42 protein-coding genes and 3 pseudogenes (2 of these 45 cut by a window edge) are annotated in these 57,671 nt (G+C 60.3%); 18 read left to right on the top strand and 27 right to left on the bottom strand.

Going from position 1 to position 57,671, the window contains the following annotated elements:
* The 10 genes from ACRB8A_RS19425 to ACRB8A_RS19470 all read right to left on the bottom strand — a co-directional run.
* Positions 1-1,901: the 5' portion of a beta-galactosidase gene (locus ACRB8A_RS19425; RefSeq protein WP_432246191.1), read on the bottom strand. Its footprint begins 136 nt before the window's first position; only the first 1,901 of its 2,037 coding nucleotides appear in the window; it begins with the start codon at positions 1,899-1,901; the stop codon falls past the left edge of the window.
* A gap of 353 nt (positions 1,902-2,254) precedes the next feature.
* Complete coding sequence (locus ACRB8A_RS19430) at positions 2,255-3,400, bottom strand: serine hydrolase domain-containing protein (protein WP_432246192.1); 1,146 nt, start codon at positions 3,398-3,400, stop codon at positions 2,255-2,257.
* Between the two features lie 483 nt (positions 3,401-3,883).
* A complete protein-coding gene (locus ACRB8A_RS19435) occupies positions 3,884-4,558 on the bottom strand; it encodes an SDR family NAD(P)-dependent oxidoreductase (protein ID WP_432246193.1) in 675 nt (224 codons plus the stop codon).
* On the bottom strand, positions 4,555-5,592 hold the full coding sequence (locus ACRB8A_RS19440) for a zinc-dependent alcohol dehydrogenase (protein WP_432246194.1): 1,038 nt from the start codon (positions 5,590-5,592) through the stop codon (positions 4,555-4,557). The genes ACRB8A_RS19435 and ACRB8A_RS19440 overlap by 4 nt, the downstream gene beginning before the upstream one ends.
* Complete coding sequence (locus ACRB8A_RS19445; RefSeq protein WP_432246195.1) at positions 5,592-6,449, bottom strand: fumarylacetoacetate hydrolase family protein; 858 nt, start codon at positions 6,447-6,449, stop codon at positions 5,592-5,594. The genes ACRB8A_RS19440 and ACRB8A_RS19445 overlap by 1 nt, the downstream gene beginning before the upstream one ends.
* Positions 6,446-7,360 (bottom strand): SMP-30/gluconolactonase/LRE family protein, encoded by a 915-nt coding sequence (locus tag ACRB8A_RS19450; RefSeq protein WP_432246196.1) that lies wholly within the window; start codon positions 7,358-7,360, stop codon positions 6,446-6,448. Before ACRB8A_RS19450 ends, ACRB8A_RS19445 begins: the two co-directional genes overlap by 4 nt.
* A complete protein-coding gene (locus ACRB8A_RS19455) occupies positions 7,353-10,232 on the bottom strand; it encodes an FAD-binding and (Fe-S)-binding domain-containing protein (RefSeq protein ID WP_432246197.1) in 2,880 nt (959 codons plus the stop codon). The genes ACRB8A_RS19450 and ACRB8A_RS19455 overlap by 8 nt, the downstream gene beginning before the upstream one ends.
* On the bottom strand, positions 10,219-11,946 hold the full coding sequence (locus tag ACRB8A_RS19460; RefSeq protein WP_432246198.1) for an IlvD/Edd family dehydratase: 1,728 nt from the start codon (positions 11,944-11,946) through the stop codon (positions 10,219-10,221). The genes ACRB8A_RS19455 and ACRB8A_RS19460 overlap by 14 nt, the downstream gene beginning before the upstream one ends.
* 40 nt (positions 11,947-11,986) lie before the next feature.
* The gene (locus ACRB8A_RS19465; RefSeq protein WP_432246199.1) at positions 11,987-13,015 is read right to left on the bottom strand and encodes a family 43 glycosylhydrolase; all 1,029 of its coding nucleotides are present in this window, start codon (positions 13,013-13,015) and stop codon (positions 11,987-11,989) included.
* Between the two features lie 217 nt (positions 13,016-13,232).
* Positions 13,233-15,644: a glycoside hydrolase family 3 N-terminal domain-containing protein gene (locus ACRB8A_RS19470; RefSeq protein WP_432246200.1), complete on the bottom strand. Its 2,412-nt coding sequence runs from the start codon at positions 15,642-15,644 to the stop codon at positions 13,233-13,235.
* 369 nt (positions 15,645-16,013) lie between these two features.
* Here ACRB8A_RS19470 and ACRB8A_RS19475 point away from each other — a divergent pair, with 369 nt between their 5' ends.
* Positions 16,014-17,864, top strand: a complete 1,851-nt coding sequence (locus ACRB8A_RS19475) for a PKD domain-containing protein (protein ID WP_432246201.1) — start codon at positions 16,014-16,016, stop codon at positions 17,862-17,864.
* A gap of 114 nt (positions 17,865-17,978) precedes the next feature.
* Positions 17,979-19,049: a LacI family DNA-binding transcriptional regulator gene (locus ACRB8A_RS19480; protein ID WP_432246202.1), complete on the top strand. Its 1,071-nt coding sequence runs from the start codon at positions 17,979-17,981 to the stop codon at positions 19,047-19,049.
* 14 nt (positions 19,050-19,063) lie between these two features.
* On the opposite strand, the gene ACRB8A_RS19485 is transcribed toward ACRB8A_RS19480, so the two are convergent.
* Positions 19,064-20,155 carry a LacI family DNA-binding transcriptional regulator gene (locus ACRB8A_RS19485; RefSeq protein ID WP_432246203.1) on the bottom strand — a complete coding sequence of 364 codons (1,092 nt, stop codon included), beginning with the start codon at positions 20,153-20,155 and terminating at the stop codon, positions 19,064-19,066.
* A 492-nt stretch (positions 20,156-20,647) separates the two neighbouring features.
* On the opposite strand from ACRB8A_RS19485, the gene ACRB8A_RS19490 reads away from it, so the two are divergent.
* The 7 genes from ACRB8A_RS19490 (at position 20,648) to ACRB8A_RS19520 (ending at position 29,285) form a co-directional block, all read left to right on the top strand.
* On the top strand, positions 20,648-21,880 hold the full coding sequence (locus ACRB8A_RS19490; RefSeq protein WP_432246204.1) for an MFS transporter: 1,233 nt from the start codon (positions 20,648-20,650) through the stop codon (positions 21,878-21,880).
* A 297-nt stretch (positions 21,881-22,177) separates the two neighbouring features.
* Positions 22,178-23,044, top strand: coding sequence for a carbohydrate ABC transporter permease (locus tag ACRB8A_RS19495; protein ID WP_432246205.1), 867 nt, complete (start codon positions 22,178-22,180; stop codon positions 23,042-23,044).
* Complete coding sequence (locus tag ACRB8A_RS19500) at positions 23,041-23,865, top strand: carbohydrate ABC transporter permease (RefSeq protein ID WP_432246206.1); 825 nt, start codon at positions 23,041-23,043, stop codon at positions 23,863-23,865. Before ACRB8A_RS19495 ends, ACRB8A_RS19500 begins: the two co-directional genes overlap by 4 nt.
* Before the next feature lie 75 nt (positions 23,866-23,940).
* Positions 23,941-25,206 (top strand): ABC transporter substrate-binding protein, encoded by a 1,266-nt coding sequence (locus ACRB8A_RS19505; protein ID WP_432246207.1) that lies wholly within the window; start codon positions 23,941-23,943, stop codon positions 25,204-25,206.
* Between the two features lie 82 nt (positions 25,207-25,288).
* Positions 25,289-27,934 carry a family 78 glycoside hydrolase catalytic domain gene (locus ACRB8A_RS19510; protein WP_432246208.1) on the top strand — a complete coding sequence of 882 codons (2,646 nt, stop codon included), beginning with the start codon at positions 25,289-25,291 and terminating at the stop codon, positions 27,932-27,934.
* Positions 27,935-27,984: 50 nt separating this feature from the next.
* Positions 27,985-28,734: an SDR family NAD(P)-dependent oxidoreductase gene (locus ACRB8A_RS19515; protein WP_432246209.1), complete on the top strand. Its 750-nt coding sequence runs from the start codon at positions 27,985-27,987 to the stop codon at positions 28,732-28,734.
* Positions 28,735-29,027: 293 nt separating this feature from the next.
* On the top strand, positions 29,028-29,285 hold the full coding sequence (locus ACRB8A_RS19520) for a hypothetical protein (protein ID WP_432246210.1): 258 nt from the start codon (positions 29,028-29,030) through the stop codon (positions 29,283-29,285).
* Between the two features lie 776 nt (positions 29,286-30,061).
* Here ACRB8A_RS19520 and ACRB8A_RS19525 read toward each other — a convergent pair.
* Positions 30,062-30,772: a hypothetical protein gene (locus tag ACRB8A_RS19525; protein ID WP_432246211.1), complete on the bottom strand. Its 711-nt coding sequence runs from the start codon at positions 30,770-30,772 to the stop codon at positions 30,062-30,064.
* Here ACRB8A_RS19525 and ACRB8A_RS19530 point away from each other — a divergent pair.
* Positions 30,771-30,992, top strand: a pseudogene (locus ACRB8A_RS19530) (levanase); the annotation flags it as partial. The gene ACRB8A_RS19525 and the pseudogene ACRB8A_RS19530 overlap by 2 nt on opposite strands.
* A gap of 26 nt (positions 30,993-31,018) precedes the next feature.
* Here ACRB8A_RS19530 and ACRB8A_RS19535 read toward each other — a convergent pair.
* Together ACRB8A_RS19535 and ACRB8A_RS19540 are read right to left on the bottom strand one after the other, a co-directional pair.
* Positions 31,019-31,894: an ornithine cyclodeaminase family protein gene (locus ACRB8A_RS19535; RefSeq protein WP_432246212.1), complete on the bottom strand. Its 876-nt coding sequence runs from the start codon at positions 31,892-31,894 to the stop codon at positions 31,019-31,021.
* 714 nt (positions 31,895-32,608) lie between these two features.
* Entirely contained in the window at positions 32,609-33,304 is a 696-nt protein-coding gene (locus ACRB8A_RS19540; RefSeq protein ID WP_432246080.1) for a GntR family transcriptional regulator, read from the bottom strand.
* 300 nt (positions 33,305-33,604) lie between these two features.
* Between ACRB8A_RS19540 and ACRB8A_RS19545 the strand changes: the two genes are divergently transcribed.
* The 6 genes from ACRB8A_RS19545 (at position 33,605) to ACRB8A_RS19570 (ending at position 39,208) form a co-directional block, all read left to right on the top strand.
* On the top strand, positions 33,605-34,372 hold the full coding sequence (locus ACRB8A_RS19545) for an amino acid ABC transporter ATP-binding protein (protein WP_432246081.1): 768 nt from the start codon (positions 33,605-33,607) through the stop codon (positions 34,370-34,372).
* A gap of 2 nt (positions 34,373-34,374) precedes the next feature.
* Complete coding sequence (locus tag ACRB8A_RS19550) at positions 34,375-35,013, top strand: amino acid ABC transporter permease (protein WP_432246082.1); 639 nt, start codon at positions 34,375-34,377, stop codon at positions 35,011-35,013.
* Positions 35,010-35,675: an amino acid ABC transporter permease gene (locus tag ACRB8A_RS19555; protein ID WP_432246083.1), complete on the top strand. Its 666-nt coding sequence runs from the start codon at positions 35,010-35,012 to the stop codon at positions 35,673-35,675. Before ACRB8A_RS19550 ends, ACRB8A_RS19555 begins: the two co-directional genes overlap by 4 nt.
* Positions 35,676-35,721: 46 nt before the next feature.
* On the top strand, positions 35,722-36,570 hold the full coding sequence (locus ACRB8A_RS19560; protein WP_432246084.1) for a substrate-binding periplasmic protein: 849 nt from the start codon (positions 35,722-35,724) through the stop codon (positions 36,568-36,570).
* 122 nt (positions 36,571-36,692) lie between these two features.
* Positions 36,693-37,937 (top strand): NAD(P)/FAD-dependent oxidoreductase, encoded by a 1,245-nt coding sequence (locus ACRB8A_RS19565; RefSeq protein WP_432246085.1) that lies wholly within the window; start codon positions 36,693-36,695, stop codon positions 37,935-37,937.
* A gap of 497 nt (positions 37,938-38,434) precedes the next feature.
* Positions 38,435-39,208 (top strand): transposase, encoded by a 774-nt coding sequence (locus ACRB8A_RS19570; RefSeq protein WP_432246218.1) that lies wholly within the window; start codon positions 38,435-38,437, stop codon positions 39,206-39,208.
* 1,064 nt (positions 39,209-40,272) lie between these two features.
* On the opposite strand, the gene ACRB8A_RS19575 is transcribed toward ACRB8A_RS19570, so the two are convergent.
* The 6 genes and pseudogenes from ACRB8A_RS19575 to ACRB8A_RS19600 all read right to left on the bottom strand — a co-directional run bounded on the left by ACRB8A_RS19575 (position 40,273) and on the right by ACRB8A_RS19600 (position 48,200).
* Positions 40,273-41,253 carry a dipeptidase gene (locus tag ACRB8A_RS19575; RefSeq protein WP_432246086.1) on the bottom strand — a complete coding sequence of 327 codons (981 nt, stop codon included), beginning with the start codon at positions 41,251-41,253 and terminating at the stop codon, positions 40,273-40,275.
* A gap of 215 nt (positions 41,254-41,468) precedes the next feature.
* Positions 41,469-42,803, bottom strand: a complete 1,335-nt coding sequence (locus tag ACRB8A_RS19580; RefSeq protein WP_432246087.1) for an MFS transporter — start codon at positions 42,801-42,803, stop codon at positions 41,469-41,471.
* 371 nt (positions 42,804-43,174) lie between these two features.
* Positions 43,175-43,550: pseudogene (locus ACRB8A_RS19585) on the bottom strand (transposase); the annotation flags it as partial.
* Positions 43,551-43,627: 77 nt separating this feature from the next.
* Positions 43,628-44,614, bottom strand: coding sequence for a membrane dipeptidase (locus tag ACRB8A_RS19590; protein WP_432246088.1), 987 nt, complete (start codon positions 44,612-44,614; stop codon positions 43,628-43,630).
* Between the two features lie 1,341 nt (positions 44,615-45,955).
* On the bottom strand, positions 45,956-47,089 hold the full coding sequence (locus ACRB8A_RS19595) for a hypothetical protein (protein ID WP_432246089.1): 1,134 nt from the start codon (positions 47,087-47,089) through the stop codon (positions 45,956-45,958).
* A gap of 106 nt (positions 47,090-47,195) precedes the next feature.
* On the bottom strand, positions 47,196-48,200 hold the full coding sequence (locus ACRB8A_RS19600; RefSeq protein WP_432246090.1) for a hypothetical protein: 1,005 nt from the start codon (positions 48,198-48,200) through the stop codon (positions 47,196-47,198).
* A 465-nt stretch (positions 48,201-48,665) separates the two neighbouring features.
* On the opposite strand from ACRB8A_RS19600, the pseudogene ACRB8A_RS19605 reads away from it, so the two are divergent.
* Positions 48,666-48,806: pseudogene (locus ACRB8A_RS19605) on the top strand (recombinase family protein); the annotation flags it as partial.
* Between the two features lie 271 nt (positions 48,807-49,077).
* On the opposite strand, the gene ACRB8A_RS19610 reads toward ACRB8A_RS19605, so the two are convergent.
* Positions 49,078-50,133 carry a PDDEXK nuclease domain-containing protein gene (locus tag ACRB8A_RS19610; protein WP_432246091.1) on the bottom strand — a complete coding sequence of 352 codons (1,056 nt, stop codon included), beginning with the start codon at positions 50,131-50,133 and terminating at the stop codon, positions 49,078-49,080.
* Between the two features lie 317 nt (positions 50,134-50,450).
* Positions 50,451-55,043: a MobF family relaxase gene (gene mobF, locus ACRB8A_RS19615; protein ID WP_432246092.1), complete on the bottom strand. Its 4,593-nt coding sequence runs from the start codon at positions 55,041-55,043 to the stop codon at positions 50,451-50,453.
* Between the two features lie 475 nt (positions 55,044-55,518).
* Between mobF and ACRB8A_RS19620 the strand changes: the two genes are divergently transcribed.
* Positions 55,519-55,929 carry a hypothetical protein gene (locus tag ACRB8A_RS19620; protein ID WP_432246093.1) on the top strand — a complete coding sequence of 137 codons (411 nt, stop codon included), beginning with the start codon at positions 55,519-55,521 and terminating at the stop codon, positions 55,927-55,929.
* Positions 55,930-55,991: 62 nt separating this feature from the next.
* Here the strand turns inward: ACRB8A_RS19620 and ACRB8A_RS19625 are convergent, their stop codons facing one another.
* The 5 genes from ACRB8A_RS19625 to ACRB8A_RS19645 form a co-directional block, all read right to left on the bottom strand.
* Positions 55,992-56,474, bottom strand: coding sequence for a hypothetical protein (locus tag ACRB8A_RS19625; protein ID WP_432246094.1), 483 nt, complete (start codon positions 56,472-56,474; stop codon positions 55,992-55,994).
* 7 nt (positions 56,475-56,481) lie between these two features.
* The gene (locus tag ACRB8A_RS19630; protein WP_432246095.1) at positions 56,482-56,739 is read right to left on the bottom strand and encodes a chemotaxis protein; all 258 of its coding nucleotides are present in this window, start codon (positions 56,737-56,739) and stop codon (positions 56,482-56,484) included.
* Between the two features lie 27 nt (positions 56,740-56,766).
* On the bottom strand, positions 56,767-56,997 hold the full coding sequence (locus ACRB8A_RS19635; protein ID WP_432246096.1) for a thermonuclease family protein: 231 nt from the start codon (positions 56,995-56,997) through the stop codon (positions 56,767-56,769).
* 361 nt (positions 56,998-57,358) lie between these two features.
* Entirely contained in the window at positions 57,359-57,628 is a 270-nt protein-coding gene (locus tag ACRB8A_RS19640) for a ParB family protein (RefSeq protein WP_432246097.1), read from the bottom strand.
* An 18-nt stretch (positions 57,629-57,646) separates the two neighbouring features.
* Positions 57,647-57,671, bottom strand: partial view of a hypothetical protein gene (locus ACRB8A_RS19645; RefSeq protein WP_432246098.1) — the end only. Its footprint extends 428 nt past the window's final position; 25 of the gene's 453 nt are visible here — the last part of the coding sequence; its start codon lies beyond the right edge, outside the window; it ends in the stop codon at positions 57,647-57,649.

The raw sequence follows: 57,671 nt of genomic DNA on the forward strand, positions 1-57,671 counted from the left end.
TGGTTGATGAGAAATGTGATGTCACCACGCTGCACTGCTTCGACGCCATCCACAGGTGCGGCCAGGAGCGGGGTTACCTGCGATTCTCCTACCCACCTGGCAACGAGTTGGTCCATTAGCTCTGGAGAGGGCAGCGTTGCAACATACCATGCGGCGCCGTTGTTTTTCTCGCGCCTGGTAAGGGCTGGGCTGCTTACGGCATAACCATCCATAAAGCTGGCGATTACCTCGGCGTCTTCGTTCACGACAACGTCCTGCCATGTACTGGCGGTGCCTTTTACAAGCCCATCAATAGCAAGGGGTAGCCCTGGATTCACTGGCGCATACTCCTCGACGCGTACGCCGAGAATTGGCCGAAGGGGACCGAGATAACCGCCAAGCCATACATGTAAGTCTTCATTCACCACTCCGGAGAAACATCCCACAATGAGGACATTGCCGCCGTCAACCACCCGAGCCAGGTTTTCGGCGGTTCGTTCAGTCACAACATGCAGCATTGGGGCGACGACCATGGCGTACACAGATAAATCAGCACTTGCTGGCTGGAAGTCCACCGTGATGCCGGCCCGAAGGAAGGGCCGGTACCAAGCCAACAAATGATCTAGGTACGACACCGTCGAAGGCATCGCATCCTGCTCAACAGCCCGCCAGGAGTCCCAGTCCAGAATGAATGCAACATCCGCCTGAACGCGTAAGCCGGTCAGCTGGCCGAGATCCGCTAACTCGGACCCAAGGGAACAGACTTCTTTAAAGATGCGGCTTTCGGGTCCGGCATGAGGCACCATTGAGGAGTGGAACCTTTCGGCTCCGCCATATGACTGGCGCCACTGGAAGTGCAGAATCCCGTCTGCGCCGCGAGCCACCGCTTGGAGGGATTGCAACCGGTGAAGCCCCCGTGGTTTGGGAACATTTACGGAGCGCCACTGAACTGCGCTTGTTGCGCTTTCCATGACGATCCACGGCTTTCCTGCAGCCAGTGAGCGCATGAGGTCGCGCTGGGCAGCCAACCCCACGTAGGAGTCTTCATCGGCGGGATCAGGGTAAACATCGTCACTGATGAAATCCAGGTGTTGGACCCAAGACCAGTAGTCGGCACTCTTGAACATTCCCATAAAGTTGGTTGTAACCGGTATGTCCGGGGTGATCCGACGCACGATGCTCAGCTCAGCCAAGTAGAGGTGGAGCAGTGCATCCGAGCTGAATCGGTCGAAGTCCAACATCTGTGTTGGGTTAGGGAACGTCGGCGTCGCCCGGGGAACACTGACCTCTTCAAAAGACTGGTACTCCTGAGCCCAGAACGCCGTGCACCATGCATCGTTGAGCGCCGCCACGGTGCCGTACTTCTGCTGAAGCCACGCCCGGAACGCAGTGGTGGACTCTGTGTCATAACTCTTTGGCACATGGCAGCCGTATTCGTTTCCGATGTGCCACGCGCAAAGCGCTGGATGCCCGGCGTAGCGTTCCACTATTTTCTCGACCAACCTGAGGGCGTGCGTTCGAAAGGCAGAGGAGGAGGGGCTGTAATGCTGGCGTGAGCCGGGTCCAAGCCGGGTTCCTTCTGCCGTCTCCGGAAGTGAGTCAGGATGAAGGGTTGCCATCCATGGTGGCGGGGATGCTGTGGCGGTTGCAAGCATGACCTGAATGCCGCCTTTGTGAAGGCGATCAAGGATGTCGTCAAGCCATTTAAAGCAGTATTCGCCGGGGCGCGGTTCGAGGCGGGCCCAAGAAAACACGCCCACGGTTGCGACGGTTACCCCGGCCCGGCGCATTAACTGGACATCTTCATCCCAAATTTGCGGGGACCACTGCTCTGGGTTGTAGTCGCCTCCGAACTCAATGCGTTGCAAGAAAGGGGGGCGCGGTGTTTCGAGCATCCGCTCGGACTCGATATTCGTACTCAAACTAGTCTCCTGTGGTTAGATCATCGGAATGGCGCTGGTATCGGCCCACGATGACGTACGGAGCGAGCTACAGGACTCCGTCCGACCTAACGCTTAGCGGGGCACACCTGGACTTGTGCAACGTTGTCCGCACCGGGCTTAGACAAGGGTAGTGACGCCGTCAACAGAAGGACGCGCCTTGGAGGGGCTTCTGGCGGTTATGGGCAACTCCGAACCCTGTCCGGAACCTCGAGGATGTCGCGGATGGGGAATGATGGCATGGTGGGCTCCCCAGTTCAGCGGGATAACGCAACGAATCCCTTGTTCGAGACTGAAGAAGAGGCCCAAGAACGCGGGCGCAAGGCTCGGGGGAGTTAGCTCTTCCCCATTGCGCAGTCTCGGGCTAGGCGGGCAAGTTCTATCGACCTGTAATCGGCCCCGCCGGGGTACTGCATTGGCGCTGGAATGTAACCAAAGGACATCTCCGTCTCAGGGTCAGCAAATGCAAGGGCGCCCCCTGCTCCGTCATGTCCGAAGGCTCGGTACCCTGCAAATGGCATGCGGGGATGGGGCAGCATAAAGATGATCCCGAACGCGTTCTGTACGTGAAGGACCCTGTCCCTTCCCCAGGAGTGAAGTTGTGACATGTGCGCGAATGTCTCTGGGCGCGCGATTGGTTTGCTCGATCCTGGTAGGGCGTCAGAGAAGAGGCGCGCGAGGCCCCGTGCAGATCCCACTCCACCAACTGCAGAGGCGCCGGCCCGGCGCATTCTGACGTTATTTGCCCCCCGTGCTTCCGGCGTCTTTTCAGATCCACTGCCAAAGTCCCGGAACGCAAGGGCGGATATTCCATCCGCCGGCGGTTCAGTTGAGGCTTCCAGCAGCTGCGCCGTTGTTAGTTTTGCCTCACCTATGGGCACATACCTGTTATCCGATTTTTCGGGGAGACCCAGGTAGAAATCTGCGTCGCGAGGTGCCCGTATTTCGAGTTCATAGATGTCTTGCAGAGTTGTATCTGTTATTCGTCTGACCAGTTCCTCCATGAGAATCCCAATCGTTAAAGCATGGTAGCCAAAGGCTTGGCCGGGGACCCATAAAGGGGTTTGTTGGGCAAGGGCGGCGGCACCAGTTTCAGACTTGAGAAAAAGATCGAGTTCGACGTCTCCCTCAATTCCGGGTAGGCCTGCTTGGTGGGAGAGTAGCTGGCGGACAGTGATGCCTGATTTGCCTGCTGCTGAAAACTCGGGCCAATAGCGTGTAACTGCCGCGTCCAGTTCCAAACGTCCGTCGTCAATTAGTGTTGCGATGACCAGCGCTGCGACGCCTTTTGATACGGAAAAGACACCCGTTACCGACTCCCGTGTCAGTTCCGGTCCGCCCGCTATGTCCACGACAGGTCGGCCACGCCACCAAACCGCCAGCTGGCCACTGTAATTTTCGTCGTTTAGATATTGCTCAAACCTTCGGCGAACAGCGGCAAAGCGCGTGTCCGTCTGACCTTCAGTAAGTATGGCTTTCATGGAAGTTGTCTCCTAGGGGCAACTAGCTGCGGTGTTTATGTGTTGGCGGTGGCCTGAGTACAGCCCCGCCCGCAATGTTTGGTGGCTCTATTGCTGGCAGCCTCGACGCGGCACCCTTGAATGGGACGATCGCTTTCTTTGCAACCGGCCCGAATCAGCCACGGTTGTTCCGGATTCATCCATGAATGCAACGCTGAGGTGTTCGTGACCTGCAATTGGCGCCCACGGAAGCAGCAGTGGTTCTCCTGTACCAGGGGGTTGGCCTGGCCGTCTGTTAGAAGGTTTGGTCAGCGGTGACGGACATTTGACATTTATCCGCCCTAGAGAAGGGAATCATGACTTGCTCCAATGGCAGGAAGGGATGAGGTCAGGCAACGGATCCGGGGGCTGCTTCCAGAACCACATCTTCCCTGGACGTGCCTGCCGATCCGCTCGATTGGAGCTCGTAATGCACCTGCTTCACCAGAGCAGGACTTCAATGCATTAGTATGTGGCTCGTCCGCCGCTGATGTCGTAGACCGCCCCGGTTGAGAAGCTGACCTTGTCCGATGAGAGCCACGCGACTAGTTCGGCTACTTCCGCTGCCGTGCCGATTCTCTTCATGGGGATGAGGCTGGTGATGTGGGCCAGGACGTCGGGTGATGTGTTGTCGTTCATGGGTGTGGCAATCACAGCGGGTGCGATGGCGTTGACCAGGACCCCGGTGGTCGCCAGTTCTTTTCCTGAGGACTTGGTGAGGGCAATGACGGCGGCTTTTGATGCGGAGTAGATCGACAGGTTGGGGTTTCCGTCTTTTCCGGCCATGCTGGCGAAGTTCACTACGCGTCCCCACCCGCGGTCGACCATGCCGGGCACAAAGGCGCGCATGGTTGCTACGACGCCGAGGACGTTGACGTCGAAGACGCTGCGCCATTCTTCGGAGGTCGTCGTCACCAAGGGTGTGCCGGGGCCGACGATGCCGGCGGAGTTGATCAGGATGTCGACTGGGCCGATGGCTGCGGCGGCCTCGGCGAGACTGTTCTCGTTGGTGATGTCGACGACGACGTCCACGTCACCGGCGATGTCGAGGGTAATGACGCGAATTCCATCGGTTCGTAGGCGTTCTGCTACTGCGGCGCCAAGGCCTCTGGCGCCACCGGTGACTAGTGCTGTTTTCATGGTTTCTCCTGGATAAGACGGGGATCGACGTGGACTTTCGGGCCGGGGCCGGCATTCTGGCCTCGATATCCCTCGAGCCGGCTGGGGACATCTTCGAGCGCTATCACTTCGCTGACTATGGCGTCGGGGACTACGGCTCCACTCGCAAAACCTGCAATTGCTCCGGAGAGGCCGGGGGAGGCCGAAAGAATTCCCACGGCTGTGATGTCCTTCAGTGCGATCTCGCGGGTGTCGACGTGGCTGGGGCTTGAGGACAAGCCGATGTAGACCGCTCGTCCGGCTGGTTTTGTGAGGCGAACGGAGAGAGCCGGCATGTCAGCGTTACTCGTCGCCTCGATGACGGCGTCGAATTCGGCGGAGCGTCCGTCGTTGAGGTCGTCGAGCTGCCATGTGTGCTGCACGCCCAGTGAACGGGCAAGAGCCAGTGAGCCTTCGCGTACGCCGCCAACATGGACCTCCACGCCGTCCGCGAGTGCAAACTGTGCGGCCAGGAGCCCGATAGTGCCCGATCCGAGGATGAGGACTTTTTGCCCTGGAAGCAGATTTGCGGCGCGCACGGCGCGGAGGGAGTTGCCGGCGGGCTCGACGAGGGCGGCGGAGGTGAGGCTGACGTTCTCCGGGATCTCGTACGCGAATTTGCTGGGGACAAGCATGCGCTCCGCAAGCGCCCCATCCCAACCGTCGCGGATCCCTATCTCGAAGCGGTGGGGGCAGACGTGGTGATGCCCTGCGTGGCAGTATTCGCACTGCCCGCAACCGAGCATGGTGTCGCCGGTGACCCGTTTGCCAATCCAGCTCTCATCTTCCGGTGAGCCTGCCGCCACAACCCGGCCGGTCCATTCGTGGCCGAGCCGCAAGGGAAAGGTGGTGAAGCCCTGGTCGATGTAGGCCATCTCGCCCGTGTAGAGCTCGACGTCGGTGCCGCAGATACCGACGCGTTCGACATCAACGAGTAATTGGCCGGGTGCTGCGACGGGGTCGGGAACGTCCTGTACCTGGGCCTGGCGGGGCCCGGTGACGACAAGTGCGCGCATCAGTTGCCGATCACATGCTGCGTCTGGGTTCCTAGCCGGGTGATGCCGAGCGTCATCGTTTCGCCGCCGTGCAGGAAGACCTGCGGTGACATTCCCATGCCCACGCCGGGGGGTGTTCCCGTGTTGATAAGGTCGCCGGGCTCGAGCGCCAGGAACTGGCTGAGGTAGTGGACGATGAAGGCCGGACTGAAGATCATCGTTGAAGTCGAGCCGGTCTGGCGTCGCACGCCGTCGATGTCGAGCCACATGTCCAGATTCAGTACGTCCCCGATCTCGTCGGGTGTCACGAGGTAGGGCCCTGCGGGGTTGAAGGTCGGCGCTGATTTGCCTTTGGACCACTGGCCGTTTCGTTCCAGCTGCCATCCCCGCTCGCTGACGTCGTTAACCAGGACGTAGCCGGCAATGGCAGCGGCGGCTTCTGACTCGTCCGCGAGGTAGGAGGCGCGCTGTCCGATGACGATGCCGAGTTCGACCTCCCAATCGGTCTTCTCCGAGTTGCGCGGGATGAGCACATCGTCGTTGGGGCCGATGAGCGTGTTGGGCGATTTTGTGAAGAGGATGGGCTCGGTCGGTACGGCCTGCCCGGTCTCCGCGGCGTGGTCGCTGTAGTTCAGGCCGATGCAGAGAATCTGGTGGGGCCGGGCAATGGGCGCACCCAGCCGGCGGCCGTCGAGCGCCTCACCCCGCCCGTCTGCGATTCGCTCAGCGACAATGTCGGGAAGGGTTGCGATCGCACCTGATGCGAAAAATGCCTCGTTGAAGTCGCTGACGATATCTGAGAGGTCGATGAAGGTGTTGTCGTCGATCAGTGCACCGGGGGTTTCGGAGCCAGCGGCTCCAACTCGTACGAGTCTCATGTGGTTTCTTTTCTCCAATAGGGGATGGTTGTGCTGCCTGCCCACCGGTGTGGTGGCAGGCCTGAAACTCCGACGTCGGCGAGGAAGATGGCTCCTGCCTGGTCGGTGAGGGTGTCAAGCCCTTCCTGGGCAGTCGCGACGGCCAGGGTGGTGAGGTTTTGTCCGATGAATCCGGGGCATGAGGCCTGTGCGGCGTCTACTTCCACGACTGCAAGCAGTTCACCGGTGGGGGCGTGCCGCCGAACACTCGCTCCGCCCCACTGCGCCACCCAGAGCGCGCCCTCGGCATCTACCGTGAGCCCGTCCGGGTAAGCGGGCAGGCCGTCGAGGACAATAACCCAGGGTTCTTCCGGGTTGAAGGGGGCCGGGCTGTAGGAGTGCCGTGAAACCGTGCCCGCGAACGTGTCGACGTGGTAGATCGTGGCGCCGTCGGGCGAGAAGGCGACACCGTTGGAAAGCCCGATGCCGTCGCGCAACGTATCGACCCGGCCATCCGGCCATACGCGAAGCAGGACCTCTTCGTCGGTGCGCTCGGTCAGCGAGAGCGTGCCGACGACGAATGCGCCGTGAGGATCCACTGTCCCGTCGTTGAAGCGCACATCGGTCCGCTCGCCCAGCAGGTCGGGTCCAAGTGACCGGTCGCCTGTAGGTGAGACCGTCGCGAGGCCACGGGCGGCGGCTACCAGGAGTCCGCCGTCTTCCGCCAACGCGACCGCTCCGGCGGTTTCACCAATGCTGACCTCGTGGATGTTGGTGATGCGCCCGCTATCAAGTTCGCCGGAAAGTACGCGGCCCTTCCAGATGTCCACCCACCTGATGAGGTTGGCACGGTCGTCCCAGAGCACACCTTCGGCGAGATTGTAATCAGCTGGCGTTGCAGCGGTCGCTGCCAGAAGTTTAATTTCACTCATGGTTTCCTTCTCGTGATCGCGAATCTGCAGCCCGGTCCAGTACCTCGAGAACGTGGACGTACGGTTGGCCGGTAGCCCGCGTCATGCCGATCTCGCACGTGCGGTTGCACGAGACGTAGGCGTCGAATTCGCCGGATACGATCTCGTCCGACTCGCGCTCGGTGGCGCTGGCGGTGAGTTCGGGATGCAACATGCCCCGGTCGCCGGCGAAGGCGCAACATCCCCAGCTGTCCGGAACTGTAACTTCCGATGCCACGGCCGCGGCAAGTTTCGCGAGGTTGGTGTTGGAGCCGGCCCGTGTGCTGGAGCAGGTCGGGTGCACGGCGACGCTGTTGACCAGGGTGCTGATCTCAAGGCGGGGCAGGATGTGCTCGGCGGCGAAATCTACGGCATCGATTATGCGCATCGCCTGGTAATCCGGGTTTTTCTCGACTGCCTTTTCGAGCGCGAGCACGAGGCCCTCCGAGCAGGATGAGTTGTCGCAGACGACGGGCAGCCGGCCGTGAGCGGAGGCCTCCCATAAGGAGGCGGCGGTCCGTTCAACCATGCTGTGATATCCGCTGAGGATTCCTTTGGATTTCCAGGGGGTGCCGCAGCACATGCTGCCGATCCCAGCCGGCCGTATAAGCCCGATACCGGCCTTGTCTGCGAGGGATTCGAAGGCAGCAGCGACGCCCTCGCCTCCTTCGGCCGGGCCGAACATGGTTCCCACGCAGGCTTGGAAATAGACGGCGTCCACGTTCTTGTCCGCTCCTGAGCGCCGTTTGCCTCCGCCTTTTGGCAGGTCTTTGGACCAGAGCGGAAGCGTGTCCGCGCCGAGCAGGGCCCTGGCGGCCGAGTTTGGACCGGTAATGATTGCAGGCGGCACAGCTGCGGCGACGGTGAGGGCGGCGGAGGCGGCCTGGGTCACGGGTTTCCATGCCTTGCCCGCGGCGGTCCATACAGCTGCCTCGACCGCGCCGACCTTTTCGGACCTAAGCCGTCGTACAAGGTCGCCTGTATTGATCAGTACCGGACATGCCGTCTGGCACATTCCGTCGACGGCGCAGGTGTCGACGACCTTGTACTCCTGCTCGCGGCGCAGCTCCTTGGCGAGGCCTGTGTCACCGCGTAATTCCGCGTCGGCGATCGCGCGCTGAACGACGATGCGCTGGCGGGGTGTGGTCGTGAGGTCCTTGCTGGGGCAGACCGGCTCGCAGTAGCCACACTCGACACACCGGTCGACTTCGGCTTCGACAGTGGGTGTGGACTTGAGGTCTTTAAGGTGCAGGTCTGGGTCGGTGGTGAGGACGGCGTCGGGATTGAGGATGCCTGCCGGGTCGAAGGCCTTCTTGATGTCCAGCATGATGCCGTAGAGCACAGGGCCATACTGGCGCGCGACGAACGGAGCCATGATCCGCCCCGTGCCGTGTTCGGCTTTGAGGGTGCCGCCGGCGCCGAGCACAAGCTCGACCATGTCTTCGGTGAACGCCGCGTACCGGGCGAGATTGGATTCTTCATCGAAGTTTTCGTTGATGAGGAAATGCACGTTGCCATCTTTGGCGTGGCCGAAGATGACGGCGTCGTCATAGCCGTGGATCTTGAACAGGGCGGTCAGGCCCTCGCAGGTCTGTGACAGGGCCGCGACCGGCACGGCAATGTCTTCAAGGAGGGCTGTCGTGCCGGACGGACGGGAGCCGGCAATTGTTGCGTAAAGCCCCTTGCGGATGCGCCAGAGGGAGGCGCGGGCCAATGCGTCCTGAGACAGGACGGGCGGAATTGTGAGCGGCAGGCGGGCGAAGAGTTCCTTTGCCCGGTGGCTGAGCGCCGCGAGCTCAGACGCGGTCTGTGCCTGGTACTCCACGAGCAGCGCACAGTGGTTGACAGGCGCGAACTGGGGGAGCGCGGCGCGGGACGTTGGATCAATGCGGGCCGCGCGCAGCGATGCAGCGTCCATGAGCTCAATGGTTGCCGGTCCGGTGGCGATGATGTCCACGAGCGCGTCGGTAGCGGCGCGGAGAGTGTCGAACACGAGCAGGGTTGTGGCCCCGAACTTGTGCAGCGGCACGGTGTTGAAGGAGGCTTCGGCGACGAAGCCAAGTGTGCCCTCGCTGCCAACCATGAGGTGGGCGAGGATCTGCACAGCCGTGTCGTGGTCGACGAGCGAGTTCAGCCCGTATCCCATGGTGTTCTTGATGCTGTATTGACGTGCAATTTCAGTGCCGAGCTCCGGTTCGGCGAGAATCTGCTCCCGCAGTGCCATCAGCGCGTGCCAGAGCCCAGGTTCGGTGGCGCGAAGCCTCTCGTCAGCGTCTTCGGCGCCGGTGTCGACAATGCTGCCGCTCGGTAGGACGATGATCGCTGAGCGCAGTGTCTGGTAGGTATTCTGGCGTGTTCCGCAGGCCATGCCGGAGGAGTTGTTGGCAACAACGCCGCCGATGGTGCAGGCGATCTCGCTGGCAGGGTCGGGCCCGAGTTTGCGGCCGTGGCGCAGGAGCCGGGCATTGACCTGGCGGACCGTCGCGCCGGGGCCCACCCGGGCGATGAGCCCATCATTTTCGATAGTGATGGAGCGGAAGAATTTGCGGGTATCGACGAGGATGTTGCCGGTTGAGGCCTGCCCCGACAGGCTTGTGCCACCGGACCGGAACGTCAGAGCTTCACCGCCGGATGTCGCGTAGGCGAACAGTGACGCGACTTCCCCGGCGTTCTTGGGGGTCACGACTGCACGCGGAGTCAGCAGGTAGTGGGATGCGTCGACGGCGGCAATGACCCGGTCGAAGGGGCTTGTTGTGACGGCTCCCTCGCGGGGGAGGGCAGCGCTGAGCCGGTTGCCCAGCCCGGTTTCCGGTCCGGTGAGAGCGGAGCGGGAGGCCAGGTTAGTGGCTTTCACGGCCCACCGCTTCCCCGCTGGAACCCACGAGGAAATCCAGGTCGGCGCCTTGGTCGGCCTGCATGACGTGGTCGACGTAGAGTTTCGCCCAGCCACGAGCGGGTGCGGCGTAGCCGGCCTCGCTGGCGGGGCTTTGAGTGCGGGCGTGCAGCTCCTCATCAGAAACATCCATGGTGAGGGTGCGGTTCTCGACGTCGAGGGTGATGATGTCCCCTGTGCGGACCAACGCGAGCGGCCCGCCTGCAGCGGCTTCAGGTGCGACGTGCAGGATGACGGTGCCGTAGGCGGTGCCACTCATCCGGGCATCGCTGATGCGCACCATGTCGCGGACGCCTTGTTCGAGGAGTTTGCGGGGGAGTGGCATGTTGCCTACTTCGGGGAACCCGGGGTAACCGCGCGGTCCGCATCCACGCAGGACGAGGACGGAGTCCGCGGTGACGTCCAGGTCCGGGTCATCGATGCGTGCTCGCAGGTCCTCGATGCTGTCGAAGACGACGGCGGGGCCGGTGTGCTGCAGCAGCTCGGCTGTTGCGGCGGCGGGTTTGATGATGGCTCCGCGTGGAGCGAGATTGCCACGCAGTACCGCTATGCCCGCATCCTTCATCAGCGGGGCCTCTCGGGGGTAGATGACAGTTTCGTCGTGGACCGGCTGGTCAACGAGATATTCAACGAGCGGGGTGCCGGTAACGGTGATGGGTTCGGGATACAGCAGGTCCTTGATCTGGGACAGGAGGGCAAGGACGCCGCCGGCGCGGTACAGGTCGTCCATGAGGAACGCGCCCGAGGGCTGCAGGTTTGCCATCACAGGGACCCCCGCACCGGCGGCATCGAAGTCCTCGAGGGTCAGGTCAATCCCGAGGCGCCCGGCGATGGCGAGCAAGTGCACGACGGAGTTGGTTGATCCGCCCACGGCGGCGACCGCGATGATGGCGTTGAGGAATGAGTCCCTGGTCATGACGTCGCTGGGGCGGCGGCCCTGCGCGACCATGTCAACGATGAGCCGGCCGGTGTCGTGAGACATCGAGAGCAGGCGGGCATCCGGCGCCGGGATTCCAGCGAAACCGGGAATTGTCATCCCGAGTGCTTCGGCGACCACCGCCATGGTCGAGGCGGTTCCCATCGTGTTGCAGTGGCCCTTGCTGCGGATCATCGATTGCTCGGACTTGATGAACTGGCTGTTGGTGATCGTGCCGGCCCTGGCTTCTTCACTCAGGCGCCAGACGTCGGTGCCGCAGCCCAGGGCCTTGCCGCGGAAGTGGCCGGTCAGCATCGGTCCGCCGGGTACGACGATCGCGGGGATGTTGACCGATGCTGCAGCCATGAGCAGCGCCGGGATGGTTTTGTCGCATCCGCCCAGCAGCACGAGCCCGTCGATGGGGTTGGCGCGGAACATTTCCTCCATCGCCATGGCGGCCATGTTCCGCCAGAGCATGGCGGTGGGCTTGACCTGGGTTTCACCGAGGGAGACGACGGGCAGATTGAGCGGGACTCCGCCTGCCGCCCAGACGCCCTGCTTGACTGAGTCGGCGACTTCGTTGAGGTGCATGTTGCAGGGAGTCAGGTCCGAAGCTGTGTTCGCGATCGCAATCTGGGGCTTCGTTGACTCAAGGGCGTCCTCGGGAAGCCCTCGGCGCATCCAAGCCCGATGGATGTACGCATTCCGGTCCGAACCGGCGTACCAGTCCGCGCTCCTTAAATGATCCACAATGTCCATTTCCTTTTTTGTTCTCGGTCCCTGGGGTTGGCTGATGGCTTCACGGCCGCCATGCGTCCTGCCAGTCGATGACCGGCATGCCGTTTTCGAAACGGATTTCCAGCCAAACGTGGCGGGCCCGTGAGGTGTCCGGGGCGTTGGCCTCGATGAAGGAGTCGAGTTCATAATCACGGTCGCCTCCCGTGAACTGTGCTTCGGTGGCCTGCCAACCGCGCCGGATCATGTCATCCGAGACATCGGGAAGCCATCGATCAGCAAGGGCGATGTGGCGGCCATCTTCAAGGGTCAGGACGGATGAGATTTGGGAGTGGAAGGACGTACCGGTCGCATCGTTAGGGTGAGGGTCCCCGAGCACGGTCCAAGGGCCGTGAAAATCATCCGCAACGGCCACCTCCGAACGGTTGGGAAAATACCAACTCGTACCTGACGTGATCAGGTAATGACGGCCCTCGTGACGAAAATATGCGGGTGCTTCACGAACGAGTGGCGGGTGTGGGTGGGGAAAATGCGTGGAGTACGTGCCCGTGACGTCAGTTAGGTCCTCACTGAGATCCGCACAGATGAGGTCAGAGTGGACACGCTCGAAGTAGTAGTAACCACGCCCCGACTCTGGGTCGACCACGATGTCAAAATCGCCGGCACTCATACCCAAAGGTTCAAACCCGGCCCGCGCCAACCGGTATGGCCCTTCGAACCCATCGGCTTCGTACACCCAGGAGCGCTGCACGCCATCATCGTGCATAACCTTTAACCAGCAAACGAACTTCCCGGTGGAGGGATGACGCACAATATGCGGGCGGTCCGTCATCGTTGCAGGGTAAAGAGGAGATTCTGGATCATCCGGTTCCGCCGGCAGGATGCTGCCAAGGTCGGTCCAGGTCAGCAGGTCTTGTGACCGATAAGCCCGGACCCCGCTGTGCCATCTGCCGGTAGCCGGTGTCGACTGGGACTTGTCTTCTCCGTACCAGTAGTACTCACCGTCCATCGCGAGGACGGACCCACCGTGGATGTGGATTCTTTTTCCTTCGGCGTCGTTCATAATCTCACCGGGACGAATCAGATCGGTCATCTATATCTCTCTCTTTTTCCTGCTGCATTGCAGTATTTCCTGTTGATCGCGGCAGTTGGTCGGCGCCTTGTGCGGCTCTCGGCTTGCCACGTTTGTGCAAAATCAGTGGTCCCCCCGCCGGGCAGTGTTCCGGCGGTCCTGCGAGCTGGTGACCGGTTAGGGCGGTGAGAGAGCTAGGACATGCGTCCGCTTGCTCAACTGCCAGCTACTGCTCGTGTCATTCGGCGTAGAAGCCGCGGGTTTTTCCGTCGATCAACGCATCTGATACGACCGACACTGTGTCGGTTAGCCGCAGGTCGTTGGAGGAACTTCCCACCATGATGTCCACTTCGCCGGCTTCCACACGCCAACGCATCTCGGCATCGAGGAACGCCAGTTGGCTGATGTCGAGGTTAAACTCGACCTGCTTCGACTGCCCCGCGAGCAGATCGAGCCGGCGGAAGCCCGCAAGCTCAAGAACTGGCCGCGAGACTGAAGCGATTTTGTCACTGACATAGAGCTGGACGATTTCGGTCCCTTGCCGGGTGCCGGTATTCGTGACCTTGAGGGAGATGACCAGCGTGTCGCCGGCGTCTACCTGGTGTCCCGAAAGGACCAGGTCCGAGTACTCGAACGTTGTGTAGGACAGACCATGACCAAAGAAGTACCGGGGCGTGTGAGGTGCATCGACGTAATCGGGAAATCCGATACTTTCACCTTGATGCCAGGCGGAGCCGTGCGGGTGATTGTGGTAAATCGGGACCTGACCGGCGTTGCGCGCGATGCTGACGGGCAGCCTGCCGCTGGGATTGTGGGCGCCCGTGAGAACATCGACGATCGCTTCGGCTCCGCCCTCGGCTGGACTCCACGCTTCCAGTAGCGCGTTCAGGTGTGTGTCCGCGGCGTCGCTGGACACCGGCCGACCGTCCAAGTGAACGCCAATTATCGGCTTGCCCAACTCGGCTAGCTTCGCGATGAGCTTGTCCTGACAGGACGGCAGGTTGATGTTCGTTGCATCAATTCCCTCTCCCATCGAAGCGATGGAAGCGGTGCCGTGCTTGCCTCCCAAGGTCACGAGCACGATATCGGCCCTTTTGGCGAGGGCGATGGCCTCCTCGTGTCCGGATTCGTCGTCGCCGGCAATTGGGTAGCCATAAGCCCACTCAACCTCCGTTTCGGGCATTCGGATGCGGAGCTCTTCGAGAAGGCTGCGGATGCCGGGTTGCTGCTGTTGCAGCAGTTCCTCAAAGACAGGACCCTCTGACGCCTCTATCGTTGTGCCCAAAACTGTGTCGGTGACGGCCCTCAAATCGTCGCTGCGTGTCGCCAGGCCAGCCATCGAGGAATTGACGGCCAGCTTTCCCTCCGCCATGGAGTAGTGCGTATAGCCGCCGAAAAAATACCTTGCACTCGCCGCGTGGCAGCCGATGACGGCAAGTGTGCGTACGTCAGTCCGCAACGGCAGTGCACCGTCGTTGCGCAGAAGCACCACCGACTCCCGGGACGATTGCACCGCGATGGCCCTGTCGGCCGAGGACTGGAATGAAGTGTCCCGGTCAGAAGGATCCGGAGCGAAGGGATGCTCGAACAGACCCATGCGGAATTTAGCAGTCAGCACATGGCGAACGGCCTGGTCGAGGAGCTCAACGTCAGCACGCCCTTCGGCAAACCAATCCCGCAGTTCAGGGCCAAAACCTTGGGGCACGTGCAGCTCAACATCCATCCCCGCGCCCAGGGCAGCCAAGCCAGCGTGTGCAGGGCTCTGAGCGACGTGCTGAACAGTGTGCAGGTTGCCCACTGCACCGTAATCGGAGACAACCAGCCCGTCGAATCCCATTTGTTCACGCAACAACACCTTGAGCAGCCGAACAGAAGCCGATACGGGCTCCCCGCCCACCGAGTTGTACGAAGGCATCACGCCGCGCAGTGCGGCAAGGGTAATTGCGGCCTGGAACGGCTTGCCATACACCTCAACCAGCAGCCGGTCCGGGATGTTGCAATGGGCTCCATGAATACCGCCTTCGGTATGGTGCGATCCAATGAAGTGCTTAGCAACTGCCTCCGTGCGCCGGCCGAATTCGTCTTCGGTCTGAAGCCCAAGTGTGTTGGCGACCCCGAGGGCAGCGGCAAGAGTGGGGTCTTCACCATATGTTTCACCCTGTCGGCCCATGCGCGGGTCCCTGGAGACGTCAAGGACTGGAGCCAGCGTGTGGGTGATGCCCAATGCCCGTTCCTGCCGGCCCACTATGCGACCTACTTCACGCTCGAGCTTTACGTCCCAACTGGCCGCGCGGCCAAGGCCCGAGGGGAAGCTCGTTGCTCCGGGAAGGTACGCCCCACATAGCCCTTCCATATGAAAAATCGCAGGGATTCCCCAGCGGGACCCTTCCATTGCTTCCAGCTGTACTTTGCGCTGGAAAGCTGTGACCTCGTCCAGAGTGAGGGCGGAGCGGGCTTCAAGACACGAAACTTCCCCGATTCCGTTCGGAAAACGTTCTCTGAAGTCCGATGTCTGCGTTATATCGGTAGGGAAGTAGCACGAAATCTGGGCCATCTTCTCATCGAGGCTCAGCTCCCCGGTAAGGAGTCCAGCCCGTTCCCCAGGAGCCAGCAGCGTGTTCATCCATGGATCTATCGTTGGGGCGCTCATGGGTATTCCTCGTTCCACCAGTCGTTGACCCGGCCGAGGTAGCTTCCGGGCCGGACAGCGGGCAAGACCGCCGCGCCGGACGACAGGGCGCCGGACTTCGAAACCTCGCACGAGATGTTGCGTGCAACGTTATACGTCACCTTAGCCGGTGCAGCGGTGCAGCGGCAAGAGGGCATTGAGATATCCCTTAGAAGGGGGCGACCGGAAGCCGTGGCGCTTTGGGGCGAACATCTTTGGCGGGTCGCCTCCAAAGTATTGACCGAATTTCCTGCCTGCCTGTAACCTCACTGAAACGTTCCATGGAGAACGTTCTCTAAAGCGCCGATGTTGACGTGGTTCCTCTTCGCGGCGCTCAAATCGAGGAGGATCATGAATATCCACAAATCGAAACTTCGCCGCGGCAGCACCGGCGTCCTCGCGTTGACGCTACTCGTCGGGCCGGGACTCACCGCCGCAGTTCCCGCTTCAGCGGACTCGTCAACTTGCTCATCGCTTGCAGGCGCAATGCAAGTCACCGCCGAATGCCTGGACCCTACGTACACAAAACCTGTCATTGACGGCGCCACGGACGAGTCGGTACCTGTGCCGCACCACCGTATACGAGGACACTTCGAGGGCACTAACATTCAGTTCAATATCTATTTCCATGCGCAGCAGGACAAAGCGCAGTGGCAGGGGAGGTTCTTCCAGTACACCTACCCAGCCGCATTTACGCCCGACCAAGACACTTCGAGAGCCGATGACCGCGCCATTGGGTTCGCCCTCGCCAGCGGCGGTTACGCCGTCCAGGCGGGGAACCCGTCCTTCTCTCTCGGGTACCGTCATACGGCGGCGGCCGCGAAGTTCGCCGAATCGCTTGCTGCCCAGTATTACGGTCGCGATCGATCCATCTCGGGGTACCTCTATGGTCCCAGTGGAGGCTCGTTCCAGACTATTGGAGCCGCCGAGAACACCAGCGGCGTCTGGCAGGGTTTCGTGCCAATGGTGCAGGCAGTTCCCCAGCCCACCAGTTACAACTTCCTCGGACGGTCTGCCGCGGAGCTCATCCTCGGGGATAAAGCAGACCGGATCCGGGCAGCACTGCTGCCTGGTGGCAACGGTGACCCGTACAGCGGGCTCGATGCAGCCGAGGCGGCGATGCTGAAAGAATTTCAAGCGCTTGGCATTCCCTGGAAGGGCTGGGAATGGCCCGACTACCTACTTGGCCGCTCCGAGCAGTACCCCAACGGCCTGGGCTCCAGCGCACCGCTCTCGTACGACCCCACCTACGCGGACGACTTCTGGAACGTAGATGGCTACCTCGGGAAAGAGGATTCCCCCCTGGGGGAACGAGTGCGCGCCGAACTGGCCAAGGCAGGCGACACCGTGTCGAACCGCTGGAATATCGCCAACAGATTTTACTACCGCTATCAAATCCCTCCCGCAACTGACGGCTGGATCGGACTTGACCAGTTCCGCAAGGCCGACGGAACTCCCCTCTACCCGCAACGGCCTGTCCGCGTTCCACAATCCGGCGCCGTTTCCGGGAACGCCAAGTTCAACGGCTCGGTCAAAGGTAAAGTCATAGCGGTCTCCAACCTGTACGACACGGATGCTTTGCCGTGGCACACCGACTGGTACCGCCAACGCATCACAGCCGCATTGGGGAATGCCACAGACAACACTTACCGCGTGTACTTCAATGACCACGCGGACCACCAGGACGCTCCGGTGACCGGCGAACGGGCTAAACACCTGGTCAACTGGTACGGCATGGCCGAGCAGGCCCTACGGGACGTCGCGGCATGGGCCGAATCGGGCGTAACACCACCTGCATCTACTCACTACAAGATCACAGATGCGCAGGTCGTCGTGCCGGACAACGCAGCAGCACGCGGCGGAATTCAGCCTACTGTTGACGTCAGCATCCAAGGAAAGGACGCAACAACCGTCAAAGCGGGCCAGACCGTCACCTTCCAAGCCAAGGCACAGGTACCACCCAGGGCAGGACAAATCGTCAAAGCTGAATGGGACCTGGACGGCGACGGCACCTACACTGATGCCCCACTCACCCGGACAGGGAACACGATTACGTTGAGAACGACAGCGACCTTCGACAGGCCCGGAACTTACCTTGTCGCACTTCGCGTGTCCTCCGAACGTAACGGAGACCCAGCTGCCCGGTTCGCACTGGCACAAAACCTGGACAGGGTCAAAGTAGTCGTCACACCCGCCGCCTGAAACCTCAGGGGGTAGCGGAATCACGAGGGTCGCCGCCAACCTGCGGCGCCTCGTGATTCCGCAGGGCTGGAGTTATACAGGCGTACCCTTGGACCGGAAAGACAAGGGGGACGAATGAGCGGTACTAAAGGTACAGGCGGACGCCGTATTACCATCGTCGATGTTGCCAGGCATGCAGGAGTATCCACAGCCTCCGCATCCAAAGTGCTTCGTAACGCCTACGGTGCAAGCCAGTCAATGCGGGATAAGGTGCAGGCCTCAATCGAGACGCTGGGCTACCGGCCATACGCTCCCGCGCGGGGGATGCGCGGGCGTACATTCACCATAGGCGTCGTCCTCTCTGACTTGGATAACCCATTTTTCAGTCTCATTATCGAGGGCCTGTCACGCGCGGTCCGTTCAAGATCTTACGAACTCTTTATCTCGCCCAGCGGCTACGAAGGTTCCCCGCAACAGATGGGGATCGAAGCGATGATTGACCACCAAGTGGACGGTCTCGTGCTCGTTGCACCGCTCGTAACCCCCGCCCACCTTGAGGTCATTGCGACCCAGATACCGCTCCTGGTTATTGGAAATCACAGCCGCAGCCAGGTCTTTGACAGCGTTGCCGCAGACGACCACCGCGGGGCACAACTTGCGGTAGACCATCTGGTGACGTTGCAACACCGGCGGATCGCATACGTTATGCGTGCAGGAGATCTAAGCGACGAGACGAGACCTGAGTCACGCCGCTTGACCGGCTTCAAGCACGCCATGCAAAAGCATGGGCTGTCCAGTGACTCGATGGTGCTGTTCGCTTCGTGGAACCTCGAAGGCGGCCGGGAGGCGGCCCGGCATGTAGATAGCCTGGCGTCCCCGCCGACGGCAGTCTTCGCCGGAGCAGACGTTGTCGCACTGGGAATGATCAATGACCTATGGGACCGCGGCTTATCCGTCCCGAGAACGTATTCATTGGTCGGTTACGATAACTCGCGGTCAGCTTCCCTGGGCCCCATTTCGCTGACTTCGGTTGATCAGTCTGGTGTCCGTATGGGCGAAAGAGCAGGGGAACTGCTGATCGAGCGTATTGAAGGTAGAAACCGGGCCAGCCATGAAACGTTCGAACCTCGGATGGTGAAACGAAACTCCACGGCTGCGCCAGCTCAACTCATCAAGTATGAGCTGACACCCGCAACGAAACTCTAACGTTCCGGCAGGTCCTACTGCCGATGAACCGAACGATTTCTGCTACCGCTGCTCTGGCCTTCACTGGCCGGCGGTCCACTTGTGCGGCGCGTAACCAGTTGGGGTGCCAGGACATAGTGCGCCGGCTGGGCACGGCCTTCGATGCGTTCCAGAAGAAGCCGGGCACTGTTTGCCCCGGTAAGTTGACCCGACTGATCCACCGTTGTCAGCGCAACTCTTCCGATCGCTGAGACATAGATGTTGTCGTACCCCACGACCGTAAGGTCTTCGGGAACTCTGAGCCCATGTTCCTCAGCAGCACGCAGTACACCGAGAGCGGCTATATCTGCTCCAGCAAAGATGGCGGTGGGGCGATCTATAGCCGAAAACGCCTGCAGCGCTGCTATATAACCGCCCGCCTCAGAGTAGGAGGTCTCAACGACGGCAGGTGCCAGGCCGTGCCGCAACATCGCCTCTTCGTAACCGTAACGTCGAGCTGTATGCGAAAGCACAAAGGGTTCAAGGCCACCCGAAGGCATGCTCGTGTGCACGATGCGTTTGTGGCCTAGTTTGACAAGGTAATCAACCATCAGACGGGCGCCTTGGTACTCATCGTCGACGACCGTATCAAATGCGTTGGCTGTGCCATGACGGGCCACGACCACGGTAGGAATCTTGGCGCCCAATTCCTCTAGCCATTCTGCCTCCATCCAAGGCGCAACGACGATTAACCCGTCCACTTGGCGGTCCATCAACGCCTCAATACTTCGCTTCTGGCGTTCTGGCGGGATACCCCCGACAATGACCACCTCTTGATAAGGGGTCGTTTGCAGCGCTTCCGTTATCCCCAGCACCACTTCCGGCTGGAACGGAGATTCCATCTGAACGATCATCACGCCTATGGTGTAGGACTTACCACGCATAGCGCGGGCTCCGGCATGCGGCCGGTAGCCGAGCTTCTCGATGGCCGCAGTTACGCGCTCGCGCATCTGCGGGCTCACACCTGATGCGCCTCTGATTACTTTGGAGACAGCGGAGAAGGACACACCCGCTTCACTGGCCACATCCTGAAGAGTGGACCTGCGCGGTTTATTGCTGGTGGTAATGGCGCCTTTGGGTGTCACCACCGAGCCCCTCTCGTAGATCCTTCACTAAAGGCAAGTGTAACCACAGTGGGCAACGTTGCACTAGAAAGCCAGCAAATGGAGGTGGGGAGCGTATCGTTCCGGAGGACCCGGAGCGGCTCGAAAACTGGCCGAAGGGCTGGAAGGCACGTGTTGGGGCATGGTCGCCACCCCACTTCTTGACGTCGTCGGTCGGTACTCTCCGGTACTCTGGACAACGTTGCACCTATGGGCGGGCGACAATCTAGACATATCTTCGGCAGCATGGCCATCCATTCCGAGACGTATGCCCCTTTGCCCCTGGTGTTGATCCCGGGAGCAGGCCGACAAAGAGTCGACGCTCTGTGCGCGGCGACCGCAGGAACCCGGATAACCGGGCGGTCGGATTCCGAACAGGTCTGCGGGACGTGCATAAGGCCGATCAGCCCCAGAGATATGCCGGCCTGGGGATCTGGTCACGTCATGGCAGCAAGCCACAACCTTTAGAGGAAGACCATGTTTCCAGGGAAAGAGCCGGGTAAAGCCGGAGTACGCGAACCAACGACAAGTTCGGAGGCGAAATTTCCGCTCGGCGGGCTTCTTGCCCTGTCCGCGGCTATCTTCGTCTCAATGGCGACTGAGTTCCTGCCAGGAGGGCTCATCCCAAATATCGCTGCCGAATTTGGGCTTAGTCCCGGCGAGGTCGGCAACCTCATTACCGTGTTTGCCTTAACCGTAATCCTCACCGCCGCACCTTTTGCAGCGGTTACCCGGCGGCTACCCCGCAAGACCATGCTCCTGATCGCTTTCGGGCTTATCGGGCTTGGCAATCTGGGGATGGTGCTTGCGCCTTCGTTCGAGTCGATGCTTGCTGCGCGAGTCGTTGGGGCTTGTGCCCACGGTGCTTTTTGGTCAGTGGCCGCTGCTTACGCAGCCCATATAGTCCGGCCAGTGCATCTGGGAAAGGCGACAGCAGTCATTGCTGCCGGCGGATCTGTCGCGGGAGTTGTTGGATTGCCTCTAGGCAATGCACTCGGACAGGCATTTGGGTGGCGGGTATCATTCGCCGGGCTCGCAGGGCTGGTTGTGATTGTCTTCTTCCTGATTGCCTGGCAGTTGCCGGCGGCCCCAAGCCTTAATGCGAGGACTGGGTTGGCCACGAGCAGGGTCTACCGGGACCGGTCGTGGCCGGCCGTCATGATGATCTGCCTCATTATTGTCCTGGCTGTCGGGGCTCAAACAAGCTTCGGAACCTTCAATGTACTTTGGCTGTTGGATGTCGTTAGGATCGCTCCACCGGCAGTACCGGTCCTGCTGTTTGTTGGGGGCGTGGCGAGTGCCCTTGGGGTGGCACTGATCGGAGCTTTCTACAACAAAATGCCCGGGCGGCTGTTCCTTGGATCGATTGCGGTTCTCGTTGTGCTGCTATTTGCCTTGCCGACCATCGCCCACTCACAGCTCGCTGTATGGGTCGTATCAGCGGTAATGGCACTGGTCTTCGCGGGAGTACCTGTGATGCTGCAGATTCGCATGATGCTGACCGCTTCGGCTAATCTCCGCAACCTCGCAGCCGCTCTTCAGACCACCGCATTTAACGTCGGCATCGGCGGAGGGGCTCTTTTAGGCGGGATTGCCATCGACCGCACCTCCTTGGGTGCCATACCCACATGGGCCGGCATAGCCATGGGCCTGGCCTTTGCTACTGCGGCTTTCTGGGAGTTAGCCGTGCACAGGCGAAACCGGCAGTAGAGACAGTTGGGGCTCCCTTGCAAAGTCCCGGACTTCCCGCCGGCGCTGAGGATGTCTTGACGGCTGTGAAAGTCACACGAACAGGTCGTAAATCATTCTTTATCAAAGACTTGTGCCGTGAGCCACTTCACGTATATCGTTGCACGAAATAACTCACGTATAACGTTGCACGCACCCGTAGGCAGCGCATCAATTGGTCAAAGGAGTCCGATGTCCCTTCCCAGCGCATCGACCGGCATAGTCTCCGAGCCGGTACCGCCGCGAGAAGAACCCCGCCCTCGAAGTCGAAGAAGCGCCATGTCCGTCGGTCGCAGCCTGTGGTGGCTTGTCCTGCCCGGTGGGTTCGTGTTCGCATACGTCGTACTCCTGCCCACTGTGCAGGGTGCATACTATGCGTTCACCGACTGGAACCTTTTGACGCGCAACCCGGAATTTATCGGGTGGGACAATTTCGTCGACAACTTCCGCGGGGACGCCGGGCCGGCCGCTCTTCGTACCCTGTTCATTGCGCTCGTGGTTGTAGTCGCCCAGAACGCGTTGGGCCTCGCGCTCGCTCTGTTGTTGAATGGACGCATTCTCGGTAGGGGTGTGCTCCGGACGATTATTTTTGCACCTATGGTCATATCGGCACTCGTGGTCGGGTACCTGTTCAAGTACATTTTTGGAGCACCCGATCAGGGCGCGGTTAACACGGCGCTGAAAGCATTCGGTTTACCGCAGGTCGATTTTCTCGGCAACCCAACATGGGCCTTGTGGATCATCGTCGGCGCGATCATCTGGCAGTTTACCGGGTCTTCCATGGTCATCTACCTGGCGGGGCTTCAAGGTGTTCCCGCCGAACTCGAGGAAGCAGCTTCGCTTGACGGCGCGGGCTACTGGCAGAGATTTTGGTTCATTGTCCGGCCACTACTGGCTCCCGCCATCACCATCAATCTCATGCTGGGACTCATCGGCGGGCTAAAGATCTTCGATCAAATTTTCGCTATTACCGGCGGCGGGCCGGGGGGGCAGACAGAGACCATTACAACCCAGCTCTACCTCCTGTTTTCCAAATTCGGCTATTACGGCCGGGCTGCAGCTCTCGCCCTTGTACTGGCCGTCGCCATCGGAATCCTCTCTTACATCCAGTTCCGCGTTCTGCGCCGTCAGGAGCTTAAGTCATGAAATCACCACTGGCTCTCCGGGTGGGAGGGAACGTTCTTGCCTACGGGGCAACCATCGTTTTTCTGATCCCGGTGTACATCCTTATCAACCTGGCTATACGGCCTGTCGGGGATCTCACCCCGGCAATCCTCCCCAGCGCAAACCCTACGTTCGACCACTTCATCACGGCTTGGACAGCATCAAGGCTTCCGGCATCGATCATCACCAGTGTCGTTGTAACTACCCTTAGCTGCCTTGTGGTGCTCGTCTTCGCGACAATGGCTGCATACCCGTTGGCAAGGTCAACTGCCCGCCTGTCGACTGCGACTTTCTACCTGTTTATGATCGGGCTTTTGCTTCCTTTCCAGCTGGCACTACTGCCCCTTTACTTTCAAATGCGCGATCTGCATCTCTTGGGGACCGTATGGTCACTGGTTATCGTCTACACCGGCGTGCAGATGCCCTTCTCAGTCTTCCTGATTACGACCTTCCTCCGGGCAAGCATTCCCCTGGATTTTGAGGAAGCAGCCCGCATCGACGGTTGCAGTAATCTTCAGGCGTTTTGGCATGTTGTGGTGCCGCTCCTCCGGCCGGCGCTTGGTACGTGCGTCATTCTCAATGGCGTAGGAATCTGGAACGACTTTTTCACGCCCCTCATCTACCTCTCAGGCAGCAAGCAGATAACAGTACCCATGGCTCTGTACCAATTCGTCGGACAGTACGTGAGCAACTGGCCAGTCATTTTCGCTTCGCTGATCATTTCCATAACGCCAATCCTTGCCCTGTATCTGATTTTCCAGCGCTACGTGATCCAGGGCTTTGCGGGCGGGTTGAAAGGCTGATCCAGCCGCACACAAGTGTCCGTCCCCGACGGCAAATGCACTACATCCCCAACTACAGAGATAGGACCAAGATCGATGAAGATCCAGCATCGAGCCGTTGCCATAGGCGCCGTCGGCGCCATGGCTCTCGGGCTTGCCGCATGCAGCGGCGGAGACAGCACCAGCACAGGGACCACGGGTGAAATCACCGGCACAGTCACGGGTGTTTTCGACTCACAGTACAAGGGCGCCCTGGACCCGATTATTGAGGACTTCGAGAAAAAGTATCCAGATGTCCAAGTCGAGATTGACTACCAAGGCGGTGACTTGGGCCAGGTTGTGCTGACCCAGCTGCAGGCCGGAACCGCACCCGACGTCCTGCTCGCTTTCCCCGGCGGGAACCCCAACGACATTTCATCCAACGTGGTACCGCTCGCGAAATCAGGACTGATCGCGCCTTTCGAGGCCGATTGGAGCAGCAAGATTCCCGACATTTGGAAGTCGGATGTTTCCTTTGAGGACAAGCTTTATGCCTTCCCCGGAGCATTGCAGCCACTCTCTGCCATTTACAACCAAACAGCGCTCAACAAGCACGGTCTCAAGACTCCCACAACGCTCGATGAGGTCTACAAATTCTGTTCCGATGCGAAGGCTAAGGGGGTATATGCATACGCTCAAGGTCTTGGTGACACTGCAGCTGGCCCTCAGATGCTTTCCTTCGGCCAAACTGCGTCCCTGATCTACGGTGAAAACCCGAAGTGGGATGAAGGCCTCGCGAGCGGTAAGTCGTCTTACCCAGGGTCCGGTTGGCAAACCCAGCTGGAAATTTACAAGAAGATGTCAGATCAGGGCTGCTTTGGCGACGGCGCCTTGGGCCGTACCCGCCAGCAGGGGGCTGATGCCGTTGCTCAGGGACAGGCTCTGGGCATTGTCGACGTAGGTGCCGTCCTCGCCGGTATCCATGCCGCAGCGCCTAACGATGAATTCGTTGTTGCACCGATGCCAGCAACTAACGAAAGCGCTTCGGTTACGGCATTGCCCGGCTACGTGCTGGCTTTGAATGCCCAAGCGAAGAACCCTGCTGCAGCCGCGGCCTTCCTGGAATTCGCCGGTAGCCCGGAAGAAGCAGCAAAGTACGCAAAGGGCTTCGATTCGGTGCCCGTCGTACCCAATGAGGGCTTTGAGCCCTCGCCACAGCTCTCCGAGTTCAACAAACTGGTGCAGTCAGGAAAGACCGCCCGTATCGCGACCCTTCAGCCCGAAGTCCAAACGACCCTTAACACTGGAATTCAATCGATGCTGCTCGGCAAAGATACACCCGAGAGTCTCACGCAAAAGATGCAGGACGCCTACAAGAAGTAGCCCGACTCGCTCCGGGGCGTCGCCACAGGGCGCCCCGGAGTTGTGCTGCCGTTTGCTCTATCTACCATTCCTTAGGAGTTTCATGCCACCCATCGTCACTGCTGCGCCGGGACAGCCCAAAGTTAACCACCGAGCGGTGGCCTTGGGTGTCCCCTCAGCATCCCCTCGCATCAGTTGGGCGGCAACCGCCCAGGCAATCGGATATGAAGTGGAGTCGACATCAGCAGAGGGCAACGTTTGGACTTCTAAGGTAGCTAACGAGGCCTACCTCGGTACGGACTGGATCGGGCCGGCACTCCAATCCAGGGCCAGGCGCATTCTTCGGGTCCGCGCAATTCTCGAGTCAGGATATTCCGCCTGGTCCAAGCCAGCGGAAGTAGAAGCCGCACTGCTCGAAGTGGAGGATTGGACCGCGTCCTTCATCGAGGCACCGATAACTCAAGCTGGGCGGCCCGTCTTTCGGCGCCGCTTTCAAATTCCAGGCGACATGGATAGCGCACGGCTGTACATCTCCTTCCATGGAATCGGCGTCACCCGGATCAACGGCCACAGAATAGGCGACGACGTCCTCGCGCCAGGGTGGCAGCACTACCCCACCCGGCTGGCTGTGAACGTCTACGACGTGACCCAGCACCTGAGCCAGGGAAACAATCTGATTGAAATTGAACTCGGCGATGGCTGGTGGGCCGGCTACCTCGGGTTCAACGGGCTGCAGAACATTTACGGTGACAAGCTAGGAGTGATTGCTCAGCTCGAGACCCGCAAGGGAACTCAGCTGGAGACCGTGCTGTCCACTGATGCGCAATGGGCGTGGACACACGGTCCGACTCTCGCTGCCGACTTGTACAACGGGGAAACGTTCGATGCGCGGCAGATTCTGCCTCACGACTCAGACATCAGCGATGCGGGGCGTTGGTTCCCCGTCACCGTGGTATCCGACGAGCAAACGCAAAGACCACTCCGATCCATTGACGCACCCGCCGTCCGCAAGGTCGAAGAATTGTCACCGCACCAGATATTCCAGTCGCCAAGCGGCCGTCTGCTCGTCGACTTTGGCCAGAATTTGGTCGGCTGGCTACGTCTGACAGCCGAAGGCCCGGCAGGAACGGAAATCCAAATCCGGCATGCAGAGGTCCTCGAACACGGGGAGCTAGGGGTCAGACCCCTCCGCGCAGCGGAAGCAACTGACAGATGGTTGCTCGCAGGAGACGGCAGGGAGACCTGGGAACCATCCTTCACCTATCACGGCTTCCGCTATGCAGAGATCAGCGGCCTACCATCGGAAAGCCTGCAGCCCGAGGATGTCCAGGCTATTGTCGTCAGCTCGGACCTCGAACGGGCGGGGTGGTTTGACTGCGACCATGCGGACCTCAAGCGGCTGCATGAGAACGTGGTCTGGAGCATTCGAGGAAACTTCGTATCAATTCCCACCGATTGTCCCCAGCGGGACGAGCGGTTGGGATGGACGGGCGACATCGCCGTCTTTGCCCCCACAGCCTCCTATCTGTTCGACAGCACCGCGTTCCTCAACTCCTGGTATGAAGACCTTGTGTCCGAACAGCAGGACGATGGGCTAATCCCGTACTTTGTACCCTCCCTGCCCTTCCCCCAGGAACTTGCCGACAATCCGGTCTTCAAGCACACTCACACCGCGGTGTGGGGTGATGCGGCCACCCTCGTTCCGTTCGCCCTCTACAACGCAACGGGTGATGTCAATATCCTGCGCCGTGCATTTCCAACGATGAAACGGTGGATCGACGGCGTCGCCGCCCTGGCTGGTCCTTCCAAAGTCTGGGATCAAGGATTCCAATACGGGGATTGGCTCGATCCGACCGCCCCAGCGGAGGAGCCTGCCCATGGCGCGACAGACCCGTCGCTTGTGGCGACAGCGTACTTCGCGCATTCTGCCAGGCTTGCCGCACGCGCTGCTGAACTACTTGGTTTTGAAGCGGAACATGAGCGGCTCCAAGCGCTGCACAATGACGTTGTTGGCGCGTTCAGGCAGCGGTTCGTAACAGGGGCAGGTCTATTGACCAGCGATTCACAAACTGCGTACGCAATTGTCATCCAGCTGGATCTCTTGGATGCGGAAACTGCACGGGAAGCTGCGGCCGCTCGACTTGTCGAGCTCGTCAGGGAAGGCGGACACAAAATCGGTACAGGTTTTGTTGGAACGCCTCTCATCCTCGATGCACTCACTTCGGCCGGTGCACTGGAAGATGCTTACAAGCTCTTAATGCAGACTGAGCTTCCATCGTGGCTGTATGCCGTTGAACTGGGTGCAACCACTATCTGGGAACGGTGGGACAGTATGCTCCCCGACGGTTCCATCAACCCTGGCGGGATGACATCATTCAACCACTACACCTTTGGAGCCGTGGCCTCTTGGCTGCACTCTACGGTGGGCGGCTTGTCCTCCCTCGCCCCAGGATGGACGCGCATCCGGGTGGCTCCCCGTCCTCATGCTGCGATCTCGCAGGCCTCTACAGCGCACATCACGCCAGCGGGTCGCGCAGCCGTCGCATGGAACATTGAAGCAGGCGTCATGACACTCAAGGTGACGGTTCCGCCCGGCACGCGTGCTGACGTTGATCTCGAAGGGTTTCCGCTCCAAGAGCTTCCACCCGGTGACCATGTCATTCGAAGGCCATGGCCGGCGACAGACACTGAAGACGTCGCAGGATGCTCGTCCGAAGAAGCATCCCTAAGCCCTTCTGCGTCACGGTAATCCATAGAACACGTGATGAACTTTCAACTCCGATAGACACGAGGACTCACATGAGCGATTTTAGCGGGCTTGTAGCCGTAGTTACCGGCGGCGCATCAGGCATTGGCGCCGCCGTCGTGAACAGACTCACCGAAGGCGGTGCGCAGGTCGCTGTGCTGGACCTTAGCGCCTCCAGCGGCGGGGCACCATACAGCGTGCAGGCGGATGTGTCTGATGATCGTTCTGTCCGAGCGGCAGTGGGCGCGGTCGTGGCCAGGTTTGGTCGAATTGACATCCTGGTGAATAACGCGGGCATCGGCGCTGAGGGGCACGTCGGCGACAACACTGATGAGGAATGGCACCGGGTGTTCGACGTGAACGTGCTGGGTCTGGTGCGTGTGAGCCGCGCGTGCCTGCCGTATCTGCGATTGTCCCCGGCGGCAGCCATAGTCAACACTTCCTCCGTGGTCGCAACGACGGGGCTACCTCAGCGGGCCCTCTACAGTGCCTCCAAAGGAGCGGTGCTGGCACTGACGCGTGCCATGGCATCTGACCATCTACACGAAGGCATCCGCGTTAACTGCGTCAACCCGGGTACCGCTGACACGCCCTGGGTCGGGCGGCTGCTCGCGACCGCGGAGAACCCTGCAGCGGAGCGGGCAGCGTTGGAGGCGCGTCAGCCTCACGGCCGCCTTGTGACCCCGGAGGAGGTAGCCGATGCGATCGCCTATCTGGCGAGCCCCCGCTCGGGTTCAACGACCGGTCTTGACCTGGCAGTGGACGGCGGGATGCAGGCGCTCCGTCTCCGGCAGCCGCAGTAGACCGAGGTGCAGCAACTTGCAGGCCTGTAGCGGTTGCAAAGGACTACTCCAGCCCCATCTTCGGACCAAGTCGGCTAGCACTTGGAGATGTGGCTCTGGGAAGCCGGCGAAAGCCCGGGTGAACCTCACTGTCGGCTCCCTCGCTGGAACGAGTTGCGCCTCACCGGCGAATTGTCGCCAAAGCCGGAGAGGGCAGGAGGAGGCCGCGAGCCCGACAGCACGTCGTGCTCCGCCGCTGCCACTACTGCAACAGACCAAAAGAGCGGACAGATGCGCCAGCCCAAGGAGACAAGATGAAGCAAGGAGAAGAGCCTCAAGCGGGAGTTTCAATTCAGGACATCAGTGTCGGAGACAAAATCCTAGCCTGGCACAACGGAAAGGTGTACTTCCGCGGGGTGGTTGTTTCAACTGTAAGGTCGCTCGGCCTGATCTCCATTAAATGCGCCGAGAAAGGTGTTGTGCGGCTGATCGACACTACCGTTCTCACTGTCACCAAAGTTGATCTTCCTGATAGCCGCCTAAGCGTGCATGCGTTGTTCCTCCAGCCATAAGGAATGCCCACATGTGCGCCGCCTTAGCTTTGAGCGGAGGATCCGCATCTCAAACCACCTGCTTGACGATCTCCCGACAACGCCTCCAAGAAGGCTCATTCTGCGATCAAATAATGAGGGGGCTCGACGAACCAGAAATACCCATGATCAAGTCCGGTGGATACCGCCCATTCAGCAGAGGCAGGACTTCGAGTTTAGAACTCTCCTCACCCAGCTGGTCTTGCGCGCATCCACTTATACCGCGGCCGGGTTAGCGGGCCCGTAAACGGGCGACTGGTTGGGTGGCAGATGCTCGACAAACGGATCGATCAGCGTCCCGTAACTCTATGGAAACCGATCCCGCTTGGCCTGATCAACATTGTGGGTAGGGCCCCGCTGAGTCGATGTCAGATAGATGGAAGGCGCTGCGTTACTGAAGGCGGCGGGGAGCATTCCTGCGCTGGTGTTCTGACCGGGCCGGGCCACTGATTGAAGTCGCTTCTCCGTTCGCTGCATTCTTATCAAGCAGGTAACAGGCGTCGTCAGTGCGCGCCCGCGGATGAGGCAACGCCCCGCGATTGCTTGGTGTGATCAGCATCGAGGACGGTTCATTTCTCTTGGCTGAGAGCGGGGCTACTGCCATCATCACAAACCCGGAAGGTGCCATGACCAGGCCGACGGCGAGCAGGGATTGTCCCAGGCCGTAACCTGTAGTCTTGGGCAGCTGGATAATCTTCGGCAACGCGGGGGACATGGAGAACATGGCGAACGCGACGACGAGGGAGGCGATGTTGAGGCTAAGGGCCAGTTTGAACCGCCTGCACACCCCTGTTTTTCGTAGGTAATTCAGCCTCAGAGGTTAGCGTGGCCCGGTAGGTTGCCCAGTGCCGCGCTGTGGCGTGCAGGGACGCGGACGGGATGGGTTGTTCGCTGGGGTCGGGTACGTCGAGGCGGTCGGTGTAGTAGAGGCTGGGGACTCCGAGACGTGTTTGTGCCGAGGTCCAGCTTTGGTAGGCGGCTTGGCTGGGCAGGGCCCAACCGTCGGTATCGATTAGCAGTTCCGGACATGCAGATGTGGCGACGCGGGCCCGGTGAATCATGGTGTCGATGACGCCGGTACCGGGCCTGTTGTTGGGTGGTTCGTTGTGGCCGCCTGGCTGGTCGAGCATAAGCACATCCTTGAGGCGGAGCATGTCGGTGACGTCGCGGAAGCCGGGGTCCGGGGTGTGGGTGATCACGAGGGCGTCGGGGTTGATCTTCTTGATGGCTTGGTAGAGGACTGCTAGCAGTTCGTGGAGCAGGTCGATGCCCCATGATGGCCCGGCGTGGGTGAGGGCGGAGCCTGAGGGGGTGGAGGCGGTGAAGTCTATTTTGATTCCGTCGGCACCGAGCTCGTCGATCATGGTCCGTGCTGCTTGCTGGATTAGTTTGCGCCCGGCGGGTGATTCGGGGGTCGAGGGCGACGGGCTGACCGGTGTGGTCTCGGACGCAGGCTTCCCCAACGTCATGACTGCCATTCCAGCCCACGAGGATGACATCTTCAGGCCCGCCATCCACTACACGGCCAAAAACACCTGGTTGAACGACCCGAACGGACTCGTCTACCACGAGGGTATCTACCACCTGTACTACCAGAACAATCCCTTCGGGAACGTCTGGGGCAACATGTCCTGGGGCCACGCCACCTCGTTGGACCTGGTCAACTGGGACGAGCAGCCTGTGGCCATCTATAGCTCCGTTCAGGACGGGGTCGTTCAGCGGGCGGCGACGTTCATGTTTCTGGAGGCCTGGACAACGGCCCTGGCAATAACAAGGTCCTCCCAGGACATTCCTGAGCTCTTGAACAGGACGGGCCGGTTGGGATCGAGGTGCACGGCCCCGGTAGCAACGTCCTTCATCGGGATCAGCTCGTCTGCGGATAGGGTTTCTTCGGCAATGGCCAGGATGATATCGCCTGATTCCCGTAGGGCGGTCTGGATGTCTTCAACGACCACCTGCGCGCGGCCGCACAGTGCGGCGTCGACTTCCCTCACGTGGGGTTCGTGTGAACCGACCGCAACGACAATGGCATCGGTCCGCAGTAGGGAGGAGTCGAACAACGGTTCGCTTGCGGATGTTGCGCACACGATGACATCGGCTGCAGCCACCGCGGACGTCGCCGCCGGCGAACCAAGCTGGACAACCTCGTCTGCAGCCTGCGGCAGGCTGACCCTGTCGGGGTTGCGGACTATGTAGGTGACGCTTTCGATGTCCCTGCGCCCATCCATGACGTCCGTGATGGTGTCCACATGCCCCACACCCTGTTGGCCGGCACCGAAGACGGCCAACCGTAGCGGAGTGGAACGCTGGATGAGAACGGGGAAGATTCCGGCGATGGAAACCGCAGGCGTCCGCAGCGTCGTCAGAGCGGTCCCATCCAGTACGGCTTCGGGCGTGAGTGTCCGGGCGTCAAAGATCAGGTAGAGCGCCTGGATGCGTGGCAGGTCAAGGCTCGGATTGTTCGGGGCCACCGTAGCTACCTTTACGCCGGCATGGCCTGCAGCTTCCGCCGGCATGATCAGGAACTGCCCCTGGCTCAGAGGGACGATCCCGCGGGCAGAGTCCTGGGCCGGGTCCAGGCCAGCGATCAAGGAGTCCGTAATGGCCGCAGTTGCTTGAGCCGGAGTGATAAGACTGCGGACCTCCGCTTCGGGAATGAAACTAAGCTGCACGGGCTTCACCGCGGTTCAAGTTGGTACATGGGCGGTTTTGACTTGGCGATGTCTTCAAAAGTGTTCTACCCGTCTGGGAGGACCCCACCGAGGGGACACATTGGATGGTTGCATGTCGTCGGCCGTGGAAGTCGAGGAAATGCAGGGACGTAAGCGGTGGGGCCAGAGCGAAGTCAACGACCTTGTCGACAGTGACGGCAGTTGCTACGTAGTTTCCCCACCGCCTTAGTGAGGTATTACACCCAATAGTAAGTGGTAGCACGCATTTTCGCCAGCGTCCGTTCAACTGGCTGACCGGAGGATGCGACTTTGGGGGATCCTCTTGCGCCCATGGGCAGTTAAGGTACGACTGAAGACGAGGACTTTCCGCCGCGCGGCCTCGAAAGTAGTGGCGCTCCCGCTGACCCGTTGACGGGTTGGCCCTAAGAGGGTGCTCTGGGGGACCATCAGGGGATGTCCAACCATGCTTTTGCCTGGAGCAGGCAAGGTTGTGGCAAAGGCCGTAAGTTGCCGGGGCAAAGTTGTAATCGCCGCTGTTAGACCGGCGACACCCACGGCAACGGGGAACTTCTGAAATCACAGGAACGGGGAGGGGGCTGGATATGGGACTGCGCATCCCCTCGCCCTTCACCGCTAGGCCTGGCTTAGTTCCTCAAGCCTCCCGGCCCAAATGCCGCGCACGTGACGCATATGGCTCTGCATGATTTCGGCGGCCCGACCGGCGTCGCCGGCTTCCATCGCATCCAAGAGCAGCCCATGCTCTTTCGTTGATTGCACGAAGACATCGGTGCCAGCGAGCTTGTCCAGACCAAGGAGCCTGCTCTGGTCCCGAAGGGAGCCGATGACGTCCAGGAGCTTGGGATTCTTCAGGGTGGCAAGAACGGTGAGGTGGAACTCCCGGTCGGCATCCACAAATTCTTCCCATTCGCCTGCTGCCGCAAATGCATCGGTTCTGCGGCACAGCTTGCGCAGAGGTGCGAAGTCAGGAATCAGGGACCTCTCGGTGATTTCGCGGACCGACGACACCTCGATCATGGCCCGGATCTGCACTATGTCGTCGAGTTCCTTGTTGGAGGGCTTCCGGACAAGGAACCCTCGGTTGCGCTTCATTTCGATCAGCCCCTCCTTTGCAAGGTCATGCAAGGCCTCACGAACGGGGGTGATGGAAACATTGAGCCGCTCCGCGACGGCGCCGATGGAGTGCATGGATCCCGGTTCCAGGCGTCCGGAGACGATTTGGGACCGGATAATTCTCACGGCCTGCTCTCGGAAGCTTTGGGTCCGCACCTCATCGCCCGCACTCTCATTCCACGTCAATGCTGTCGCCATGTTTCCTCCTGAAGTGCCCGTAAGGTTTCAGACCCAATTCTACGCACCAAGGCATGGCTCCGCGAGGCCTCCCTGATTTCGGCCTCTGACTGTTTTGCGACAGCCGCATACTCCAGAACCATTGTCCGGTAATCAAGGAGCTGGCCCTCCTTAGCTGAAAACCAGCAGGGCCAAGGAAACTGTTCGCGAAGTCAACCCTAAACACCTTTTCCTAGTAAGGTATTACACCGCAATGAATGTTATGCTGGTCCGCAAGAGATCTGCGTCACACCTGGCAAATCCCGGACTAAAGGAGTTTCAATGGCTGTTTCCACCCTGCCAAAGCAGATGGTTAGCCTTAGAGGAGTTTCGAAGAGCTATGGGGACAAGGTCGTCTTCAGCTCAGTAGATCTGGACGTTGCCCCCGGCGAGGTTACGGCCATGATCGGGCCAAGTGGGGCTGGCAAGAGTACTCTTCTTCGCTGCATCAACATGCTTGAACGCCCCGACGAAGGCGAAATCACCATCGGCGGAAAGACCATTTCGGCCGGTAAGAGCGCTTCGCTGAAGGAGATCGAGGCCCTGCGGCGCAAGGCTGGAATGGTCTTTCAGCATTTCAATCTGTTCCCGCATATGTCTGTCCTGCAGAACGTGTCCTTTGCCCAGCAGCGCGTTTTGAAGCGCAGTAACGCAGAGGCTGACAAGCGCTCCCGCGACCTGCTGGACCGGGTTGGCCTGGCCGATTTTGCGGACTCCTACCCGGCCCGCTGTTCAGGCGGACAGCAGCAGCGCATCGCCATCGCCCGGGCACTGGCAATGGACCCGGAAGTCATGCTGTTCGATGAACCTACCTCATCCCTGGACCCGGAAGTGGGCCTTGAAGTTCTGGCTGTGATGAAGGAACTGGCCAAAGAAGGCATGACCATGATCGTCGTGACCCACGAGATGGCCTTCGCCCGCGACGTATCGGACCGGCTGGTCGTCATGGCTGACGGGGCGATCATTGAACAGGGTGACCCGCACAAGATCATGTCCAATCCCGAGCACCCGCGCACGAAACTGTTCCTGCGTGCCGTGGTGGGACGGTAGCCATGGAACATCTGCAGGCAGTTCTGCTGGGTGTCCCGCTGACACTGGTCATCACCTTCTCATCTCTTCTCATCGGTGCGGTTGTTGGTGTCCCGTTGGTCCTCGGGCTCAGGTCACGCCAAGTCGTGCTCCAGTTCGTCTCCCGGGCCGTCATCGATCTCCTGCGGGGCATTCCTGCCGTCGTCTGGCTCTTCGTCATCTATTTCGGCGTGAGCATCGGAGCCTTCCATTTCGAAGCCACGACCGCGGCCATCATCGGACTTGGCCTGGTCTCTGCCGCGTACATGGCGGAGATTTACCGGGGAGGAATCTCTGCTGTACACACCGGGCAGTGGGAGGCGGGAAGCGCCCTCGGCGTAGGCCGCTGGGGAATTTTCAGCCGAATCATCGGCCCTCAGGCATTTAGGGTTTCGGTTCCCTCAATGACGTCCTACGGGATCAGCCTGATCAAAGACTCCTCCTTGGCATCCACTATCGGGGTTACGGAAATAGTATTCATGACCACCCAGGATGCCCGATCTAACGCGGGAGGGCTCCCCGTTTATGTCATCGCCGCTCTCGTGTATCTGGCCCTGTGCATCCCGCTGGCGCTTCTCGCCCGTCGCGTCGACGCCATCCTCCGGAAGAAGGTTTCCCGATGAATTTCCTGGCCGAATGGTCTGCTTGGTTTCCTACCCTGCTGGAGGGGCTCTCCCTGAGCTTGCAGATCACCGCAATCAGTCTGGTCGCAGGACTGCCCATCGGGCTACTGCTCTCCCTGATGTCATCCAGCCGCCAGCCGGCGGTACGCGTTGCCTCGATCGCCTTGGTGGAGGTCGGCCGAGGGGCGCCGACCCTTGTCGTCCTCCAGCTCTTCTACTTTGGGCTGCCCAGCGCGGGAATCACACTCTCCTCCTTCACCTCGGCCTGCGTGGCGCTTGCCCTGAGCACGGCGGCGTACACCAGTGAAATACTCCGCGCCGGACTGCAGGCAGTACCCACCGGCGAAACCGAAGCCTGCCAGACACTCGGCGTTTCCCCCCTGGACACCCTCCGCTTTGTCGTCCTTCCCCAAGGGTTAAGGATCGCCCTGCCCGCCCTCATGGGCTTCGCAATCATCATCTTTCAGGCCACATCCCTGTGCTTCACCATCGCGGTGCCTGAACTGCTCAGCCAGGCCTACTCCATAGGTTCTTCCACCTTCAACTACCTCAGCGTCCTCGCTCTCGCTGGCCTGATGTACGCCATCATCACCATCCCGGCAGGGTGGCTCGTCGGCGGCATGGAAAAGAGAATGTCCCGTCACCTCGCCCACGTCCACTGACCGCCCGGCGCCCACATCCTTCTCCCTCAACCCCCTAGGAACTCCCATGAAAAAAGCAGCACGGAACCTTTCCATTGCAGTCCTCGCCCTGGGCCTGGCAGCTTCAGCGACTGCCTGCAGCCGCAATGCCGAGTCGACTGTCTCCAGCGACTGCAAGCCCAAGCATCAGTTCTCCACCGTCGAACAGGGCAAGCTCACCGTCGGTATCACCGAGATCCCGCCCTACAGCTACACCAAGGACGGCAAGCCGGCCGGAGCCGACGTTGAGCTCATTACTGAATTCGCTTCAGAAAACTGTCTTGAACTCAAGACCGTTCCGCTGGCATACGTCGCTGCCGTCCCCTCGGTGCAGAACAAGCGCATCGATCTGACCGTTGGCGACTGGTACAGGACCGCGGCACGAACCAAGATCGTGAACCTTTCCGCACCGATCTATCTGGACGAACTCGGCGTCATTTCCCTGGACGGTCTGACCAACATAAACGACCTGAAAGGCAAACAAGTCGGAACCGTCGACGGCTACTTGTGGGTCAACGACTTGCGGAAGATGCTGGGCTCGGAGCTGAAGGTTTACCCTTCCAGCGTCGAATTAAAGCAAGACCTTGAGTCAGGGCGTATCGACGTTGGCGTAGATGCCTACGGCACGGCCCTGTACAACTTCCCGGAGGAGTCGAAATTCAAGGTCACGACAGTGGAACCGGACGATCAGGTCGCCGCCACGGTCGAACCGGCCCAGTCAGCCTTCCCGTACACGAAGGACAACGGCGAGCTCGGCAAGGCCCTGGACGGGACCATCGAGGAGAAGCGGAAGTCTGGTGACCTCGTCAAAGTACTGGAGGAAAACGGCTTGCCGGCAACCTCTGCTGAAGTCGGCGAACCGCGGCTCATTCCGTAAACCGCCCGTCCCCAGAGCTCTGTCAGCGTCCGCTTGCGGAGCTCTGGGCTGGAGGAAACCTTCCGCTCAGCCGCATCGGCATGTTATACAGCGCGATCACGATCGACAGAGGACCCGGAATCATGAAAACCATTGTTATCGGAGCAGGAGCCATCGGCCTGTCTTCAGCGTATTACCTTCGTAAGGCAGGGACAGAGGTCACCGTCGTGGATCAGGCCGAGCCCGGATCCAAGGCCTCCGCGCACAACGCCGGCTGGGTCGTGCCCAGTATGTCGGTGCCCGTGCCGGCACCTGGCATGTTGCCCCAGGCATTGAAGTGGATGACCCGGCGGGACAGCCCGCTATACGTCACTCCCAGCCTGAATCCGCGCTTCCTGGGATTCATGCTTGAGATGCTTCGCAACTGCACGCCCGTCCGTTTCGAGGCAGGGCTGGAGGTCCTTGCTCATCTGAGCAGCGACACTCTTCAGCTATTCGATGACATGGCCTCGGACGGAGTACTCTTCGAATCTCACACCGACCCCCTGACAATGCTCTACACCAACAGCGAAAACCTGCAGAAACACGCCACAGAGCTGGAAGAAATGGAAGAACACATTCCTGGATTTAAGTGGCGAACGATTCCAGGCAACGACCTTGTCAATGAGTGCCCATTCGTTAGAAAGGGTCTTGCCGGAGGTCTTCAAACGTTCGGCGACAGATCGTTGGACCCCGCATCCCTGACCCGCGGACTTACAGCAGCCTGCCGACGCGACGGAGTCGATTTCCGCATAGGTCACCCTGCCAAGATACGCATTGCAGGAAACGGTTCTGCCGAGGTTGAAGTCGGGGGAGAAGTACTTAGGGCCGACAAGATCGTCGTGGCGGCTGGTGTCTGGACAAACAAAATCCTCGCCGATATCGGCGACCGCGTCTCTCTCCTGTCAGGTAAAGGTTACGGCTACGACCTGCCGCTGAAGGCCGGAGGTCCGCAGTTCCCGATGTACCTCGCCGAAGCCAAAGTTGCCATAACCCCTCTAAGCGCAAAAGTGCGCATCGCAGGCACCATGGGATTCGGCGGAATCAACGAGCAAATCAACCGAGTGCGCGCCCAGGGCCTCCTCACCAGCCTTCCCAGGTACTTCGAAGACTGGCCATCCATCACCACCCCACCAGAGCCCTGGACCGGTCTTCGTCCCATGACCCCTGACGGGCTCCCAATCATCGGGACCTCACGCAAGCGCTCAGACGTTCTCATAGCCACCGGCCACGCCATGCTGGGCGTAAGCCTGGCACCCCCCACAGGGAAACTGATCGCCGAAATGGTCACCGGTGAAAACGCTTCACGTCATCTTTCCAGCCTCGCCGCCGACCGCTTCCGGCTCTGAGCACACCACCAATCCCCACGCGCTTTTACAGACTCTTCCAGCCGAGTACAGCGTGGAGTTCGTCCGGGCGTAACCGCCCAGGTCTGGTAGCGGGCCAACTACCTATCTCTGTGGATGGGGCTTCCCCGCAGGCCACATAGGCCCATCCACACGGCCGCCATCGACCAAAGGGTCTCTTCAGGGTTCCCAGGGAAATAGATTCTTGTTGTAGCTAGCAGTGGGCTCGTGGTCCCGCTGGGATGATTGTCATCTACGCATTCAACCTGAACCGGAAGGACGAGCCTTGTTAGAGCCTACTTTGGCGGCTGATGATGCTGCCAGCTTGATCTTCAACCTGGCTGATTACCGTGTCAACCGCGCTGCTGCTCCTGGACGGAGCACTCCACATCACGGTGGAGACTACGTTCCCGCCGGGCTGTTCGAGTTGCGGGGTGATCGCTGCCCGGGTGAAGGAGTGCCGTTGCCAGCGGCTGCGTGATGGACAAGTACTAGGCATTGTGGCCTGCCGCGGCAGCGAGGGCGCCGGGGACTGGCTGTTCGTCCGGCGCCTTCAGTGGCGCCTGGGGGTGCAGGTCGTTGCCATCGACCCGTCAGGGGCGTTCCGGAAGGCGTTGCTGATGTGGTTTCCGCGCACCGCCGTCTCGGTCGACGCGTTTCACCTTGTCAAGCTCGGCATCGACATGCTCGCCGAAGTCCGGCCGCGCCTCACCCAGCAAGTACATGGCCGACGGGGGCGCTCCATTGACCAGTCTGGGCCAACCGGCGGCTGCTGTTGCGGGCCGAGGACAGGCTCTCGGACCGGGCACGGGACAGGCTCAGCACGGTCTTCGCGACCGACGATGCCACGGGAAATTGCAGGCGGCTTTGGTGGTCAAAAGAGCATCTCCGGACGCTGCTCGCCACCGGATCCCTGGCCGACGCTGCCGCCGCGGAAGACAGAGCCCTGCGTCGAGGGCCGCCGTACGCAGCGAGCGGCCAGCCCGGCGGGGGCAAACCATACTAAACACGCTGCTGGCCGACGCGCCGCCGACCTCGTTCTGTTGCTCGCTCATCGCGGCCCGCTGCCCCACTTTTCGGTTGTCACACCCGGGGAACGCCGCTATCCAGGCGCGCTTTGTAGCAGCCAGGGGCCAGCCGCGTCAAGGAGATACCGACCTGGTCAGCCATCGCCGCCGGCATCAGGAAATCCGCCGCTTCATTCAGGGTTGCGTCCAGTTCCCTCCGGGTGTGAACGGCTACGGCGATACAACCGTGTGCAGTGTGCATGGTGATGAGTCCTTACTCTGAGGGCGGTGATCAGGTTTTTTGGGCACGCCGGATGCCTTTGGCGTGGAAGGGAGGAACGGTAGTGCCGGCACAGTCACCAGGCCTTGATCGAGGCGGCCCGTTGGCCCGGCGGAACCTAGGAGACAGGCTTTCAGTAGAAGGACAAGGGGACGGATTGTGGAACGCTGTAAACGGCGGCGAATTACGTCCGACGGTCCAATAATGGTGACTTCACCGTCTTCAGGGGGATTGCCAAATCCAGGCGAGGGAGGCCACGTCATCGGAGCTTTGGGCCGGGTCACCCGATGACGCCTCCAGGAGCGCAGCCCGGCGGCTGATCATCCCGGAGAGTTCGAGTGTCCTGCCGGGAGCACGGCCAGGGATTCACCCCGTGCCTTGTTGGGCAGCACGGCGGGTGGGGTTAACCGTGAGGGCCAGGCCGAAGGCGGTGGTGGTGGTCGTCGGTCTGTCCTTCAGGTTGTTCAAAGTCTTAGTCTTCTTGGGAGTGCTCTATGTATGCCGGAAGGGAACTTCCGGGATGGATTCCTCCCGCCGCAGATCGTCCGCGCCACAGGCACCACGTCCGCCTCCGAGATGGGCCTGCGGTACGGACGGTCTGCCGCCCTTCAAGCTCGCGCACCTCCCGATCAATGCGGCCACATAAGAAACAGCGGCTTTTAAAGCCACGTCCTCCACACCCCAGTGGCCCGGTCTTCGGTCTCGCACAACATCGAGCGCCATTGCCGCTGTCGGCCCCACACACCAACCATGTTTAATTGCGAAGGGCCTGATATCCGGCGTTTGATGGTAGAAAGCAGGCGGAAGAAGGGGGAGGATCTCGACCTAGGCTTCATGGCGATGTTCACTTGCAGCGGTAAACCGCATACATCACGGTGCCGGCGTCCATGCTGGGAGTCGTCGCGTACCTCGTGTTAGCGTTCGCTATCGCTGCGCTCCCTGCACTAAAGGGGGTCTGCCTGGCGCATGTCCAGCTTCAGTGCATCTCGGCTGCGCCACCAGTCAAAGCTGGCGCCGCCCATGCTGGGATCGAAGAGGAACGTAGCGAATTCTAGTTCCAAACTAGGGACAGGACCCTCATAAAGTTCTCGCCTAGAACCTTCTTTATGTCGCTCTCGCTATACCCACGGCCATGGAGACCCATAGCTAGCTGGAAGGTATTGGATCCGTCTAGGGGATAGTGCCACGGCGGGACCGGATACTCCTGCGGGTCCCAGTTGCCGAGCTCAATATTGGAGGTGTATCCGGAGTCATGGAAGAAATCTGTTCCCAGGCCGACATGATCGATACCGACTAGGCTCACCATGTAGTCCAGGTGGTCAAGAAGGTCGGCAACTGAGGGAGTGGTCGTTCTGTCAGTGATAAAACCTGGAAACGAACAGATTCCTATCACCCCTCTTTTTGAGGCGAGCATCTTAATTTGTTCATCGGTGAGGTTGCGAGGATGGTCGTAGACGCCCCGAGCATTCGCATGCGTGAAGACATCCGGATTGCTTGAGCATTCCATAGCTGTCATCGTCGTTCGGACACCAGTGTGAGAAAGATCCACCACGACTCCTGCGCTGTTCATCCTGCTGACAGCCTTACGGCCGAACTGCGATAAGCCTGCGTTTTCAGGTTCCAGGCACCCGTCCCCTAGATTATTCCGATAGTTGTAGCAGAGCTGGATGACCCCGACGCCGAGACGCTTATAAATATCCACCATGCCGACGTCCCTTCCCAACGGGCGGGCGTTCTGGAAGTGAAGCGCAACAGCCAGCTTGCCGTCACGCTTTGCATTCTCGATATCTCGTACAGACTCCGCAAGCATCAGTTCGCGTGGATTATTCTTGATCAGTTCAAGATATCGGGATACACGCTCGATCGTAACCGGCATATCTTCGGTGGTTACCACCGTAGCAAAAATTGCACTAATTCCTGTGTCGTAATAGCGTCGCCATTCTCGAAGATCTTGCATCATTGACGGAACTGCGGCATCAAGAACAATGCTTTCCCTGTAAAGGCGGAGGACGTCCTCCTGGATAGCACTCACGGTACCATTTTCCACTGTATTATTCTCCGTACTTTGAATGATCTTACATTCAGTCATTCGCTCCAAAAGCGGATAAGAAGCTGTTTGGGCGTTCTCCCAGTAACTTTGTCGATACTAAGCGGGGGCAGGCACTCGGTACTCAGAGCACCCCCGAGGCGGCCTTTAAACTTTTGCTAGCTAGGCCTAGCTGCCGGCTCGTCATCCCGCTAGCAGGTTCAAGCCATCTCTTGGTCCTTTGCAGTCTCTTTGATGGACCAGATGAATATTGCACCGGCAATCGCGGTGAGAGAAAGGTAATAGACAGGAGCCAGTTTCGTCCCCGTAGCTTCGATAAGCCAGGTCGCGAGGTAAGGTGTGAAGCCTCCGAAGACCACTGCGGAGAGGTTGTATCCGATGGCATATCCGCTCGAGCGGGTGGCTGTCTTGAAGAATTCTGCACCGGTCGTTGCTGCAGGGCCTGTGTACAGTGCGAGGAGAACTCCGATAAGGATGACTGCGAGATAGACCATCGGGAGTGGAGCGCCCGTGTCTAGGTATGCGAATAGTGGAACGGGAACCAGGATAAATGCGATACAACCGGCAATGAGCAGTGGACGTCGACCAATCCGATCCGACAAAATGGCGGTGATCGGCACAGTAATTATGTGAACACTCATTGCAGTGACATTGATCCAGAGCGCTTCAGTCGGGTTGATGCTAAATTCGCGTTGCAGGAATGTAGGCATGTAAGTGAGGAAGAAGTAGAAGCCTACCGACCAGAACATGAGGAGCAGGAAGGCCTGAATCATTGGACGGAACTGCACTGGCTCCTTCTTGCGGCTTCCGGGGTGAACAGATTCAGCCTGTTCTGCTTGTTCCTTCGCGAAAGCCGGAGTTTCTTCCGTACGGCGTCGGATGATGTAGCCGATGGGAACGATCAGTACGCCGACTATAAAGGGGACACGCCAAGCCCAATCGTTCATGGTGTCCGTTCCAAATGTGCTGTAGCACAAAGCGACGCATAGGCTGGCGCTCATGAGGCCAAGTACGCTTCCGATCTGCATGAAGCTGCCGAAAAGGCCGCGACGCCCCTTGGGAGCCCACTCGATCATGAATACAGCAGCCGTCGTCACCTCCCCGCCTGCCGAGAAGCCCTGAAGGAGCCTGCAGACGACGAGAATTACAGCCGCCCACACACCGATTTCTGCGTGTGTCGGGGTTATGCCTATGCCGAGGGTGCCCACTGCCATGAGCAGCAGCGTCAGGAGCAGGACCGTTCGTCGCCCGAGCCGGTCTCCAAGTCGTCCAAACACGAAAGCCCCCGCGGGACGAGCGACAAACCCCACACCAAAAGTTGCAAGGGTCGCAAGCAGTGAGGTCGTAGGGTCCGTGGAGGGGAAGAATTTTCCCGCGATGACCGTTGCCAGGTAAGCGTAAACACCAAAGTCGAACCACTCCAAAGCGTGGCCCACCGTCCCTGCACTAATAACACGGCGCGCTTGCTTCCTAAAGTCCGGGCCGCTTGTAACAGGTTGTTCTGCCCCAAGTGTCGAGTGTTCTGCTCTTTCCATTGACTTCACCTTTATGCGCTTGGAGGAATAAGGAAGACGTCTAAACGATCTGCAGCTAGGTATCGGTCGGCCCCAACTTGGCTGGAGCTCGAATATGTGAGCTCAGTCTCATGGCGGCAAGCCTAGCATAGAGGTGTAATACCTCACTAGTGATCGCTTCACCATAACCTCAGCTTTCCTTGTGAAGTGAGGTTGACCCCGAGAACATTGGGGTCGTCTTCCTGTGGCAAGGCGCCTTGGCGCACAGCGGACGCGAAAGTCATACCGAGAAAACAAAGGGCCTACGGGCTTCAACCCACCCAAAGCAGCAAAACAGCCTCCGTGCGGGGGTGACTCTATGGGTTTCGTCAAGCCGCTAAGGGCGTTCGCGTTTAGTAGAGGGTGCCGTCTCTGAACATGGCGTAGAGGGTGTCGCAGCGGCCGCGGGCGAGGGCGATGAGGGCTTGGTTGTGTCGTTTGCCTTCGGCCGCTTCCGGTCGTACTAGGCCCTCGACAGCAAATCCTTCAGTGCAGCGAACACGGAGAGGAACAGGGCTCTTTGGAGTTTACTTTCCGGGATGGGGTGGTCGCCGCGGATGGATGACCCTGATCGCCAGGTTACCGGCGCCAGGCCCGCGTAGAGACCAGGTATCCCGCGGAGGCGAAGTCCTTGCCGACGACCTCGGTGAGGATCCGTGCTGCGGTCCTGACACCGACCGCCGGGAGTGATGTCAGGACCGGGTGAATAGGGTAGGCCCCTACGAGGGCTCCATGCCCCAGTGACACCCCCGGATCATTGACGACTGGGAGGCGGCATGCCGGGGCCGGCAGGCCAGCACACCCCATTACATAACGGCGGCTGCTGTCCGTGGCAGTGCTTCCCCTGCCCACACTTGCCCAAAGAAGCGGAGAAGGTTTTTTCCGAAGAGCTTATCGAGTGATGTCGACGACAAGCCCTTGCGCCGCAGGCAGTTTTTTAGGTTGCCGTACCCGGAGAAATCTTCAAAACCCGGTAAAACAATGCTTCCCGACACGTTATCCCTTAGTTTCTTACCCGTGCCTAGGTCGTGTGCAACGTACTCAAGGAATGAGGCATCCTGGCCCGGAATAAGGTCTGATCCGATGCCTACGGCATCATCGCCAACGATGCGCCTTACATATAAGACAGCATCGGCCATGTTTTCAATCGTTGCTTCATTAGCGGACGGCAGGTATGGACGGAGCGTGGTCAGGCAAATTACGCCGCCACGATCGGCCACCATGCGCATGTCGTCATCGGACTTATTTCTCATCGCATTGTTGAGTGTCCGGGGGCTGGTCATGGAGTAAAAAACCGGTGCTGCGCTGCACCGAATAACTTCTCCTGCGGTCCTGTTACCTACATGTGAAAGATCGATGGCTATTCCTGAAAAATTTAGGGCCTTGATGAGCTCTTGCCCGTAGGAGGTTAGCCCGCCATCGGGTGAAACGAGGCAGCCGGTCCCGGCTTCGTTACGTGCAAGGAACACAGGCTGAACGACCCTTAGGCCAGCGTCCTGGAACAACTGCACGTTAGTAACATCCCCACCGAAGCCAGTGCTATTTTGCCATGAAATGATTATGCCGGTCCTATTTTTTGCTTCGTCCGACTCAAGACGTGAGACCTTATCCACTTCAAAAACTAGATCGTCATTCGCATCAATGAACGCCTTGAGTTCATGAAGCTGTTCCTTGGAGGTCTCCAGGTCTTCCCAAATTGAGCAGACGACCCCCACTGCGGAGACTTTGTTTCGGACCATATCCGCGAATATACTGCGGTCTAAGGTAGGAATTACCTTGGCGTCGATAATCATTCCGTCAGCTCCTAGAATTTGATCTAGCTCGTAGCTCAAGCTGCATATTTCATCACGGCGATGCGGTTACCGTTCTGCCATAGGCGGTATCGCCGGATACCAAGCAACGTGACCATTGAAGCCACGGATGGACCAGTGCGTGACATGAACCCGCTTGAAAGGCAACTCCATCCACGTGCTTGACCTCCACATGATACATCTATGTGTAACACCCTACTCAAGGCGGTCTGGTGACCTTCGAGGACCGGCTCCGAACCACGCGAGAGAAGTTCGGCGCGGATTGAGCGCAACGTTTCAATTCTGTGGTGGGCGATGTCGCCAGAACTTCAGGTCTTCGCTCTCAACGACAGGCCTTTAGTTGGCCAGTTCTGATCCGGCGCTTGGAGTGAAGAAACGACCCGGTCCTGATGGCAGGAGCAGCCCCTTTTCGGCCTCACTCCCCCGCCCAAATTAAAGCGCCGATAATGGACCTTATGTAAAGCTAGGCCTAAAAAGGAACTCCCAAAAGCCTTCTCACGACGATCGTGACATGCCTTACTGGACTCACATGACCACAGCAGCTCATCCTCGCGTGACGCCCGCAGCCTCGTGCTGGGAACCGGCAATTGGCGAAGCTCCAGTCAAATAGCGGTTGACCGGAGCTTCGATTCATTATGTATGCCTGCAGCTGGGAATTCCCTGTGAACCCTGCGAGCCGGGGCTGATAGCCGACGTTATGACAAGCTGGAGCCAAGAAGGGCTCCCCTTGAGCCCCCAAACATCCCCTGTCGCAGCTCGTTCGCTGTATACCTTAGGTTCAGCGCGAAACGTAGTTAAAGGCCGTTCTGAGCCGTCTCAGGACCATCAGCATCGTCAGGCCCAGATGCGTAAAAAGCCAGATACAGAGGGGCGTCCACCACCATGAAAGGCCCCCAATTGGATCGGTAGTCGAGGGCGGTGGCGTGACGGCAGCAGCCACAGCAAGAAGTAGCGATAGGCACACGGCGACGACTGCCGCGTACGTTACGTTGGCTCGCAGATCAGATATGACCAATTTCAGGTCATGCGCGTGTTCGAAGACTGCCGAGTCCTTACGTACCGCTATTCCAGTGTTGAACATTAGTACCAAGAGTCCGAATAGCAGCGCAGTAAAAATAGTCACTCCGCTGAGCAGTTGTCCGATTCCTTGTAGCCGGAAGTGGAAAAACACGAACGGCAGTGCCAGGACTGCGGGAATACCGAAGTACCTGAATGCCGCACGGCGACGCTCAGCCTTTTGCTGAGGCCCGACTGCGGAGCTCCAAGTTTCAATATGGTCCTCAAGCACCATCCTCAGACCCCAATGCTTACCCAAGGGTCGCCTCACTCGTTCTTAGACTGCTCTTGTTTTGATTCCTGCAACCAACCTGCAGGCAGGCGCACGCCCCGATTCCTGAGGATCTTTGCCGCATGCGTTTCCCAGAGGTTCCTCAGCTGGGAGTCCGCCAGACGTGCCCCAGTTTCATAAATAAATTGAGGCATCGCATCTCCTTCCAGAACGAAGGTCTTTTCCGGACGTTCGTTGCCTATACCGACCTCGAATCGCTTCGTCTTAAGATGTTCTCGATTGACCGGCGATACTGCCTCTAGGGCAACCGTGAGGTTGGCATCAGATTCCTCTGCTTGTTCCAACGCGGTTAGTTCCACGACCAGAGCCTGATATTCAGCCTCATCCTGAACGGTGAACACTGATCTTGGAGCCGCCTTGTAAACCGTATGACCACTTTCCGAGTTCTTTTCATCCACGATCTTGCGGCGATTTTCGACAGGTGCTATCCGCGCCAAGGCATCTAGCTTCTTGTCGCGCCTAGATAGCCGATCAGTGATTAGAGCTTTGATTCCCCGGCTTGCCCGCCTAAGTCCGGGGCCCTCAGTGACGACTCTCACCACAGTGTCTTGAGGCGTAGAGTCATCCTGCCCGCCTTCCGCGGAATAGAGAATTTCCGAGACTCGGAGGGCCTGCTGAGTCTGAAGTTCCCGCCGCCAGTCGTCACTCTCAGCGAAGGCTTCGACTCGTATGACTGCCTCCATGTAGTGCGAGGACGGTTTCATCGCCTTCGTATAAAGTAGTTCCTTGAGATTCCTTACGCCTATGCGCTCGACAAATAACAGCCCGAAGTAGCTGTCCTCAGGGATGAATAGTTGGCCGCGAAGGCCGCTTAAGAGTGCGGTCCGTTCGTTAGTATCAACTGATACGCCCGTTTCAGTGTCGTACGTCTCCCCCCGCCCGCCCTCTGGCCCTTTATTGACGCGCAGCCAAAGCGACCGGCCGGCGCGGTCCGCTTCCCGAATTCGAAAACCGTCCGCCGACTTTTCATCTGAGTGGTAGTCCTCCCCTAGCTCAGTTATCTGCTTGTGAAGGACGTCTAACAGGTCATGAGAGCCGGGGCCGCATGCTGTCAAACGGTACAAGGCCCGCGATCTGTGCGGAGCATTTGCTCGGATGAGATAGACCAAGTACCCGAATGTAGCCACGTTCTCCCCATCTGCAGCATTTGCTACTTACCTATTAGCTAAGTATCACCGCATCCTCTGACAATTCGTCGAAGCAAGGGAGCGCGCTCTAGAGATGACCTCGATGTCCAACGATTTCTGCCATAGCCTGGAGAACGAAGCCCCGACAGTCAACGAGTCCTGACTTCGGCCCGAGTGACTTGCCCGCGCTGTTGAGGCTGAACTCCTGCAGTTTGAGGCTTCGAAGGTCGACGGCTATTAGCCTGCATTCGAGAGTTCCGTCTACTGTCAAGATGGACTCGACGCGTTGTGCGACGTAGTTGGAGCTGCCTTGGGCGAACGAAGGTGAGCGATCCAACCTTGTTCCCTTTCGCCGGCGAGGCGGGCAGTATAAGTTCCCTTGGCTTGTTACAGTTCCTGCTCGTTTGTCCAGGTAGGTGGTCTTCACTTCAAAGGCCACTAATTCACCTTCGACAAGGGCCACCATGTCCAGGTCCTGTCTGGCGTTACTACGGGGCATACCGCTATCTCCAAGCGAGACAGGGAAGGCTCCGTTCTCTTGCAGGTAGAAACGAGCAGTTTCTTCGCCGAGGTCACCAAATTGTCCTCTTGTAAGTACCTCGAGGATGGACGTGAGCCCTGCACCCGACAGTTCTGAGGGGTTGAAATCGGAGCCAACCAGGAAATCCATCCGATTCAAAAAAGTGTCTGATTCTAGGGTGGCCTTGGAAACGAGTCCGAGGTCCACCCAAGTTGGTATGTCTGTTTTGTCTGAGTACCTTAGGTGGCAGAAAAATACCCCGCTCGAGATACTCAGGGCTTTTCGTTCAAGAGCACGATAACGTCGGCCTTGCCCCGACAAACCCCTGTTAAGAGCACGGTCTTGCGCATAAATGTTTGGGCCGAGCTGTCCTCCCGCGCTATGAGGCATCATGTGGCCGCGGTCGAACGCCTGTTTGGCGTTAACTTTAAGCGGAAAACCAGCTTGGTAGACGACATCACGGACCGATCGCAGCCCATTCACCTTTCCGAACGCAGCAATGGTCCTGGCACATTGCTCTGAGGGGATCTCAGGCGCGGCATCGAAAAGGAAGTGCACGTCGCCTTGGTTCATTGTCACTAGCTCAGAACCAGGCCAAGCTCTCCTGTATGACGCTGCCCATTGGTCCTCGAGATCAGCGATGACTGCTTCCTGAAACTGGGACGGTTCTCTGCGGCCCGCAGCCTGCGCTGCTTCGTAGTCGATGGACCCAAAATCGTGCACTATTCCTCCTAATGCTGCGCAATTGTGGGACAAGCTTCGTCAGCCCATTGGATCATCAAGGCGTAAATGATCCTCGACGTCCAGCGTGACCTGTCGATATCCGGCTCTGGGCCAGCCTGCACTTGCCGCCCTGAGGGAGAAGGGTCCATTCCGGAGCTGCGCCTTTGAGCTCTGACGGACATGTCGGTAGACATGGATCCATGGGAAGACCAGGATCACGGTTCACTCCCGATGTCGTCCATGTCTCCTACACCTTGACACTTTTCCGAGTAAGCCTTAGAACTCAATCTCACGGGTTGAGGGTTGGATGCACCTGTGGTTGATCAGCGGGTCGGCTGCGTGCGGGTGAGCACGCTGGACCAGAACGAGAAACGCCAGCTCGAAGGGCAGGTTCTGGACCGGATCTTCACCGACAAGGCCTCGGGCAGGGACACCGCCCGACCGCAAATCGCGGAGCACTGCTGATCGGCACAGGGTTCCCGAACACAAGGATTGACCCCGCTATGAAGACGGCCGTAAGAACGGACACCGTAATGCCTGCCGAGTGGCATCCCCACGTGCCCAGAGAACGATCCTTTACTGACCGCTCCACGACCACGAAGCCTGTTAGCCGCACTAGCGCCGTACAGGGCCAAGCGCTCAGTCGTGAATTGTCCAGAGTTCTTTGGACAATTCAGGACGGTCGCACTGCCATCAATGGGTGCAGGTGGCGGCCCGGAGAATGGGCCTACTCCCCCGTTGTGGTTCCTTCGGATCCTGGTTCGGCCCACTCCAGAGCGGCAACGATATGCCCCTCATCAGGGAGTGCTTGCTGCTCTGCTGGCGGCAATTTGTCGTAGGTGTACGCGGCTACGGCCATAGGCGATGTGGAGCGGCCGAGACTGTAGCGGACGCTACGGTCGTTCTTGGTGCCGCAGATGAGGATCCCAACTGTTTCATTGTGGAAGTCCCGGCGCATTACATCATCGACCAGGGCAACGTAGAAGTTCAGTTTACCGGCGAATTCCGGCTGGAACTTGCCCGTCTTGAGCTCAACGACAACGTACCTCAGCTGCTCTAGATGGAAGAAAAGCAGATCAACGTAGAAGTCGTCGCCGTCGACCTCGAAGTGGACTTGACGGCCGACGAAAGCAAAGCCGGGGCCCAGCTCCCGGAGAGTTTCCGTAATCCTACTGGTGAGCGCGTTTTCCAAGTCCCTTTCGGCGATTTCTCCAGAGAGTCCGAGGAATTCGAAGTTGTAGGGGTCCTTGGCGATCTGTTGAGCGAGCTCGGAATCTGGTGCAACGAGCTGTTGCACAAAGTTTGACGGCGCTGCGCCGGTACGCTCCAGGGTCTTATTCATGATCATGTTCATGAGCACGTTGCGCGACCAGCCGTGCTCCGCGGCTGAAGAGGCGTACCAGGCTCTGGCCTCCGCGGTTTCGAGTTTGTCCAACAGCACCGTGATGTGACCCCACGGCAATTGTCCAACAGGCTGTTGGACAATTGGCTCCGGCCACGCAGCAGCGAATCCCCGCATATAGAACAGATTAGACCGGGACAGCCCTTTCATCTCAGGGAACTCGGCCCGCAAGTCATCCGCCAGCCGTCCGATGACTCCGCTCCCCCAGCCCTGATCATCCTGTCGTTCCAGGATCGTCCTGCCGATGCTCCAGTAGAGCTCGATGAGTTGCGTGTTGACCGTTCGTATCGCCTGGATGCGTGCCGCCCGAACCCGTTCTTTGAGCTGGCCCAAAAGCTCTGTGTAGCCGGACGGGAGAGCGAGGTCGCGGGCGTCAGTCATGCGTTCGATCCTATCGACCACCACGGACATGGCGTGCCGCTTCCTCGCCGTCGACTCAGCGGCCGGGGCCGCCTTTGGCTCGCTCAACGCCTCCATAGATACCTGTGCGGGACTCTCGAGTCCTGACCGCGCGGCTGGTGGTGCGGTTCGAGGCGCAGCCCGGAGGCGGGGTCCGCATTCGGACAAAGAGAAGTTCCGCCGGCGTTTGAGTACAGTGCGGCCCGGGACCATCATCATTGGAAGCCGGTGCTCTGTCGGTACGCTCATCCCTGGACGGGGCGCCCAACAGAGGAGTCCCCGGTAGGGTCCATCTTGTTTTAGAGCCGCGGTCCTCGGCGTCCTGCCTCGGGTCCTGCTGTGGGGCCGGTCTGTTGTGCCCGTCGTTTGGCGTCTTCGGCTTTCTGGGCTTCTTGGGCTTGGCGGATCTTCTCGGCCGCGCTGGGTGTCTGGCCCAACGTCGCCTCGGTTTCCTGGCGGACCCGGGCCAGCCGGTCGCGCAGGGATTCTGCCGGCGCTGAGGGCCGGGTGTCCTTCTCAGCGTGCCGGCGGTCGGCGATGTCCTTCATGGCTTCAGTGACTGCTTCCGGGGTTTGTTCCGGCGTTGAGGTTGTGCTGGTGCTCCTGATGCGGCGTGCCATCGCGGCGATACGTTCGGCTCGTTCCTGTTCCGGGGTCAGGGTGGTGTCCTGGGACCGTTCCTCGCGAAGCTGGTCCACTACCTGCTCGGCGGGTGTGGGTGTTTCGGCCACGGCCGCTTCCACGTTTGCCGCTTCTGCCATGAGGGTCGCGTCAGCACCGGCCAGGGGGTCTTTGGCGGTCTGGGCGGAGTATTTGTGCATGGCGGTGACGCGGTTCCTCAGTTCGGCGCCGATGCCCTTGTCAGTGAATTCGGCGGGCAGTACCGTCGTTTCGGTTTCCGGGACCCTGTAGGTGTCGCGGAAGGTTTTGACCTCCGCGGCCAGGTCCCGCCATTGCTGCTGCTTGGCGGTATCGGAGGGGACGGGGCCAAGGGCCTCGGCCCACGCCGGTGGTTCGGCCGCGAGCTGGGATCCGAGACGGTTCACTTCCAGGGCCATGGCTTCGCGGCGTTCCTGCAGCTCGGTCCGCCACGGTGCGGGGGTGTCCTGGTGGGTGATGACATCCGCCGGTGCCATCCACGCCGGCAACCCGTCCGGGGCGGGCGTGGTGGCCACGGGTTCGGGCAGGCGCCGGCGGAGGTTCTGTTCAGCTTCGATGCGGCGAAGGACCTGTTCGGCGGCACGAATGCGTGGGGCGTGCGGGTCGCGGGTGTAGTTGGTGGTCGCCCCGCGTTCGTAGGTTTCATCTGCGCGGACGGGTTCTGGCATCAGCTCACGCAAGGCCTTCTCCTTTTGCAGGGAACCGGCGAGCCAGGTGGCTTTCGCGGCCGCGGGGGAATCGTTGATCGTCTTATCGGTCCGCAGTGTTTCTTTGGCACGGCGGATCCGGGTATCAAGGTCATCGTCGGTGAGGTGTCCGTGGAGTCGTGACTGCCACGGGGTTTCCTTGGTTTCCTTCAACCAGTTCCGGGTCAGCTGCTTCTGGTCCGGGACGGCGGCGGGGTTTGTGCCGGTGTTTGCGCGGGCGCGCATGAGGTCCCCGGTGGCGCGTCGGGCGAGCCGTTCCAGTGCCTGGTCGCTGACGGCTTCCAGGGGCCGGCGGCCAGGGGTTTCGGCGCGGGTGCGCCAGTAGTCCAGTTTGTCTTCAACCCGCCAGGCCAGGACAGCGCCGGGTTCCTGGGATTCCTCGAAAGGATCCCGGGCGGCGTCGGTGAGGAGGTTGGCGATGTTGAACCCTTCGCTCTCTGCATGACGCAGGTGGGTGGCGACGGCGCCCCATGCGTCGGAGGCGATGAACGGTTCGGCTTTGCCTTCGCCCAGGATGTTGCGGGCGGTGTTGGCCATCCGCAGTTCGTTGGCCTGGTCGTCGATGTCTTTGTAGACGGTGACCATTTCGGGCAGAGCCCGGGCCGCTGCGCGGGCGGCGTCGATCTGTTCGTGGGCGGTGAGGTTCCCGTCGTGGTTTCCTGCCACGGAGCGCAGCACGTCGGTGAGGGTTTCGCCGTCCTGGACGACGCCGTAGAGGTTGTTTGATTCCCGGCCTCGGGAAGCGGCGACGTAGGCGAGGGAGCGGGAGAGGCCCGAGCCGATTAGGGCGTGGGTGGTGTCGCACGTCAGGCCCTGGGTCCGGTGGATGGTTGAGGCGTAGCCGAGCATCGTGTTCTCCCGCACGTACTGTGCGGGCAGGGTGATCGTTCCGGCGTGGCCCTGGTGTTTGGCGGTCAGGGACCCGTCGGTGTGGACTTCGTGCACGGTCCAGACGTCGTTGTTTTTCACGAAGTCTTTGCCGCGGTTCAGGGACAGGCGGCGATTATTCTGACGGGTGACGATGACGTCCCCGGCCCGGGCGGCGAGCCCGTCCCGCAGCGTGGCGGCCGGCCCGTCTTCCAGGGCGCCGGTCCCGAGCCGGTAGGCCTGGGCGCGGGCGTTCAGTTCAGTGACGGTGCCGTTATCGAAGGCCATCATCACCGAGTGTTTCCCGGCCGCGGTGTCTTTCTCCCAGGCGGTGTAGACGTGGGAAGTCATCGTTTCGGCGTCGCCGCCGACCACGCGGCGGTTCTCCCGGTAGAAGGCCCAAGGGTCATCAACACCTGCGGCCGGGGGTTCGCGCAGCGCTAACGTGGCGGCGGCTTCGGCGTCGTTGGGTGTCCCGTCAGCGTTCCGGAACCGGTGCAGGTCCTCCAGGTGCACGGCCCCGACGGTGTTCTTCAGGTACCGCAGGGCGCCGCCGGAACCAACGGCGGAGAGCTGGTTGTCATCCCCCAGGGCGCGGACCACCGCGCCGTGCTGTTCAGCGATGGTCACGACGGAGGCGAACAGTTCGGTGCCGACCATGCCGGCCTCATCGAGGAAGATGACGTCCCCCGGGCTCAGGACCACCTTGTTGGGGTTCCGGCTCTTGTAGCCGAGAACAAAGGAGTCAATGGTGGTCGCGTTGGCGCCGAGTTCCTTGCCCATCACTGCTGCTGCAGCGGCTGTGGGGGCAAGCCCGATCACGGCACCGCCGCTCTCCCTGACCGTGTCGGCGGCGAGCTTCAACGCTGTGGTCTTCCCTGCACCGGCGGGGCCGACACCGATGACCAGGAGCTTGTCACTGCACGCGAACTCGCTGGCCATGCGCAGCTGCCCGGCATCAAACTTTTTGTCCTGGGTTGTCAGGGCGAGCTCAAAGGCTTCCCGTGTCGCGGCGGGGATGACGGTGCGCTGGGCTGCGGTCAGCAGCCGGTCTTCGCTGTGAAGGACACCGGAGGAGGTGTAGAGGGTGGAGTGGACTTTGCCGTACCGGCTGGCGCCGTTGCGGAGCCGCAGCGCCTCCACCTCGGAGGCGGGGTTGGTGGCTGTGATGCGGAGGGAGAACTGGTCAATGGCGCGTGCCTTGACCTGTTCGATGAGGTCCTTGGGGATTGGCAGTTCACCGAATTTCGATCCCAGCCGGCGCCGGGTTTCGGCGTCGATGTGGTGTTCTCCCCACACGCCGCGGGACCGTACCAGGGTGCGGATAACACCGGCGGCTTCGAGGGCCGGGTCCACTTCATCGGCGTGGGTTACCAGCGGTTTGCCGTCCCGTTCGGCGGCGTCGCGTGCGTCGTGCCGACGTGCCTGGGCTTTGGCCACGGCTGCGGGTCCGACGACCATGCCGGGGATTTGGGCGAACTCTTCGGTCCATTCGCTGACCAGGTCAGAGAGCCGTCGTGCGGCTTTCTTCTCGGGCCGGGTATCAAGGGTGGCACGTTGCGCGAGGGCGATCATTGCCTTGGTGTTCGGGGCGTAGCCATGGTCTTCGGTGAACTGCTGCACGAGCTGGTCCAGCACCGGTTTGATGTCCCCTGAGCGGGAGGAACCAGCCTCGATCGCCGCGAGGTTTATCCCGGCGATCTCGATGACGGGCCGGTCCCCGGAGACTTTGCGGGTCGTGACTCCGACGCCGAGGCGGGTGCAGACCTTCTCCATGACGGTGCGGTTGTAGTGTTCGGACGCGGCGACGTTGAACTGATACAACAGCCGTCCGTCCAGGGATGACCATTTCCCGTCGGCGCCCATGACCTTGTTGGAGACCACGACGTGGTCGTGCAGTTGCGGGTCCCCGTTGCGGGAGTCGTAGTGACGGAAGGTTGTGTAGACGAGTCCGCCTTCCACGTCTTCCTGGCGGATGCCGTTGCGTCCGCGGCGGGTGAACGTGGCTTCCTTTTCCAGGAAAGCCATCGTCTCTTCGATGGCTTCGTGGTGAGCCGCTTCGATCTTTTTGCGTGCTTCCTCACCGCCCACAGCCCACAGCACGGACACGGACTTCACCGGTGCGAACACCAGGTCATAGCCTGCCACGGTCTGTGAGGCGGGCTTGGTGTTGGCGGTGATGAACCTGCCCAGTTCCTCCTTATCGGCAGGGTTCCGGCCGTTGAGCTCGCGGAAGTACTGCGCACCTTCCTTGGTCCGGATCAGACGCCGGGCATCCGCGTCAGGTTCACGCTTGTTCAGTCGCTGGAAGTCTCCGGTCGCGGTGTTGATCCGCTTTTGAAGTTCATCATCTTTCTGTGTGGGCTTGCGGTATCGCTGGCCCAGGGCGACCTTCGCGGATGGGTCCGCTGCCAGTTTCGCGGCGGCGTCCGGGTGCAGTCCTTCACCGAAGAGGGCCGCCATTTGAGTTTCGCTGACCTCCCCGGAGACTTCCAGGAGAGCGGCTCCGCCGCCGCCCCACTGGCCGGGAGGATTCCCGTCCACGGTGTAGTAGTCCCCCAGTGCACGGTCTTTCGTGCGCAGCTCGTCACCACTGGCGACTTCACGCGTGTAGTACGTGTATCCGTCGCCGGCACTGAGCTTGTGCACGGTCATCATGGACCCAGCCTACCGCCCAAGGAGCCTCACTGATCAATGATGCATGAGGTGTGACGGATTCAGAGTGGTTTGCCTTTCGACGGCGGAGAAGAACTGCAAGGCAACCCGCTCTGTTTTTGGCCATCAAGACTTTGATGCGGTTCTGCACATGAGAATGGGCTGTGGGTAACACGCTTTTCGTTATCCACAGTGCGTTCGATTGTGTTGAACCGCAACGGATTTTCTTTATCCACAGGTGGGCAGAGCAGAGACCTGTTCCCTCTCGGAGCCGTGCAGGTATGGACAAACCAATCCAGAGGACAGTCCGGGCGCAGCAAGGTCCGATCCTGTAGGTTTGACCGTGAGTGGCCCGCCGGTGAAGCGTCCGAGTACAAGCATCGGGAGGTTGTGGCGGCCACGTCCGGATATGGACCAGGCACGGCGCTAGCCGTTAGGTCTGTTCCATGGATCAGTTCAAGGGGGAGGGACCCGAATCATGGCATCACCACGTAAGTCCGCGACGCAGGTAGCGGCCCGCGAGAAGGCACGGGCGAAAGCTCAGGAGCTGACCGCCCGGCATGAAAAGCTCATCGATCTTGCCGCTGATTTTTTTGAACGGCAGGAGCAGGCGGAGCAGGTCCGCGCTGACGCCAGGGTCAAGGCTGACGCGCTCCTGGCCCGGGCCGAGGAAGAGGCGGTCGCGGCAACCGCCGGCGCGGCCGGTACCGTGGCCGCGATGGTCGCCTCAGGTGAATCAAAGTCCGCCGTCGCTGCCCGCCTGGGTATCACCGGGGCGGAACTGAAGAAGCTTCTGGACCAGGCGGGTGCGGCGGCCAGGCCGGCCGCAGCGGAGCGTCCGGCCGCTGTAGCCGGGAACGAGGAAACTGCAGAGGCCAAGGGCGCGTAGTCAAGGCAAAAGTGGGGCCCGGCGATTCGCCGGGGCCCCACCGCGTTAAGGGCAACTGAGGTTCAGAAGAGTGTTGGTGCCTCCGGGTCAGCTCCGTGAAGGAGCGCCCGGATGCGTTCCGGGCGTTCCCAACCGTAGGCGCGAACCTCATCGCGCAGTGTCCGTGAGCGCTGGGCGAAAAGGTCACGGGAGAGTCCGCGCCAGCGGAACATCGATCCGTTGGAGTCCCGTCCTTTGGCGAGCCGGTCAGCCATGTTCTCCCGGTTCGATCCAGGGTGCAGATGGGTGTCCTCCCCGGTTGTCGCCCGGACGCAGAGCGGCACATCGCATCGGTGCATCAAGTCCCCGAATGAATCCAGCCCGATACCGTGCACCAGGTGGAATGCGAAGCGGTGAGGTCGTAGCGCCTGGGTGCGGCCGTCCGAGTTCAGGGTGAAGCGGCCGTAGCCATCATCGGAGACGGCGCCGGTCCATAACCAGCAGTCCTCCTGGTGTGGGCCTTTGATGACTTTGGACCAGAACCGTTCCTCCGGTGCCGGAGTCATTCCAGTCTCACCAGGCACGCCAGCGGAGCTGGAGTTTGTTCGCGGCGAAGAAGATGCCGGCCATGAACAGGAAGGCGGGGATGGCCTGGGCGAAGCCCTGACCGATCCAGAATCCCAGGGCAATCCACAGGGCTATGAACCCGGCGGCTTTGCACAGGAAGATCAGGACACCTTGCCCGGCGATGATCGGGTGGGTGAGCGCGTAGATGACCCAACCACCCAGGGCGACAGCGGCGAACGCTGCAAGAAAAATGAAGATGAACATGGCCGCTCCCAGCGGGTCGTGTGGGTCTTAGTCCGGGCAGGCCCAGACGCCTTCTGCGTTGTTACGGGCCTTCAGTGATCTGGCCTGAAAGGTATCCCTGTAGATGTATCCCTTTCCGTAGTCCGCTTCCCGGCCATGGCCCTGGGCGTGGATGGTTTCATTCACCGACTCCAGCAGGGCGTCCGTGGTGAAGACGTAGGCCAGCAGCCGGCCGTACCGGTCCCGTTCCCCCTGGGCGGTGTCACCGAACAGGAACACCTCCTGGCCCTCAACTTGGAGCGCAGGAACTCGGAGGCTTCCGTGCCGCCGCACTCCACCGGTGTACCGTCTTTGACGGTTTCGGGAGTGTCCACCCCGATCAGGCGCACGCGGGTGGATTCCCCATCACAGTCGATCCGGATCGTGTCCCCGTCCACCACCGACTGCACCCGGTACGAAGCTCCCACATTGGAAGGCGCCCTCCCGGACACAGTCTCCGTACCGGTTGCGGTGCAGGGCACGGGGTCCATGTAATCAAAAGGGTTCAAAGCCAACGACTCCGGCTTCTCACAGGAACTGATCAGCACCGCCCCGGCAACCGCCACAAGGGCGACCACGGCAGGGCGTCGGCACCGGGGTTTCATGCCCGGTCCTCGCTCGCTGCGGTTTCGGCGCGGGTCCGCCGGCCCGGACGGGCCGTCCCGGCAGGGACCGGATCCCACGGTTTGCCGTTGTTGTGTTTGCGCTGCAGGCGCTTCACCTCGCGCATCGTGGCCCTGACAATGAAGTCCGACAAGCTCGCATCCCCCTCGGCCGGCTTACCGGCCTCAACGAAAGCAGCCCGCACCTGATCCGCCTGTTCCTCGGTGTAATACGGCGTGAACGCCGCTATCTTCTTCTCCCTGGCCATGCGACTAAACCGCCGGCACTAGCTGGCCGCGGGCGAAGCCTGC

Source organism: Arthrobacter sp. G.S.26 (assembly GCF_050847375.1).
In the GTDB taxonomy this organism is placed as follows: Bacteria; Actinomycetota; Actinomycetes; order Actinomycetales; family Micrococcaceae; genus Arthrobacter.

Bases quoted from the DNA above. Each gene is read 5' to 3' on its own strand.
- ACRB8A_RS19435 (WP_432246193.1), bottom strand. From the start codon at position 4,558: ATGAAAACAGCACTAGTCACCGGTGGCGCCAGAGGCCTTGGCGCCGCA.
- ACRB8A_RS19480 (WP_432246202.1), top strand. From the start codon at position 17,979: ATGAGCGGTACTAAAGGTACAGGCGGACGCCGTATTACCATCGTCGAT.
- ACRB8A_RS19555 (WP_432246083.1), top strand. From the start codon at position 35,010: ATGAATTTCCTGGCCGAATGGTCTGCTTGGTTTCCTACCCTGCTGGAG.
- ACRB8A_RS19525 (WP_432246211.1), bottom strand. From the start codon at position 30,772: ATGACGTTGGGGAAGCCTGCGTCCGAGACCACACCGGTCAGCCCGTCG.
- ACRB8A_RS19475 (WP_432246201.1), top strand. From the start codon at position 16,014: ATGAATATCCACAAATCGAAACTTCGCCGCGGCAGCACCGGCGTCCTC.
- ACRB8A_RS19440 (WP_432246194.1), bottom strand. From the start codon at position 5,592: ATGCGCGCACTTGTCGTCACCGGGCCCCGCCAGGCCCAGGTACAGGAC.
- ACRB8A_RS19460 (WP_432246198.1), bottom strand. From the start codon at position 11,946: ATGGACATTGTGGATCATTTAAGGAGCGCGGACTGGTACGCCGGTTCG.
- ACRB8A_RS19430 (WP_432246192.1), bottom strand. From the start codon at position 3,400: ATGAAAGCCATACTTACTGAAGGTCAGACGGACACGCGCTTTGCCGCT.
- ACRB8A_RS19470 (WP_432246200.1), bottom strand. From the start codon at position 15,644: ATGAGCGCCCCAACGATAGATCCATGGATGAACACGCTGCTGGCTCCT.
- mobF (WP_432246092.1), bottom strand. From the start codon at position 55,043: ATGATGACCGTGCACAAGCTCAGTGCCGGCGACGGATACACGTACTAC.
- ACRB8A_RS19465 (WP_432246199.1), bottom strand. From the start codon at position 13,015: ATGACCGATCTGATTCGTCCCGGTGAGATTATGAACGACGCCGAAGGA.
- ACRB8A_RS19515 (WP_432246209.1), top strand. From the start codon at position 27,985: ATGAGCGATTTTAGCGGGCTTGTAGCCGTAGTTACCGGCGGCGCATCA.
- ACRB8A_RS19600 (WP_432246090.1), bottom strand. From the start codon at position 48,200: ATGAACCAAGGCGACGTGCACTTCCTTTTCGATGCCGCGCCTGAGATC.
- ACRB8A_RS19620 (WP_432246093.1), top strand. From the start codon at position 55,519: ATGGCATCACCACGTAAGTCCGCGACGCAGGTAGCGGCCCGCGAGAAG.
- ACRB8A_RS19640 (WP_432246097.1), bottom strand. From the start codon at position 57,628: ATGGCCAGGGAGAAGAAGATAGCGGCGTTCACGCCGTATTACACCGAG.
- ACRB8A_RS19625 (WP_432246094.1), bottom strand. From the start codon at position 56,474: ATGACTCCGGCACCGGAGGAACGGTTCTGGTCCAAAGTCATCAAAGGC.
- ACRB8A_RS19590 (WP_432246088.1), bottom strand. From the start codon at position 44,614: ATGATTATCGACGCCAAGGTAATTCCTACCTTAGACCGCAGTATATTC.
- ACRB8A_RS19540 (WP_432246080.1), bottom strand. From the start codon at position 33,304: ATGGCGACAGCATTGACGTGGAATGAGAGTGCGGGCGATGAGGTGCGG.
- ACRB8A_RS19580 (WP_432246087.1), bottom strand. From the start codon at position 42,803: ATGGAAAGAGCAGAACACTCGACACTTGGGGCAGAACAACCTGTTACA.
- ACRB8A_RS19610 (WP_432246091.1), bottom strand. From the start codon at position 50,133: ATGACTGACGCCCGCGACCTCGCTCTCCCGTCCGGCTACACAGAGCTT.
- ACRB8A_RS19560 (WP_432246084.1), top strand. From the start codon at position 35,722: ATGAAAAAAGCAGCACGGAACCTTTCCATTGCAGTCCTCGCCCTGGGC.
- ACRB8A_RS19510 (WP_432246208.1), top strand. From the start codon at position 25,289: ATGCCACCCATCGTCACTGCTGCGCCGGGACAGCCCAAAGTTAACCAC.
- ACRB8A_RS19500 (WP_432246206.1), top strand. From the start codon at position 23,041: ATGAAATCACCACTGGCTCTCCGGGTGGGAGGGAACGTTCTTGCCTAC.
- ACRB8A_RS19450 (WP_432246196.1), bottom strand. From the start codon at position 7,360: ATGAGTGAAATTAAACTTCTGGCAGCGACCGCTGCAACGCCAGCTGAT.
- ACRB8A_RS19545 (WP_432246081.1), top strand. From the start codon at position 33,605: ATGGCTGTTTCCACCCTGCCAAAGCAGATGGTTAGCCTTAGAGGAGTT.
- ACRB8A_RS19520 (WP_432246210.1), top strand. From the start codon at position 29,028: ATGAAGCAAGGAGAAGAGCCTCAAGCGGGAGTTTCAATTCAGGACATC.
- ACRB8A_RS19495 (WP_432246205.1), top strand. From the start codon at position 22,178: ATGTCCGTCGGTCGCAGCCTGTGGTGGCTTGTCCTGCCCGGTGGGTTC.
- ACRB8A_RS19445 (WP_432246195.1), bottom strand. From the start codon at position 6,449: ATGAGACTCGTACGAGTTGGAGCCGCTGGCTCCGAAACCCCCGGTGCA.
- ACRB8A_RS19565 (WP_432246085.1), top strand. From the start codon at position 36,693: ATGAAAACCATTGTTATCGGAGCAGGAGCCATCGGCCTGTCTTCAGCG.
- ACRB8A_RS19630 (WP_432246095.1), bottom strand. From the start codon at position 56,739: ATGTTCATCTTCATTTTTCTTGCAGCGTTCGCCGCTGTCGCCCTGGGT.
- ACRB8A_RS19490 (WP_432246204.1), top strand. From the start codon at position 20,648: ATGTTTCCAGGGAAAGAGCCGGGTAAAGCCGGAGTACGCGAACCAACG.
- ACRB8A_RS19505 (WP_432246207.1), top strand. From the start codon at position 23,941: ATGAAGATCCAGCATCGAGCCGTTGCCATAGGCGCCGTCGGCGCCATG.
- ACRB8A_RS19550 (WP_432246082.1), top strand. From the start codon at position 34,375: ATGGAACATCTGCAGGCAGTTCTGCTGGGTGTCCCGCTGACACTGGTC.